This is a genomic window from Bacillus sp. 179-C3.3 HS (genome assembly GCF_047229225.1).
Classification (GTDB): Bacteria; Bacillota; Bacilli; order Bacillales; family Bacillaceae; genus Bacillus.
The window spans coordinates 1-57,671 of the sequence record NZ_JBFEFT010000006.1; the positions used below are offsets into that span (position 1 = coordinate 1).

61 protein-coding genes and 1 pseudogene (1 of these 62 running past the window's edge) are annotated in these 57,671 nt (G+C 40.1%); 24 read left to right on the forward strand and 38 right to left on the reverse strand.

Translation table 11 applies throughout. The features are described from left to right. Positions 1–95 (forward strand): IS3 family transposase (locus tag AB1K80_RS05700; protein ID WP_211062817.1); only part of this gene is annotated, 95 nt, incomplete at its 5' end. Between the two features lie 55 nt (positions 96–150). Here the strand turns inward: AB1K80_RS05700 and AB1K80_RS05705 are convergent. The 9 genes from AB1K80_RS05705 to AB1K80_RS05745 all read right to left on the reverse strand — a co-directional run bounded on the left by AB1K80_RS05705 (position 151) and on the right by AB1K80_RS05745 (position 7,564). Next, positions 151–1,092 carry a siderophore ABC transporter substrate-binding protein gene (locus AB1K80_RS05705; protein WP_412855661.1) on the reverse strand — a complete coding sequence of 314 codons (942 nt, stop codon included), beginning with the start codon at positions 1,090–1,092 and terminating at the stop codon, positions 151–153. Between the two features lie 22 nt (positions 1,093–1,114). Continuing rightward, positions 1,115–1,873: an ABC transporter ATP-binding protein gene (locus tag AB1K80_RS05710; RefSeq protein WP_412855662.1), complete on the reverse strand. Its 759-nt coding sequence runs from the start codon at positions 1,871–1,873 to the stop codon at positions 1,115–1,117. Beyond that, a complete protein-coding gene (locus AB1K80_RS05715; RefSeq protein ID WP_412855664.1) occupies positions 1,861–2,814 on the reverse strand; it encodes an iron chelate uptake ABC transporter family permease subunit in 954 nt (317 codons plus the stop codon). The genes AB1K80_RS05710 and AB1K80_RS05715 overlap by 13 nt, the downstream gene beginning before the upstream one ends. Continuing rightward, entirely contained in the window at positions 2,807–3,757 is a 951-nt protein-coding gene (locus tag AB1K80_RS05720) for an ABC transporter permease (RefSeq protein WP_412855665.1), read from the reverse strand. The genes AB1K80_RS05715 and AB1K80_RS05720 overlap by 8 nt, the downstream gene beginning before the upstream one ends. A gap of 144 nt (positions 3,758–3,901) precedes the next feature. Beyond that, entirely contained in the window at positions 3,902–4,189 is a 288-nt protein-coding gene (locus AB1K80_RS05725) for a barstar family protein (RefSeq protein ID WP_412855666.1), read from the reverse strand. Positions 4,190–4,275: 86 nt separating this feature from the next. Then, positions 4,276–4,758: a hypothetical protein gene (locus AB1K80_RS05730; RefSeq protein WP_412855667.1), complete on the reverse strand. Its 483-nt coding sequence runs from the start codon at positions 4,756–4,758 to the stop codon at positions 4,276–4,278. Positions 4,759–5,026: 268 nt separating this feature from the next. Continuing rightward, entirely contained in the window at positions 5,027–5,683 is a 657-nt protein-coding gene (locus AB1K80_RS05735) for a transcriptional regulator (RefSeq protein WP_412855668.1), read from the reverse strand. 37 nt (positions 5,684–5,720) lie between these two features. After that, the gene (locus AB1K80_RS05740; RefSeq protein WP_412855669.1) at positions 5,721–6,827 is read right to left on the reverse strand and encodes a D-TA family PLP-dependent enzyme; all 1,107 of its coding nucleotides are present in this window, start codon (positions 6,825–6,827) and stop codon (positions 5,721–5,723) included. Positions 6,828–6,985: 158 nt separating this feature from the next. Continuing rightward, positions 6,986–7,564, reverse strand: coding sequence for a competence protein ComK (locus AB1K80_RS05745; RefSeq protein ID WP_412855670.1), 579 nt, complete (start codon positions 7,562–7,564; stop codon positions 6,986–6,988). Positions 7,565–7,854: 290 nt separating this feature from the next. Here AB1K80_RS05745 and AB1K80_RS05750 point away from each other — a divergent pair, with 290 nt between their 5' ends. Then, positions 7,855–8,091, forward strand: coding sequence for an IDEAL domain-containing protein (locus AB1K80_RS05750; protein ID WP_412855671.1), 237 nt, complete (start codon positions 7,855–7,857; stop codon positions 8,089–8,091). Between the two features lie 53 nt (positions 8,092–8,144). On the opposite strand, the gene AB1K80_RS05755 is transcribed toward AB1K80_RS05750, so the two are convergent. After that, positions 8,145–9,005: an SDR family oxidoreductase gene (locus AB1K80_RS05755; RefSeq protein ID WP_412855672.1), complete on the reverse strand. Its 861-nt coding sequence runs from the start codon at positions 9,003–9,005 to the stop codon at positions 8,145–8,147. Positions 9,006–9,147: 142 nt separating this feature from the next. On the opposite strand from AB1K80_RS05755, the gene AB1K80_RS05760 reads away from it, so the two are divergent. The 4 genes and pseudogenes from AB1K80_RS05760 to AB1K80_RS05775 all read left to right on the forward strand — a co-directional run bounded on the left by AB1K80_RS05760 (position 9,148) and on the right by AB1K80_RS05775 (position 14,254). Next, positions 9,148–10,680: an FAD-dependent oxidoreductase gene (locus AB1K80_RS05760; protein ID WP_412855673.1), complete on the forward strand. Its 1,533-nt coding sequence runs from the start codon at positions 9,148–9,150 to the stop codon at positions 10,678–10,680. Between the two features lie 81 nt (positions 10,681–10,761). Next, positions 10,762–12,069, forward strand: a pseudogene (locus AB1K80_RS05765) (globin-coupled sensor protein); the annotation flags it as partial. Positions 12,070–12,132: 63 nt separating this feature from the next. After that, a complete protein-coding gene (locus AB1K80_RS05770) occupies positions 12,133–12,717 on the forward strand; it encodes a histidine phosphatase family protein (RefSeq protein WP_412855674.1) in 585 nt (194 codons plus the stop codon). Positions 12,718–13,108: 391 nt separating this feature from the next. Continuing rightward, a complete protein-coding gene (locus AB1K80_RS05775) occupies positions 13,109–14,254 on the forward strand; it encodes a serine alkaline protease SapB (RefSeq protein ID WP_412855675.1) in 1,146 nt (381 codons plus the stop codon). A gap of 22 nt (positions 14,255–14,276) precedes the next feature. On the opposite strand, the gene AB1K80_RS05780 is transcribed toward AB1K80_RS05775, so the two are convergent. Further along, complete coding sequence (locus AB1K80_RS05780) at positions 14,277–15,569, reverse strand: M48 family metallopeptidase (protein WP_412855676.1); 1,293 nt, start codon at positions 15,567–15,569, stop codon at positions 14,277–14,279. Between the two features lie 172 nt (positions 15,570–15,741). On the opposite strand from AB1K80_RS05780, the gene AB1K80_RS05785 reads away from it, so the two are divergent. Then, entirely contained in the window at positions 15,742–16,146 is a 405-nt protein-coding gene (locus tag AB1K80_RS05785; RefSeq protein ID WP_412855677.1) for a sporulation protein, read from the forward strand. Positions 16,147–16,159: 13 nt separating this feature from the next. Here the strand turns inward: AB1K80_RS05785 and AB1K80_RS05790 are convergent, their stop codons facing one another. The 3 genes from AB1K80_RS05790 to AB1K80_RS05800 form a co-directional block, all read right to left on the reverse strand. Then, positions 16,160–17,713 (reverse strand): fatty acid--CoA ligase family protein, encoded by a 1,554-nt coding sequence (locus AB1K80_RS05790; RefSeq protein ID WP_412855678.1) that lies wholly within the window; start codon positions 17,711–17,713, stop codon positions 16,160–16,162. A 161-nt stretch (positions 17,714–17,874) separates the two neighbouring features. Continuing rightward, the gene (locus AB1K80_RS05795; protein ID WP_412855679.1) at positions 17,875–18,864 is read right to left on the reverse strand and encodes a lipoate--protein ligase; all 990 of its coding nucleotides are present in this window, start codon (positions 18,862–18,864) and stop codon (positions 17,875–17,877) included. 2 nt (positions 18,865–18,866) lie between these two features. After that, positions 18,867–19,610, reverse strand: coding sequence for an MBL fold metallo-hydrolase (locus AB1K80_RS05800; RefSeq protein WP_412855680.1), 744 nt, complete (start codon positions 19,608–19,610; stop codon positions 18,867–18,869). Positions 19,611–19,764: 154 nt separating this feature from the next. Between AB1K80_RS05800 and yhfH the strand changes: the two genes are divergently transcribed. After that, a complete protein-coding gene (gene yhfH, locus AB1K80_RS05805; RefSeq protein WP_412855681.1) occupies positions 19,765–19,902 on the forward strand; it encodes a protein YhfH in 138 nt (45 codons plus the stop codon). Positions 19,903–20,240: 338 nt separating this feature from the next. Then, positions 20,241–21,530, forward strand: a complete 1,290-nt coding sequence (locus AB1K80_RS05810) for a cation:dicarboxylate symporter family transporter (protein WP_412855682.1) — start codon at positions 20,241–20,243, stop codon at positions 21,528–21,530. Between the two features lie 34 nt (positions 21,531–21,564). Here AB1K80_RS05810 and AB1K80_RS05815 read toward each other — a convergent pair whose 3' ends face one another. From AB1K80_RS05815 to AB1K80_RS05845, 7 genes are all read right to left on the reverse strand, one after another. After that, complete coding sequence (locus AB1K80_RS05815) at positions 21,565–22,614, reverse strand: M42 family metallopeptidase (protein WP_412855683.1); 1,050 nt, start codon at positions 22,612–22,614, stop codon at positions 21,565–21,567. A 145-nt stretch (positions 22,615–22,759) separates the two neighbouring features. Continuing rightward, positions 22,760–25,069: a YhgE/Pip family protein gene (locus tag AB1K80_RS05820; protein WP_412855684.1), complete on the reverse strand. Its 2,310-nt coding sequence runs from the start codon at positions 25,067–25,069 to the stop codon at positions 22,760–22,762. A 54-nt stretch (positions 25,070–25,123) separates the two neighbouring features. After that, positions 25,124–25,711, reverse strand: a complete 588-nt coding sequence (locus AB1K80_RS05825; RefSeq protein ID WP_412855685.1) for a TetR/AcrR family transcriptional regulator — start codon at positions 25,709–25,711, stop codon at positions 25,124–25,126. Between the two features lie 174 nt (positions 25,712–25,885). Beyond that, complete coding sequence (gene hemY / locus AB1K80_RS05830) at positions 25,886–27,298, reverse strand: protoporphyrinogen oxidase (RefSeq protein ID WP_412855686.1); 1,413 nt, start codon at positions 27,296–27,298, stop codon at positions 25,886–25,888. Between the two features lie 22 nt (positions 27,299–27,320). Further along, positions 27,321–28,259 (reverse strand): ferrochelatase, encoded by a 939-nt coding sequence (gene hemH, locus AB1K80_RS05835; RefSeq protein ID WP_412855687.1) that lies wholly within the window; start codon positions 28,257–28,259, stop codon positions 27,321–27,323. Between the two features lie 32 nt (positions 28,260–28,291). Further along, positions 28,292–29,350 carry a uroporphyrinogen decarboxylase gene (gene hemE, locus AB1K80_RS05840; protein WP_412855688.1) on the reverse strand — a complete coding sequence of 353 codons (1,059 nt, stop codon included), beginning with the start codon at positions 29,348–29,350 and terminating at the stop codon, positions 28,292–28,294. Between the two features lie 124 nt (positions 29,351–29,474). Then, positions 29,475–31,559 (reverse strand): transglycosylase domain-containing protein, encoded by a 2,085-nt coding sequence (locus AB1K80_RS05845; RefSeq protein WP_412855785.1) that lies wholly within the window; start codon positions 31,557–31,559, stop codon positions 29,475–29,477. Positions 31,560–31,736: 177 nt separating this feature from the next. Here AB1K80_RS05845 and AB1K80_RS05850 point away from each other — a divergent pair, with 177 nt between their 5' ends. Next, positions 31,737–32,222: an antibiotic biosynthesis monooxygenase family protein gene (locus tag AB1K80_RS05850; RefSeq protein ID WP_412855689.1), complete on the forward strand. Its 486-nt coding sequence runs from the start codon at positions 31,737–31,739 to the stop codon at positions 32,220–32,222. A 71-nt stretch (positions 32,223–32,293) separates the two neighbouring features. Here AB1K80_RS05850 and AB1K80_RS05855 read toward each other — a convergent pair whose 3' ends face one another. Continuing rightward, positions 32,294–32,572 carry a hypothetical protein gene (locus AB1K80_RS05855; RefSeq protein ID WP_412855690.1) on the reverse strand — a complete coding sequence of 93 codons (279 nt, stop codon included), beginning with the start codon at positions 32,570–32,572 and terminating at the stop codon, positions 32,294–32,296. A gap of 120 nt (positions 32,573–32,692) precedes the next feature. Here AB1K80_RS05855 and AB1K80_RS05860 point away from each other — a divergent pair, with 120 nt between their 5' ends. Beyond that, on the forward strand, positions 32,693–33,880 hold the full coding sequence (locus tag AB1K80_RS05860) for a M20 family metallopeptidase (protein ID WP_412855691.1): 1,188 nt from the start codon (positions 32,693–32,695) through the stop codon (positions 33,878–33,880). A 112-nt stretch (positions 33,881–33,992) separates the two neighbouring features. Here AB1K80_RS05860 and AB1K80_RS05865 read toward each other — a convergent pair whose 3' ends face one another. From AB1K80_RS05865 to AB1K80_RS05875, 3 genes are all read right to left on the reverse strand, one after another. Next, entirely contained in the window at positions 33,993–34,307 is a 315-nt protein-coding gene (locus AB1K80_RS05865) for a hypothetical protein (protein WP_412855692.1), read from the reverse strand. Between the two features lie 79 nt (positions 34,308–34,386). Further along, the gene (locus tag AB1K80_RS05870) at positions 34,387–35,607 is read right to left on the reverse strand and encodes an ABC transporter permease (protein WP_412855693.1); all 1,221 of its coding nucleotides are present in this window, start codon (positions 35,605–35,607) and stop codon (positions 34,387–34,389) included. Further along, the gene (locus tag AB1K80_RS05875) at positions 35,600–36,340 is read right to left on the reverse strand and encodes an ABC transporter ATP-binding protein (protein ID WP_412855694.1); all 741 of its coding nucleotides are present in this window, start codon (positions 36,338–36,340) and stop codon (positions 35,600–35,602) included. Before AB1K80_RS05875 ends, AB1K80_RS05870 begins: the two co-directional genes overlap by 8 nt. Positions 36,341–36,830: 490 nt before the next feature. Here AB1K80_RS05875 and AB1K80_RS05880 point away from each other — a divergent pair, with 490 nt between their 5' ends. From AB1K80_RS05880 to AB1K80_RS05890, 3 genes are all read left to right on the forward strand, one after another. Continuing rightward, the gene (locus AB1K80_RS05880) at positions 36,831–37,259 is read left to right on the forward strand and encodes an HIT family protein (protein WP_412855695.1); all 429 of its coding nucleotides are present in this window, start codon (positions 36,831–36,833) and stop codon (positions 37,257–37,259) included. 173 nt (positions 37,260–37,432) lie between these two features. Further along, positions 37,433–38,512 carry a 3-phosphoserine/phosphohydroxythreonine transaminase gene (serC, locus tag AB1K80_RS05885; protein WP_412855696.1) on the forward strand — a complete coding sequence of 360 codons (1,080 nt, stop codon included), beginning with the start codon at positions 37,433–37,435 and terminating at the stop codon, positions 38,510–38,512. A 126-nt stretch (positions 38,513–38,638) separates the two neighbouring features. Continuing rightward, on the forward strand, positions 38,639–39,157 hold the full coding sequence (locus AB1K80_RS05890) for a tryptophan transporter (protein ID WP_412855697.1): 519 nt from the start codon (positions 38,639–38,641) through the stop codon (positions 39,155–39,157). 48 nt (positions 39,158–39,205) lie between these two features. On the opposite strand, the gene AB1K80_RS05895 is transcribed toward AB1K80_RS05890, so the two are convergent. Beyond that, positions 39,206–39,397, reverse strand: coding sequence for a hypothetical protein (locus AB1K80_RS05895; RefSeq protein ID WP_412855698.1), 192 nt, complete (start codon positions 39,395–39,397; stop codon positions 39,206–39,208). A gap of 130 nt (positions 39,398–39,527) precedes the next feature. Here AB1K80_RS05895 and AB1K80_RS05900 point away from each other — a divergent pair, with 130 nt between their 5' ends. Together AB1K80_RS05900 and AB1K80_RS05905 are read left to right on the forward strand one after the other, a co-directional pair. Beyond that, a complete protein-coding gene (locus tag AB1K80_RS05900; protein WP_412855699.1) occupies positions 39,528–39,884 on the forward strand; it encodes a YtxH domain-containing protein in 357 nt (118 codons plus the stop codon). A 183-nt stretch (positions 39,885–40,067) separates the two neighbouring features. After that, positions 40,068–40,691, forward strand: a complete 624-nt coding sequence (locus AB1K80_RS05905) for an HTH-type transcriptional regulator Hpr (protein ID WP_412855700.1) — start codon at positions 40,068–40,070, stop codon at positions 40,689–40,691. Here the strand turns inward: AB1K80_RS05905 and AB1K80_RS05910 are convergent. Beyond that, a complete protein-coding gene (locus AB1K80_RS05910; RefSeq protein ID WP_412855701.1) occupies positions 40,669–41,013 on the reverse strand; it encodes a YhaI family protein in 345 nt (114 codons plus the stop codon). The two genes, AB1K80_RS05905 and AB1K80_RS05910, sit on opposite strands and share 23 nt — an antisense overlap. Before the next feature lie 233 nt (positions 41,014–41,246). Here AB1K80_RS05910 and AB1K80_RS05915 point away from each other — a divergent pair, with 233 nt between their 5' ends. Then, positions 41,247–41,765 carry a DUF3267 domain-containing protein gene (locus AB1K80_RS05915; RefSeq protein ID WP_412855702.1) on the forward strand — a complete coding sequence of 173 codons (519 nt, stop codon included), beginning with the start codon at positions 41,247–41,249 and terminating at the stop codon, positions 41,763–41,765. Positions 41,766–41,849: 84 nt separating this feature from the next. Further along, positions 41,850–42,032: a hypothetical protein gene (locus AB1K80_RS05920; RefSeq protein WP_412855786.1), complete on the forward strand. Its 183-nt coding sequence runs from the start codon at positions 41,850–41,852 to the stop codon at positions 42,030–42,032. A gap of 51 nt (positions 42,033–42,083) precedes the next feature. Here the strand turns inward: AB1K80_RS05920 and AB1K80_RS05925 are convergent, their stop codons facing one another. Next, entirely contained in the window at positions 42,084–42,173 is a 90-nt protein-coding gene (locus AB1K80_RS05925) for a YjcZ family sporulation protein (RefSeq protein ID WP_034647786.1), read from the reverse strand. A gap of 145 nt (positions 42,174–42,318) precedes the next feature. After that, positions 42,319–42,405 carry a YjcZ family sporulation protein gene (locus AB1K80_RS05930; protein WP_008361129.1) on the reverse strand — a complete coding sequence of 29 codons (87 nt, stop codon included), beginning with the start codon at positions 42,403–42,405 and terminating at the stop codon, positions 42,319–42,321. Positions 42,406–42,566: 161 nt separating this feature from the next. On the opposite strand from AB1K80_RS05930, the gene AB1K80_RS05935 reads away from it, so the two are divergent. Next, positions 42,567–43,439, forward strand: a complete 873-nt coding sequence (locus tag AB1K80_RS05935) for a peptidylprolyl isomerase (protein WP_412855703.1) — start codon at positions 42,567–42,569, stop codon at positions 43,437–43,439. A gap of 53 nt (positions 43,440–43,492) precedes the next feature. Here the strand turns inward: AB1K80_RS05935 and AB1K80_RS05940 are convergent, their stop codons facing one another. From AB1K80_RS05940 to AB1K80_RS05955, 4 genes are all read right to left on the reverse strand, one after another. Beyond that, the gene (locus AB1K80_RS05940) at positions 43,493–43,726 is read right to left on the reverse strand and encodes a sporulation YhaL family protein (protein WP_412855704.1); all 234 of its coding nucleotides are present in this window, start codon (positions 43,724–43,726) and stop codon (positions 43,493–43,495) included. Positions 43,727–43,841: 115 nt separating this feature from the next. Next, positions 43,842–44,789 carry a 3'-5' exoribonuclease YhaM gene (gene yhaM, locus AB1K80_RS05945; protein WP_412855705.1) on the reverse strand — a complete coding sequence of 316 codons (948 nt, stop codon included), beginning with the start codon at positions 44,787–44,789 and terminating at the stop codon, positions 43,842–43,844. 62 nt (positions 44,790–44,851) lie between these two features. Then, positions 44,852–47,632: an AAA family ATPase gene (locus AB1K80_RS05950; RefSeq protein ID WP_412855706.1), complete on the reverse strand. Its 2,781-nt coding sequence runs from the start codon at positions 47,630–47,632 to the stop codon at positions 44,852–44,854. A 16-nt stretch (positions 47,633–47,648) separates the two neighbouring features. Next, positions 47,649–48,863: a metallophosphoesterase family protein gene (locus AB1K80_RS05955; RefSeq protein WP_412855707.1), complete on the reverse strand. Its 1,215-nt coding sequence runs from the start codon at positions 48,861–48,863 to the stop codon at positions 47,649–47,651. A 171-nt stretch (positions 48,864–49,034) separates the two neighbouring features. Between AB1K80_RS05955 and AB1K80_RS05960 the strand changes: the two genes are divergently transcribed. After that, on the forward strand, positions 49,035–49,223 hold the full coding sequence (locus tag AB1K80_RS05960; RefSeq protein ID WP_412855708.1) for a YhzD family protein: 189 nt from the start codon (positions 49,035–49,037) through the stop codon (positions 49,221–49,223). 32 nt (positions 49,224–49,255) lie between these two features. Here the strand turns inward: AB1K80_RS05960 and AB1K80_RS05965 are convergent, their stop codons facing one another. From AB1K80_RS05965 to AB1K80_RS05985, 5 genes are all read right to left on the reverse strand, one after another. Beyond that, positions 49,256–50,026: an enoyl-CoA hydratase gene (locus AB1K80_RS05965; protein ID WP_412855709.1), complete on the reverse strand. Its 771-nt coding sequence runs from the start codon at positions 50,024–50,026 to the stop codon at positions 49,256–49,258. 99 nt (positions 50,027–50,125) lie between these two features. Then, a complete protein-coding gene (locus AB1K80_RS05970; protein WP_412855710.1) occupies positions 50,126–51,625 on the reverse strand; it encodes a coproporphyrinogen III oxidase in 1,500 nt (499 codons plus the stop codon). A 113-nt stretch (positions 51,626–51,738) separates the two neighbouring features. Continuing rightward, complete coding sequence (locus AB1K80_RS05975; protein ID WP_412855711.1) at positions 51,739–52,605, reverse strand: Cof-type HAD-IIB family hydrolase; 867 nt, start codon at positions 52,603–52,605, stop codon at positions 51,739–51,741. A 448-nt stretch (positions 52,606–53,053) separates the two neighbouring features. Then, a complete protein-coding gene (locus AB1K80_RS05980) occupies positions 53,054–53,410 on the reverse strand; it encodes a YlbF family regulator (RefSeq protein WP_412855712.1) in 357 nt (118 codons plus the stop codon). 122 nt (positions 53,411–53,532) lie between these two features. Further along, positions 53,533–54,666 carry a DUF445 domain-containing protein gene (locus tag AB1K80_RS05985; RefSeq protein WP_412855713.1) on the reverse strand — a complete coding sequence of 378 codons (1,134 nt, stop codon included), beginning with the start codon at positions 54,664–54,666 and terminating at the stop codon, positions 53,533–53,535. Positions 54,667–54,931: 265 nt separating this feature from the next. Here AB1K80_RS05985 and AB1K80_RS05990 point away from each other — a divergent pair, with 265 nt between their 5' ends. The 4 genes from AB1K80_RS05990 to AB1K80_RS06005 form a co-directional block, all read left to right on the forward strand. Continuing rightward, positions 54,932–55,141 carry a YheE family protein gene (locus tag AB1K80_RS05990; RefSeq protein ID WP_412855714.1) on the forward strand — a complete coding sequence of 70 codons (210 nt, stop codon included), beginning with the start codon at positions 54,932–54,934 and terminating at the stop codon, positions 55,139–55,141. A gap of 20 nt (positions 55,142–55,161) precedes the next feature. Then, positions 55,162–56,037: a helix-turn-helix domain-containing protein gene (locus AB1K80_RS05995; protein ID WP_412855715.1), complete on the forward strand. Its 876-nt coding sequence runs from the start codon at positions 55,162–55,164 to the stop codon at positions 56,035–56,037. A gap of 141 nt (positions 56,038–56,178) precedes the next feature. Beyond that, positions 56,179–57,285, forward strand: coding sequence for an ABC transporter ATP-binding protein (locus tag AB1K80_RS06000; protein WP_412855716.1), 1,107 nt, complete (start codon positions 56,179–56,181; stop codon positions 57,283–57,285). A gap of 241 nt (positions 57,286–57,526) precedes the next feature. Further along, positions 57,527–57,671, forward strand: partial view of an alpha/beta-type small acid-soluble spore protein gene (locus tag AB1K80_RS06005; protein WP_289382080.1) — the 5' portion only. 59 nt of this gene lie beyond the right edge of the window; the window shows 145 of its 204 coding nt (coding positions 1–145); its start codon is at positions 57,527–57,529; its stop codon lies beyond the right edge, outside the window.

Consider the following 57,671-nt stretch of genomic DNA (forward strand, 5'->3'; position numbering starts at 1 on the left):
CTGTCAAAGAATACATTTATTATTATAACAACATTCGTATTCAAACAAAACTAAACAACCAATCACCGATAAACTATCGGCAGTTGGCTGTATAAAGGTGTTTTTGATCCCTGTCTCAAAAACGGGGGTCAGTCCCGAGCAGCTTTTGCTTTATTTTTCAATTCCTTGTTTCACTTCATCAATCATGGCAGACATTGAGACAAGACCGCCACCAGATAAATACCACATGTCTGAGCTTAAATAGATCACGTTGTTGTTTTTAACCGCTTTTACTGACTTCACATAATGATTTTCAACAAGCTGTTTCGCAGACGTTTCTCCACCGATCGCTGCACCTCGGTCAACGACAAATAAGTAATCTGGATTGGTTTTGACCATATATTCATAAGAAATACTTTTGCCATGTCTGTCAGCTGGATCTAGCTTCTGATCTGCCGGTGTGATGCCAAAAACATCATGAATCAATCCGTATCTTGATTGAGGACCAAATGCAGACATTTTACTATCGTTCGCCATGATAATTAAGCCATTTTGCTTCATGTCTTTTGTCTGCTCTTGTAATGATTTTACCTTCTCATCAATAGCCGCTAACTCTTTTTTCACTTCGTCTTCTTTACCAAAAATTTCACCTAACGTGTTGACATTCTTCTTGAACGATTCCATATAGTTTGTATTGTCTACATTCATGATAATCGTTGGGGCGATTTTTTTAAATTCATCGAATGCTTCTGCTTGACGATTCTGAATAATAATCAAATCAGGGTCAATTTCAGCAATTTTCTCAAAATCAGGCTCTTTCAAACCACCAACATTTTGATATTTGTCATCTTCATATTTAGACAAGTAAGCTGGGACTGCTTGTTTTGGCAATGCTGTGACATTCACACCAAGCTTGTCCAATGTATCAAGACTGCCCATGTCGAACACAACGACTTTTTTCGGGTTTTTCTTGATTTCCACGCCCTCTTTATTCAGCATGTCCTTAACAGTGATGGTTTCTTCATTTTTCCCTTCTGTTTTCCCTTGATTTCCGCAAGCAGCGAGTACAACGATCGCTGTCAATAAAGTCATCATCCATATCCATTTTTTCATGTCTGTTCACCTCATCATTTTTTTAAGAAAAATATAAGCAAATACGTTCACCACGAATGACTTCAATTGGTATACGCATGTCATAAATTTGTTCCAGCGCATCTGTTTGGATCACTTCATCTACTCCGCCCTCTTGGACGACGTGCCCATCTTTTAAGGCCACGATATGATCAGAATAGACAGATGCAAAATTAATATCATGGAGAACGACAACAATCGTTTTCCCAAGCTCTTTGACGAGCTGTTGAAACAGCTTCATCATCTCAACCGAATGATTCATGTCCAAATTATTTAAAGGCTCATCTAGGAAAATATAATCCGTATCCTGCGCTAACACCATCGCAATGAATGCTCTTTGTTTTTGCCCACCGCTTAGTTCGTCTACATATTGATCTTGGAGGTCAACGAGCTTCATATATTGAAGTGACACATCAATCATCTTCTGATCTTCACTAGTCAGATGGCCTTGTGAATAAGGAAAGCGGCCAAAGCTCACAAGCTCCCGAACAGTCAGCCTCACACTCATATGATTGGACTGTTTTAAAATACTCATTTTTTTCGCAAGATCTTGCGTGGAATAAGCACTATACGGCTTCTCATCTAAGTAAACTGTGCCTGTGTCTGGTTGAATCAGGCGACTCATGATCGATAAAAGTGTACTTTTACCAGCACCATTTGGACCAATGAGAGAGGTCAGCTGTCCTTTTTTCACATTGACAGATGTGTCGTGAAGCACTGTTTTCCCGTTATATGTCTTACTGACTCCCTTCATCGCGACCATGAACGACTCTCCTTTAAAAGTAAATAAATAAAATACAATCCGCCAACTAAATCAATGATGACACTGAGTGGTGTCTGAAAATGAAAGACCTTTTCAACAAGAAACACACCACCTACTAACGCAATGACACTGATGAAAAAAGATCCGATCAGCAAATACGTGTGCTGATATGTACGAAACAGCTCTCTAGCGACGTTCACAACTAATAAACCAAGAAACGTAATAGGTCCAACAAGTGCTGTCGCAATAGACACAAGCACCGCAATAATCATGAGCATCTTTTTCGTGATCCTGTCATAATCAATCCCTAAGTTAACAGCATGTTCTTTTCCTAAAGACATCACATCTAAAATAGAACGGAATCTCCAAATATAAAGACATAGAACCACAAATAAAATAGAAGAAATGAATAGAATATCTGTGTTCATATGATTAAAGCTAGCAAATGATTTATCCTGTACGACCTGGAATTCATTCGGATCAATCAACATCGACATAAAAGAAGATAAACTCTTAAACAATGTCCCAAAAACAATCCCGACAAGTAGTAGCAAGAATATGTTCTTGTTTTTGCGCTTAAACATCACCGTATACAATAGAACGGAGAAAAACACCATGAGTCCCACACAAACAAAAAAGTTCAGATTTTTATTTGTGATGAACAAATTTGTTGATCCAAAGAGATAAATAATCGCTGTTTGCAAAAACAAGTACAATGCATCTAATCCTAAAATGCTTGGCGTCAATATTCGGTTGTTGGTCAAGGTTTGAAACACAACAGAGGAAAACGCAATCGCGCCTCCTGTCAATGTGATGGCAAGTATCTTCTTCAAACGACTTGGCACTGTGTACTCCCAGTACCCGATTTGATAAGTGAGATAGAGAACAATAACTCCGATCGCCATCAAAGCAATGAGTTGTAGTTTATGTTTCTTATGCATAGCGTTTTCTCCTTAATAGCATGTACAGGAAGATCGCACTTCCGATGATGCCCACCATGAGCCCAACAGAAATTTCGTACGGGTAAATCATGATCCTACCGAGCACATCACAAACGAGGACAAAAATGGCCCCGAGTAAGGCTGTATGCGGTAAGCTCTTTTTCAAATGATCACCGCGGTAGAGCGATACAATATTAGGAATGATTAAACCAAGGAATGGTAGCATCCCGACTGTCAAAATGGTGACAGAAGAGACCATAGACACAATGATTAATCCAACCGCCATCACACGTTTATACGTTAGACCTAAGTTAACGGCAAAGCTCTCTCCCATGCCAGCTACCGTAAATTTGTCGGCATATAAATACGCAATGATCAGGAGTGGAACGCTCACATAGAGCAATTCATAACGTCCCTGAACAATAAGGGAGAAATCTCCTTGAAGCCATGCGGATACGTTTTGGATCAGGTCATATTTATAGGCTATAAACGTGGAAATGGAACTGATAATTCCACCAAACATTAAACCAACTAACGGTACATAAATCGTATCGTTTACCTTAATATGTTGCAAAATCTTTAAGAAAAGGAAATTACCTAGTAAAGTGAACACAAACGCGATCCCCATTTTCATGAGCGGAGTCGCTTGTGCAAAAACGAGCATGGACACTAAAATACCTAACTTTGCCCAATCCATCGTTCCTGCAGTGGTCGGTGATACGAATTTATTTCTCGTTAAGCTCTGCATAATAAAACCGCATATACTAAGGCTCATTCCAGCAAGCACAATGCTTGTCAATCGTGGTATACGACTTGAAAATAAGGTATTCATCTGCAAGTCCGTTAAATGAAACAACTGGAATATGGAAAGGTCCTGTACACCAACAAATAGTGATGCAAATGCCAAACATGCAAACAACAAACTCAATTGATACAACTTCATACAGGTTTCTCACTTTCTATCAAGCTCTACGCTACAAATGATTATCATTATCAGTTAGCTGCAGTTCATATATTATCACATTTAGTGAAATATTCAATAGCAACAAAAGGAAGTTTGTCTGATATAAAAAAACAGCCGATCAAATCAGCTGTTTTCTTCTACGATTTTGAATTGAAATTGCCCTGCAAGCTCTTCTTCTGCTTCTTTAAATAGTTGGTGCAAGCTCTCTGCATAATCTCCTAAGTATTTTTTACTCACTTGAAAATCAACCCATGTCAGTTCAATAGGAAGAGACACTTCTCCTGTCAAACAGTCCCACAGCGCATCAAGGTTTTTCCCATAATGATTAGGCAGATGCAAAGTGTCTATCAATTGATTGTGAAGCGCCTCTTGCGACTGACATGCCGCTCCATTCAGCCGAACTTTTTCCATGTGTATCTTCCCCTCTTTTGTCTTCATTTGAAACGAAAGAAACTAGAACATACTTTTTTCAACAAGCATGGGCCAAAACAGAAAACCTATTTTGCTTGCAATCTTTCATGTAAATCTTCCATAAATGCGGTTGTCTCTTGCAGCCCATCTTGTAAATGGTGTGTAGCTGAAATGAATCGTTTCTCTTGATCTGGCTGTTGCAACAACTTCTCTACCTGATTAACCGCTTTCTCAAAGGAAGCCAGACCTGTCTTTAATTGTTTGTCTGCCTGCTTATACGAAGCTGGTACTTCTTGATGTGCAAGTCCTCTTTGAATGACACGATCAAATGCTTGTGTTTCTTTTTCCAATGCGTCCGTTGTTTGAATCTTTCCGTGTCCATCCGAAATAAATTGTTCTGTCATTTTTTCATAAGCTTCATTTAAATCATCCATATAGCGCTGAACCCACTGTTCATACGCGGTTTCTTTTGTCTCTTGCTTTGAAGGCGACTGACCTGCTTGATTACAGGCTGCTAGTAAAGTGACTGTCACGGTTAGCAACAGCATGAAATGCCATCGTTTGTTCATACACAGCCTCCATTTCTTATTTCCGTTCATATCGGTCAAAAAAAATCATCCTTTACTTCATATAACACTTTGCCAGAAATGATATCTTTTTATTGTAACAGACAGCTTGTGACACTTCTGTTAATTATGAAAAAATGGATAAAAATACATCTAATGGTCCACATTTCCCCTTCCTTTCATTGAGTTCAATCCCGTCCTATGAATAGACGATCGACCCTCCGTATCTGGTTTCACTTCATTAGAAAAAGACCCCTTTCGGCGCCTTTTTTTACTCTTGCATTTTTTTCAATTCATCTAAATAACTGTAAACAGTAACCTTCGATATGCCTAAACGCTCCGCTACTTGATCAACTGAACCTTTCATCAGGAAAATTCCCTTTTCATCCATAAAACGGATGAGATCGATTTTATCTTGTCGTTTCTTTAATGAACCTTTGTGATGAGAAATGATTTGATCAATTAACCGATTCGCAATCTCATCGACACTTTGCATAGAATCTCTGCTTTCAGTTGTCGGTTGATTCGATACTTCTTGAGATGTGCCAGGGATGAGCTGGTCTAATAATTCTTTCACTTGATACACAGCACTCGTATCATAATTGATACATAATGCACCAATGACTTGCTGTTCCTCATCACGAAGCAACGTCGTAGATGCCTTGATCGTTCTCCCATCAGTTGTGCTGACTTCATATCCAGCTAAATAATCATCAGAAAACTCATCAGACAGAAGGACTTGCTTGACTAGATGATCAAAGGATTGACCAACCTTTCTCCCTGTTACATGATCGTTGATGGTAAAAATGACGGAAGATTGAGGCTGAGTCAGATCATGAATCACCACTTCACATGACGGACCAAACATATGTGCAATGGTTTTAGCAATCGGAATATAGTGATGTAGTTGCTTTGTTACGTCTGACATGTTTTTCACTCCAATGTTCCTGATGGATGGACTTTCATTATTGAAGTTTTCCTTTACAGGCAACAGATAGTTCTTCTATCACTTCACCATCTTGAATGAAGTACGCTTTCTCATGAAGATTCATGACTGGACAAATATGATTAGGAATGATTTGAACCTTGTCCCCTATCTGAACACGTTCACGAAATCCTTCATGATAAATAATGGCGTGTTCGTCAAATACATCTGAAACAAATACATCGTCATATTCTTTGATTTTGCCTAATCCCTTTGTCTTCGTCAGCCCTTTTGAACGTGTTTGTGCCGTGATCCCTTTCGCGCCAACATCCGTAATAACCCGTTCCTTTGTAGGTTTGCTGATCACAGTTGTCAAGACGGTTGCTGCACAATGTGAATATGTGCCAATCACATTCGATTGAGAGGCATCCATCAACATATACGTGCCTGGTCTCATTTCAGTCACCCCTTGTGGGATATCGAATTGAAACAAAAATGGTGGGGTCGAACCAATGCTCACAACCTCAAGCGTCATTCCTTCCTCAGCTGCAAGCTGTGCAAATCGGAGCGTTCGATTGACAGCCTCCTCATATAACGCCTGACAATGTGCTTTACTTTCCGCTTGATACGTATGTCCATCGTGAGAAAAAATGCCCTTTAAATGGATAACATCACATGCCTTGATTGCATTGAGGAGTTGGCGGAAATCACTTTCCTCAATCACTCCAGATCTCCCTTCACCCACTTCGATTTCAATTAGAACTTCCGCTTTCTTCTCTGCTCCGCGAAAGACCTCTTCAATTTGTAGAACATGCTCTACACAATCTATTCCGAATGAAATCTGTATCGTTTCTGCTAGTTTTCGAATTCGTTTTAGTTTTTTCTCACCCACAATTTGATTTGCAATAAAGATATCTGTTAATCCATTTTCCGCCATCACTTCGGCTTCGCCTACTTTCGCCACTGTAATGCCAGACGCCCCCAATTCTTCCTGTAACCTTGCAAGCCTTGGTGTCTTATGTGTTTTCGTATGAGGACGAAGCTTTACTTGCTGTCGATCAGCATATTGCTGCATCGCGACTAAATTGTCCATCATGACCTGTTGATCAATTAATAGTGCCGGCGTATCAAGTTCTTGATATGTCATCATCATTTCCCCTTCATTGTCAGATATATATTTTTTTACACGTTATAGTTAAATTATATAATTTTTTATATGCTTATCAATGGTATTTTAAAGGAAAGAACTAATGACAGTGGACTCTCGTTCAACAAAACCAGCGACTGTCTGCCGCTGGTTATTGACTAATATTTATTCCGGAGTTCCCTTAATATAAAATCGTAGACAAGGTTCAGCTGTTGCTCCTTAGGATAAAGCATGAACTCTTGCTTTTTCGGAAGACCTCCATCGAGGCGGTCTTGAAATTTCGTTCGAAGATACGCGGTACGGTGCACCTGACTCTCAAATGATTTGTATGAAACATCAAGCTCGACTGTTTGATCATTGATAAACGTGACAATCGTGTCTCCGAAGGATGATTCCTGGAAGGTATGGATGTATTTGTGGGAAATCCATCCGCACTGAGGGCGGTTGGATGAATATGTTGGGAAGAAATATAGATGATTGGATGAGTCAATCACAATGGGGGGCTTATGAGAGATACCCGTTACTTCGTATGTTCCTGCTTTTCTACCTGCATAGCTTGACCCAAAGAATCGACAGCTACGTTCGATGATTTGCAGCGGTTTTAGCTCAACAAAAAAGCATGTCTCTCTTTCAATTACTTTTGAATATACTCTTTTTCCTTCTTCAATTGGTAGAATAGCCATTGTTGTTTGATTAATGACATATGAATCTAAAGGTGTTCCACTAATTCCTGACACTTCATTTCCTCCTGTGTTAATTTTTGGTTATTTTAGAAGATACTATTAATCTATCACCAATATATAAGAAACGACAGGATTTTTTCATTTTTTATAAAAAATCATCTTTTTATCATATTTTTTAGTCCATTCGAATCATTTAAAAACAATTTTCAGTCAGATCAGATCGTGTCGATTGAAATGAAGTTGTCGATTTTACTCAAAAATAAATTGTCTAAAAATTATAAATTTTTATTGATTTTTTCTCCGGCAATCCATATACTATAAAAAAGGCATCGGGGGGATTCTTTATGAAAGAGAAAAAAACGTATGCTGAGCTCATGAAGTCCCGCAACACCCTTAAAACCGAAGAACACGGCAACACCATTTTAGACATCTATATTCAAATGGTGTTGGATGAGGCGCTTTATAAACAGCGCTTAACCTTCCTAAAAGAAGAGATTGATAAGGCACTGGATCAGCGTGATGAAAAACGATTCCATGACCTATCAGCTCAATATGCAGAACATTGTTTGCTTCATCGTTGATATTACTTGCGGAAAAAAGACAGCTATTCGTCTTTTTCCCGCAAGTTTTTTGTTTATCCATTTAATATCGTTCCACCATTAACATGTAGAATTTGTCCATTCATATAAGACGAATCATCGCTCGCCAAAAATAAGTAGCTCGGTGCAAGCTCTACTGGCTGACCGGGTCTTTCCATTGGAACATTTCCGCCAAATTCAGATACTTCCTTTTCTGTAAAAGTAGATGGAATGAGCGGTGTCCAAATCGGTCCAGGCGCAACCCCGTTCACTCGAATCCCTTGTTTCACCAAAGAAAGAGATAATGATCTCGTAAATGTCACGACCGCTCCTTTTGTCGATGAATAATCAATTAAGGTTTCGTGACCTTTATAGGCGGTGACAGATGTTGTATTAATAATGGTACTCCCTTTCTTGAAATGAGGAAGCACAGCTTTTGTTAAATAAAACATGGCAAAAATATTTGTTTGAAATGTTCGAAGAAGTTGATGTGACGTAATCTGCTCGATGCTTTTTTGCGGGTGCTGTTCACCTGCATTGTTCACCAAGATATCAATCGAACCGAAAGCATCTTTTGTTTTTTTGACGACCTCATGTGAAAAAGCCTCATCTCCTAAGTCACCCGCAATTAAGATGACATGCCCTCCCGCCTTTTCAATATATGCCTTCGTCTCTTCGGCATCACGATGTTCATTCAAGTACACAATCGCCACATTTGCGCCTTCTTTCGCAAATAAGACGGACACGGCTCTCCCAATTCCACTATCTCCCCCCGTTACAATCGCTGTTTTTCCTGCTAATTTTCTCTCTTGCACTTGTCGATCAAAAATCGGTCGAGGTTCCATTTTATATTCAAGACCAGGACGTTCCTGCTGATGCTGAGGCGGTAATGTTTTTTTCGGTTGCTTTGTTGACATCGTTCGTCCACTCCTTCCTTTTATCTCGTTTATTTTTATGTGAAGGTGATGTTTTTATGTATTTCATGTACATTTCCGTTCGGATGTATGATTTTCACGATTGTGGAAAAATTATACACAACAACTCAATGGAGGCGACAATATGGAACAAGAACATAAAGGAAAAGAGCAGGCAACCTCTTTATGGCTAGCACAAAATAAGAAGCATTCTTTTCCACCAGTATCAGAGGATCTTACAGCAGATGTCATCATCGTAGGAGGCGGTATCACTGGTATCGCTACAGCATATGACATGACGGAGCGTGGATACGATGTCATTTTGATTGATGCGGATCACTTGTTGCAAGGCACGACTGGTCATACAACAGCGAAGATCACGTCACAGCACGATGTGTACTACCATGAGCTCATTCAACAAATTGGCATGCCAAAAGCCAGATTGTATGTAGAAGCAAATGAAAAAGCAAGAGAGCTCATCCAAAAACGCATAGAAGAACATCAAATTGATTGTCAGCTAGAGGTAAGGGATGCTTATCTTTATACGAAAGAAGAAAAAGGTGTAAAGAAATTAGAGCAAGAATTAGATGCCTATAAACAGTTAGGGATTGATCGTGATTGGAAGACGGATCTTTCGTTTGATCCTGACATCAAAGCCGCGCTCGTGATGACACAGCAGGCACAATTTCATCCCCTTCAATACTTACATGCACTCGTCGAATTGCTCATCGAACGGGGGGTGCGAATATATGAACAGACGACCGCAGTCGATGTGAAAGAAGGAAACAGACCGGCTGTTATCACCAAAAATGGTCACGATCTAACAGGTCGCTATATCATTTCTTGCACACACTTCCCCTTTTACGATGGGAAAGGCCTTTATTTTACCCGAATTCACCCTGAACAATCATATGTCGTAGCAGCTAAAACAAAAAAGCCACTCCCACGCGGAATGTACTTAGGAATCGACCAGCCTGCACATTCCTTAAGAACTGCTGAAATCAATGGAGAAGAAGTCGTTCTCCTTGGCGGTGAGGGTCATAAAACTGGTCAAGGCGGGGATGAATCGTCTCATTACGCAGCTCTTGAGACGTTTGGCGAAGAAACGCTCGGACTTGAAGACATTTTGTATCGTTGGTCAACACACGATATGGTCACAATGGATCAAATCCCTTATATCGGGCATTTAACCAAACATCATTCAAATCTATTTGTTGCCACCGGATTTAGAAAATGGGGCATGACCACAAGCCATGTCGCAGCAAGTCTGATTGGGGATTTGATTGAGGATAAACCGAATCCATACGCATCTATTTTTACCCCATCCCGCGGCATGTCTGATTCATTCATTAAAGACTTTGTGAAAGAAAACGCCAATGTTGCCGGTCAGCTGATAAGCGGTAAATTCAAACAACCAGATCAAACCATTGATGATTTAAAACCAGGCGAAGGCGGCATTGTGTCGTATGACGATCAGAAGTGCGGTGCCTATAAATCAGAGGATGGCAGTGTCTATCTTGTCGATACAACTTGTACTCACCTAGGATGTGAAGTGGCATGGAACAATAGTGATCGCACATGGGATTGTCCTTGTCACGGCTCACGTTTTTCAATTACTGGTGAAGTGATGGAAGGACCTGCAAAAAAACCACTAAAAAGGTCATATAAAGAACAGTAAAAATTTCACTGTTCCCCCCTAAAAAAAAGTAAAAATGAACCGATAAAAAACATAAAGTCTGATATTTTGTGATGATTACGGGGGGCAATAACATTGTTATTTAAAAAAGAGCCAAAAAAGAAACATGCTGCTTTTTTCAATCAGCAGGATGATGGAACCAAAAGAATCAATGTTTCGGGGAATTCAGATATCACCAAACAGATTCAAATGATTGACTTAACACACCAAGACCTTTTCATTCTAAAACAGTTAAATCCACTTGTTCAGGATGAAATCGAACATATCGTGAATAAATTTTATAAAAACTTAGAAATTGAGTCTTCCTTGATGCATATCATCCAAGATAACAGTTCAGTTGACCGTTTAAAAAAGACGCTTCGCATTCATATTAGTGAAATGTTTGCAGGAGTGATTGACGAAGCCTATATTGCAAAACGAATCAAAATTGCACAAGTTCATTTACGCATTGGGCTTCAGCCAAAATGGTATATGGCTGCCTTCCAAGACCTTTTAATATCCATTATGGATTTATTCGCCAATCATATAGAAGATTTCAAAGAATATCAGGGTGCGATCAAAGCGACGACAAAGATTTTAAATTTGGAGCAACAGCTTGTTCTAGATACCTTCCAAAACGAGTATTCGAAAATTCGTGATGAAGCAGAAGTACAACAACAGGAGCTTCACACAAAAATCACTGAGACCTCTCACTCACTTGCTTCTCTGTTCTCACACACAACAAGTGCAGTGGACAAGCTCGTTTCTAAATCTGATGAAATGGCTGACATGTCTCAAGCAGGTACGAAGATCTCTGCACAGGTGGAAGAAAAATCAATTGGCGGTAAAAAAGAATTAGAAATTCAACAAACACAAATGAATCAGATCGATGGCAGTATGACAGAGATTGAAACAGAAATGAAACGTTTAGAAGAAATCGCCAAACAGATTGAACAGATTTTCGGGATTGTCACAGGCATTGCAGAACAAACAAACTTGCTATCGTTGAATGCCTCGATTGAATCTGCACGAGCAGGTGAACATGGAAAAGGCTTTGCCGTCGTTGCAAACGAAGTTCGTAAATTATCAGAAGACACGAAGAAAACGGTTTCTACTGTGTCAGAGCTTGTGAATAACACGAATTCGCAAATTTCTATTGTGTCACAGCATATTGCACATGTAAATTTACTTGTGACAGACAGTAAAGAAAAAATGACTCAAATCAATTCACTCTTTGATGATATTGTGAGCAGCATGAATGTAAGTAAAAATCAAAATGGAAAAATCGAATTAGATCTTCAAACGTTCTTAAACGAATTAAAAGAAGTGAAGCAAACCGTTTCCCAAGTGGCAGGTTCTGTCGAATCATTAACTAGTCTGACAAATCATTAATCCAGTCATTCCTTTTCCGATTTAGTATAATAGGAAAAAAAGAGAGAAAAGGCGGGATAATGATTGACAACCATTTGTCTAGTCAGACACGGGGAAACCGACTGGAATGCAGCGAAACGAATTCAAGGAAGAACGGATATCCCTTTAAATGAAACCGGAAGATGGCAAGCTGAACAAACTGGACGCTATCTAAAGGATTTTCATTGGGATGTGATCATTTCCAGCCCATTATCAAGGGCAAAAGAAACAGCCCAATTGATTCAACAACATGTTCAGGCACCACTATTGATCATGGACGATTTCATTGAGCGTGACTACGGAGATGCTGAAGGCATGTCGTTTGAAGAACGTCAGAAACGGTTTCCAGATAAACAATACCCAAACATGGAACCACTAACTGACATGCAAAACCGAATGCTAGAAGGCATTCAAACATTACATGCTTCTTACCCAAATCAGAAAATATTGATTGTGGCTCATGGGGCTGCCATTCATGCACTGCTTAGCGCTATTGCCGACGAACATGTAGGTCTTCGAGAGACAAAACTTGAGAATGCCTGCTTAAACCATATCGAATGGTTAGATGGTAAATGGGAGCTCCGTGAGTTCAACGTGGTCAGTCATTTCACTCAAACTTCACCTTCTTAACAAAAAGAACCTGTCTCAGAACAGGTTCTTTTTTGATGTCAGAAACGTTTATGAAATAATGTTTTTTTATATCGAAATTTGAGATAGAAGATAGACTTATATACCCATTTTAGAGCATATTGAATTTCAATAGTTTGTCACAAAATCAGCCATAAGAAAAAAGGCACTCTTCTTATTTAACAGAAAATCACCTATTTTCACAAATAAACATATTTTAACATCTTTACCAAGTGACTTAATTCCTTAATTTCCGCTAGGACTTTCATGAATTTTTAGGCCTATTCTTATTTGCCCAATTCCCTTAGACTGAAAATACAGAATAATCAAACGCATCAATCATATAGACTAGCGATGATTATTCTGAAATAAGAAAAAGGGATGTGTAGAGTGCGTGAAAAAGAAAAATGTGATGACAAGTGTTTTATTGGCTGTCCCCCTTCTCTTCTCTGCTGGATTTGGTGGCTCAATGGCAAATGCTGAGACCATCTCAAAGACAGAGAGCGAAAAAAGTTTCATCGTTGGCTTCAAAGCTTCTGCCACCACAAACAGCGCCAAAAAACAGGCTGTGACTCAGAATGGTGGAAAAGTAGAAAAGCAATATCGACTCATCAATGCAGCACAAGTAAAAATGTCTGAACAAGCCGCTAAAAAACTCGAAAACGACCCTAGCATTGCTTATGTAGAAGAAGACCACAAAGCAGAAGCATATGCACAAACCGTTCCTTATGGTATCCCTCAAATCAAAGCTCCAGCAGTACACGCACAAGGCTATAAAGGTGCTAATGTCAAAGTAGCAGTCCTTGATACTGGAATCCACGCTGCACACCCTGACTTAAATGTTGCCGGCGGTGCCAGCTTCGTCCCTTCAGAACCAAATGCCACTCAAGATTTTCAATCACACGGAACTCACGTAGCAGGTACCATTGCAGCCCTTGATAACTCCATTGGTGTTCTAGGTGTCGCACCAAATGCCTCCTTATTTGCCGTCAAAGTGCTAGATCGTAATGGTGATGGTCAATATAGCTGGATTATTAGCGGGATTGAATGGGCTGTAGCCAATAACATGGATGTCATCAATATGAGTTTAGGTGGGGCAACTGGTTCAACTGCACTTAAAAATGCGGTTGACACAGCCAACAATCGCGGAGTCGTTGTTGTTGCCGCTGCAGGTAATTCAGGTTCTAATGGTTCGACAAGCACTGTCGGCTACCCAGCAAAATATGACTCTACCATTGCGGTTGCTAATGTGAACAGCAACAATGTGAGAAATACATCTTCTAGCGCAGGACCAGAATTAAATGTTTCAGCACCAGGTACATCCATCTTAAGTACAGTACCAAGCAGTGGGTATACATCTTATACAGGTACCTCCATGGCATCTCCTCATGTAGCAGGCGCTGCAGCGCTTATTCTTTCTAAGTATCCAAATCTATCTCCTACACAAGTTCGTCAGCGTTTAGAAAATACGGCGACACCGATTGGTACGTCATTCTACTATGGAAAAGGATTAATTAACGCTCAAGCAGCAACTAATTAAATGAAGATGCAAAAAATCCGGCTTATCGCGCCGGATTTTTTGTTTGCTGTTCCTCTTTTTCTGCATACTTTTCCATCTCAATGATTCTCTCCATCATCGTTGGATGCCCGTACCGGAATATTTTGACTAAAAGCGGGGGATGAACTTGAGACAATCCTGACTTTGCAAGTTTTTGAAAAGATGTAACCCCCGCCTCCCCATCCTTTGTGAGATTCAAAGCATACGCGTCAGCGGCTTTTTCTTGATGCCTTGAAACGGCATTTGTAAATGGAGATGCGACAAAAGAAAGCATCGACACAATGATCAAAAGAAGTGGTAGAGCAGCGATATCAGAAGATGTCTTCAGCCGAAAAACAGATCTTCCTCTTTGGTAAAGATAAAAATAAAGACGATGCACTGCATAAAAGCCGGCCAATGACAGCAGTAAATATCCTGCTAAACCGATATAGACATGCTTCATGACATAGTGACCCATTTCATGCGCCATGATAAATAAAATTTCTCGATCTTTTAATTTTTGTAACGTTGTATCCCATAGTACTATACGCTTATTGGCACCAATCCCAGTGACATACGCATTCATTGTGTTTGTTTTCTCAGACATATTCACTTCATATACATGATCTGAAGGAATTTTTGCTTCTTCTGCAAGTGTTAGTATTTTTTCCTCAAGCGCTTTATTCTTTAATGGATAAAAGTCATTGTACAGTGGATCGATGATGACTGGTTGTAAGAAAAAAAGGAATAGAGTAACCGGAATGGTCAAAAACCAGGCATACAGCCACCATAGCTTTCTTCTTTTTTGAATGAGATAAAAAAAGACGATGGCACATACCGCAAGAATCGGATATTGTATCCAAAAATCAAGTGTTTGATCTTTTAACCAGCTTGACGTACTTTGTGCAGAAACCCCGTAATGCAGGGAAAGTTGATAACCAATCCACTTGATTGGTAATGAAATGAGCATGGTGAGAAGCGATAACACAAACACATACACCAGTTTGCACAATATTTGAAAACGAGCGGCAGTCAGACTCCAGTCAGCTATTTTTCTAGAAAATCCTGAGATAAGCAGAAGAAAAAAGACATACCAATCTAACGGTATCGTCATAAAATACAGCAAATGACGCATGCTAGAGTATTGTTCACTGATCACAAGCTCACGGCTTGTCATAAATGTATGCGGATCGGCACTCGTCCCTTTCACACTTTCAGGTACCGATGAATCCCCTATCAAAAACAAATATGTATATATAAAAAGGCCATACAACACATAGGCTAATGTTGCAAGAGCTACCCATTTACGTACTCGCATCTGTCTTCCTCCTTTCCCTCTCTCTATTCTAATCACGTACATTTTTGTTTAGAACCTGTCTCATGTGGCTCCATCATAGCATGCCCTAACTGAAAATGCTTACGTGAAAAAAATGATTATGCTCCTTAAAATCGGAGAAGATAAGCGTAAAACTGTGAGATGGGGAATCAACTTGAAGAAAATCATGGCTGGAATTGCGATATTAGGTCTTTTACTGATCACCTTCTTTTATGTGTTTAGCCGTACGAGTGATATCTTTGATGAGAATCGAGTCGAAACATTATTCCTTTCACCGAAAAACGAATCGATCTCTTATGAAATCAGTGATAAAGATACCGTTGAAGATTTAATCGAAATATTAAATCAAGGCAGGCAAACGAAAAAAGAGCTCAAAAACCCTGACTTTGCTGCAAAAATCATGTTTGGGCAAACACATGGAACATCGTTTCAGCTGTGGACAATGCGATCAAACGTCGTTTTTCTAGTAGATGGAACGTATTATGAACTCAATCCAACACATTCCGATTCTTTTCGAAAACAATTACAAGAAGCCATTCAAAAAGGAGCCTCTACATAAGAGACTCCTTTTTTTATTTACTCTCTTCTGTTTGATATTTCTCCTTAAGTGCTCTTCTTAAAATTTTTCCTGTTGTGTTTTTTGGAATGTCATCTATGAAATGAATGGTGTGGGGCTGCTTATATTTCGCTAAAAATTGTGAACAGTGTGTGATGACGTCATCTTGTGTGATGTGTGCATGTTTCTTAGGGGAAATGTAACAGACAACCGCTTCGCCTGTGTTTGGATCTGGTACACCAATCACGACGGCTTCTGCTACGGCTTCATGTTGATAAAGGACTTCTTCTACTTCTCTTGGGTAGACATTATATCCACCTACAAGAATCATATCTTTTTTCCGATCGACAATATAAATATATCCATCTTCATCTCTTCTCGCTAAATCTCCTGTATACAGCCAGCCGTCTTTTATTGCAGCTTCTGTATCTTCTGGCATTTTATAATACCCTTTCATAATATTCGGTCCTTTCGCAATAAGCTCTCCAACTTCATTTGGACCGACTTCCTCGCCAAGTTCATTCACAATTTTGTTCCTGACATTCATAATATCCGTGCCAACTGAACCTGGTTTTCTTTTACCATCAAGCGGATTAAAAGCTGTGACTGGGGAGGCCTCTGATAAACCGTATCCCTCAAGCACCGTCACACCGAATTTTTTTTCAAAGCCATGCAGTAAAGCGACAGGCATTGAGGCACCACCAGAAATACAAATCCTGACTGACTTCATCGCCTCATCATGTCCCTCTTGGCGATATAAATAGTTATACATTGTCGGAACGCCAACAAATAGCGTGGGGTTTTCTTTTTTCATCATTCGTAATAGCTCTGATGGGCTAAAATGTGGTATCACATACACCGTGGCACCATTGATCAACGGAGCATTCATACAGACAGTTAAGCAAAATACATGGAACATTGGCAAAGCAGCAATGACTTTGTCATCTTCACTGATGGATAAATATTCTGCAATATCTCTTGCGTTTGAATAAAGGTTTGCATGAGTCAACATCGCACCTTTTGGCTTTCCTGTTGTACCTGATGTAAATAAAATGACAGCGGTATCATGAGGTTGAATGGAAGGATGTGTGGTCTCGGGCGCTTGCCCAGACACAAGCTTTCCAAAAAAGATAAGCTGATCAGATACTTCCTTTAAGCTCGATCTGCATGTGGATTCATTTTCTGCACAAATGATGACGCGATCAATGGAAGGAAGTTGTTCATATACTTGCTCATACACTGGTAAAAGACGATCTGGCGCAACAATGCCTTTTACATCACCTGTTGTCAGCATATACCCAATTTCACTAGGTGTATATGTCGGATTGATCGGAACCACCACAAGTCCCGCTTTTAATGCACCGTAAAAAGAAATGACAAAATGTGGTGAGTTCCCTAAAATGAGTGCAAGGTGATCCCCCTTTTGAAACCCTTCGCTGACGATCCCATTTGCAAAATGGTCGATGCTTGTCATCAGCTCTCGATAGGACATTCTGTTTCCCTCAAACACAAGCGCGGTGCTCTCCCCCTTTGTCGTCGCATTCTGCTGAAGATTTTTAAGTAAATCCATTCTCCCACCCCTTACATGTCGTCAATGAATGAATAGCCATTCATTTCATAACCATACATTCCTCCTTTCTATTATAATCGACAACCGAAAACATCCACAAGATCAAATATTCTTTCTATCAAAACAAGCACTGCGTTTTTCTCGCAGTGCTTGCGCGTCCTTTAATAAATCAAATCAAGAAAATCTTCTTTCGATACATTTCCGAAATAATGGCGCATGTCCATATCTTCTAATACGTCACTAATCGTTTTCCGATCATATTGATGTCCGATCAGTTTTTGCTCAATATCCGTAATATCACCTACACCAAAGAAGTCACCGAAGATTTTGCAATCCTGAATGATGCCTTTTTTCACTTCTAGTCGCAAATCAATCGATCCTGCTGCGAAACGCTTAGAATGTTGCATATTGAATTTAGGTGAACGGCCGTAGTTCCATTCCCATTTCTGATAGCGGTCTCGAGAGATCTCATGAATCTTTTCCCAATCTGCTTCTGTCAATTGATATTGAGGAATTTCCCCATTTGTATCAAAGATGTATTTTAAAAGAATGCTTCTAAATTCTTCTGTTGTCATCTTTTGATCCATGAGCTCACTAATATTCGCGACCCTGCTTCTAATTGATTTAATACCTTTTGATTCGATCTTTTCCTTTTTTACATTTAATGCTGAGACGACGTGTTCAATTTCTGAATCAAATAACAGTGTGCCATGGCTGAAAATACGGCCTCTTGTGGCAAACTGGGCATTTCCAGAAATTTTACGTCCTTCCGCCATAATATCATTTCTACCGCTTAATTCAGCTTTCACCCCCAGCTTTTCAAGCGCTTTGATCACTGGCTCTGTGAACTTTTTGAAATTATGAAAACTATCTCCATCATCTTTTGTAATAAAGCTGAAGTTTAAGTTTCCTTTATCATGGTAAACTGCACCGCCGCCAGAGAGACGACGAACGACTTTGATTCCGTTTTCTTCTACATATTTTGTGTTGATTTCTTCTATTGTATTTTGGTTTTTCCCAATAATAATAGACGGCTGGTTAATATAGAAGAGTAAATACGTTTGTTCCGGGTCTAAATATTTTAAGCAATACTCTTCAATTGCTAGATTAATCATTGGGTCATAGTGTTGTTCGTTATCGATAAACAGCATCTCTATCTTCCTTCCTTGTTCCATCTAAGCCCTGAATGGGCAAGCTGTATACTGCCAGTATATAATGCCTGTGCTTCATTGACTAGGTCTTTATGCTGTCCGAAATGAGGCAGGTGTGTGATGATTAGTTCTCCGACATTTGCTTCATTCGCAATCTTCCCGACTTCAGTACTATTCATATGACCTGCAGCGGATCCATCTTGCTCAGCATAAAAGTTACATTCTGCAATGAATAGGTCTGCGTCTTTACTGAATGGAATAAACGCATCCTGATAACTTGAATCTGCTGTATACACGACAACAGCATCATCCGTCTGCACTTTCATCGCATAGCATTCTGCCGGATGAACTGTTTTTAAAAATTCAATGTGAAACGGGCCTATTTGAATTCCTTCTGCTGGTTCATAAGGCATTGCCTTCGTATGTACTTCATCTGAAAGCCTCTGAAAAGCTTCTTGATCACCAGTATGTCCATATATCGTTAGGGGACCACTGCTTTTTCCTAAATGAAAACCCACTAATTTTGCATATTGAAGTGGCCCTATATCTGCAATATGATCGTGATGATAATGTGACAGGATGACAGCATCTAGTTCTTCCACATCAATCCATTGTTGAAGCTTCGAAAGAACGCCGCTCCCGCAATCAACGAGCATCTTGAAACCATCTGACTCAAACAGATAACCCGATGTCGCCTCACCAGCAGCCGGAAACCCTCCGTAACATCCAATCACAGTTAATTTCATGGCAATACTCCCCCTTTACTAAAAACTCTCTTCTTACAATATACCCATTTTTACAAAAAAAAGCATGCTTCCTGCCTATTGTTACAAAACAGATTGACAATTAATTATCTGTTATAATACAATAATAGCAACAAAACGTATTGGAGGATGACAAATGCTAGGAACCATCACTGAGTTTTTTAGAAATTTGCCCTCAAAGAAATGTACAAAATGTGGAAATGATGTAATCGAGCAACACGAGTGTTACGGTAATGAATGTGAGGAATGCTCACAAGTAATTTATCTTAAATAAAGAAAAAAATTGAATAATAAAGCACTTTTTTCCTCCATCGACAGTTGGAGTCAAAAGTGCTTTTTATTTTTTCTGAAAAATAGGTAAAAAGGTAAAACCCTTGATACACAAGCCTTTTTTAGGCTTTTCATATGATGACTTTTAGGGCTGAAGGCACTTTTTATTGACTCCGGACTATATCGAAGGTTCTAAATGTCCATTTTTTCTTACAATTCTGTATTTTCTCACTATAATTTTATCATGGACGAACCTCTTTAATTTTAGTTATACTTTAATTCATATATCAAAACTTCATATGATAGGAATATTCCGTTAATAAATAACTTAGGAGGAAATCTATGAAAAAATTAAAATTTGGATTGGCTACTCAAATCCTAATCGGTCTTATTCTCGGTGTCGTTGTGGGGGCTATCTTCTTTGGCAACACAGGTGTTGAGACGTATTTAAAACCTATTGGAGACTTCTTCTTAAGACTCATTAAGATGATTGTCATACCGATTGTTGTTTCGAGCTTAATTCTAGGTGTTGCCGGTGCGGGTGACGGTAAAAAAGTAGGAAAGCTCGGTTTTAGAACCATTGTTTATTTTGAAATTATCACAACATTTGCGATCATCCTTGGTCTTGTCCTCGCTAACTTTGTACAACCTGGTGCAGGCGTTGACTTTGGAAATACGGAGAAACAGGATATTAGCGAGTATGTTGAAACGGAAAAAGAGCAAAGCAATAAATCCATTGCTGATACGTTCCTGCATATCGTTCCGACGAACTTCTTCCAATCATTGGCGGAAGGTGATTTGCTTGCCATTATTTTCTTTACCGTTCTATTTGCTCTTGGCGTACAAGCCGTTGGAGAACGTGGTAAACCTGTCATCGCCTTCTTTGAAGGTGTCTCACACGCAATGTTCCATGTCGTGAATGTTGTCATGAAGGCTGCACCATTTGGTGTTTTTGCACTCATTGGTGTCACCGTATCAAAATTTGGTCTTGAATCTCTCATTTCACTTGGTAAGCTTGTAGGTCTTGTTTATTTTGCGCTTGCTCTCTTCCTAATCGTTGTATTTGGTATCATAGGAAAGATGATTGGCGTCAACATTTTCCGATTCCTCGCTTACATGAAAGATGAGATACTACTTGCCTTCAGTACATCCAGTTCTGAAACAGTATTACCAAGAGTCATGGATAAAATGGAGCGCATTGGTTGTCCAAAGGGAATTGTCTCGTTTGTTATCCCGATTGGGTATACGTTTAACCTAGACGGATCTGTCTTATACCAAGCCATAGCCGCGCTTTTCCTAGCACAGGTATATGGCATTGACCTCACAATCGTTCAACAGTTGACGCTCGTTCTTGTGCTAATGGTTACTTCAAAAGGAATGGCAGCTGTTCCTGGTACTTCTTTTGTCGTTTTACTTGCCACACTTGGCACGATTGGTGTTCCGGCAGAAGGGCTTGCATTTATTGCAGGTGTTGACCGTATCATGGATATGGCAAGAACCGTTGTCAACTTAACAGGAAATGCACTTGCAGCTGTCGTGATGTCTAAATGGGAAGGACAATATGACGCTGAAAAAGGTCATCGCGTCATGACTGGACAAGATATATCTGAACCAACTCAGCTTTCAAGCTAATTCAAAAATCACCCCGTAATATGGGGTGATTTTTTTATGATGTGATTAATGTCGATTGAATATAATGGTATAGTAAGTTTGCTGTATGAGTAAGTGAATCTTCATGCGTTCGTTCAAATGCATGAGAGGAATCAATGCCGGGACCAATGAGCCCATGAATGATATCATGCCCTGCTCTAATCGCTGCTGAGGCATCGGATCCATAATAAGGATAAATATCAAGACGATAATCAATTTCATTCTCTTCAGCTAATGTCGCTAAATGCTTACGTAGTCCGTAATGATAAGGCCCACTTGAATCTTTGACACAAATAGATACACTGTACTCATCAGTCGATTGTCCGTCCCCAATGGCCCCCATATCTACCGCCAAGTATTCCACTGTTTCTTCAGGGATATTAGAGTTTCCCCCATATCCGATTTCTTCATTATTTGAAATTAAAAAGTGTGTCGTGTGCGGCAAATGGATGTTTTCCGTTTGAATACGATGTATTAAACGCAGCAATAACGCGACACTCGCCTTATCATCTAGATGCCTTGACTTAATGTAACCGGAAGATGTCACTTCCACTCTTGGATCAAACGAAATAAAATCACCTACTTGAATTCCAAGTGCTCTGACATCGTCTGCATTTTGCACCTTTTCATCCAGACGAATCTCCATATTTTCTTGGTTTCGTTTCGCCTTCCCTGCATCCTCATACACATGAACAGATGTTTGATGCATCAAAATCGTTCCACGATATGTACGACCTGTCACAGTCTCAATCTCACAGTACTCGCCTTCAATCGAGTTATATTGAAAGCCTCCAATCAGCGATAAACGAATCCGACCATTTGACTTAATTTCCTTGACCATCGCACCAAGGGTATCAACATGTGCTGTCAGCATTCGGTGCTCTTGATCATTTACGCCTTTGATTGTGGCAATCAATCCGCCTTTGCGATTTCGTTTCGTCTCAATATTCAGATCATGTAAATAACGTTCAACAAAACGGATAACCTTGTCTGTATTCCCTGATGGGCTTGGAATGGATACCAGCTGTTGAATAAGCTGAATGGTCTCTTTTAATTCCGTTGTCATTCGGCAGTTCCTCCTTTGTCAGAAAGCAAATCCTCCATCAATACCTTTTTTAGTCATCTCTTTCAAATATATCGTTTCGGCTGTTACATGTCTAATCATCTGGCAGAAAAAAACCTCTCCCTTTGTAAGAGAGAGGATATATTGATTAAGCTTCGTTTTGTTTCATTTTTCGTATATTCCAAGCAAAGTAGGCTGTTGTTGCTGCCATCATGACAAGTGTGACTGTACCAAGAATCGCTGTTTGCTGCCATAAATAGCTGCTATCCCCACTCGCAATAATCGTTCTAAATCCATTGATTGTATACGTCATCGGCAGAAGATGATGAATCATTTGGAAGAACTTTGGTACTAGCTCTAACGGGAATGTACCAGCACTTGCTGCAAGCTGAAGCACCAATATAATCACCGCGATGAAGCGTCCCGGGTTCCCCATGGTTGTCGCTAGAAGCTGAATAATGGCGAGGAACGTCAAACTGACAAGGATGGCAAAAAGATAGAATTGCCATAGACTCCCGACTTCAAGACCCAGTCCGAAAATAAGCACTGAACTGGCAATCACTGCCTGCAAAATACCGACAAGTAAAAGGACACTATATTTGCTAAAGAACCATTCAAATGCATGCTTCGGGCGCCCTACTGGGTCTTTCATTGGGAATATGACCGTCAACATGAGTGCACCAACAAACAGTCCCATGGATAAGATGTAAGGTGTGAGCCCTGTTCCGTAATTATCAATCTTTTTCACTGTATCATTTTCGGTTTTGACTGGACTGGCAATCATATTGTAATTATCTTCGCCAGCATCAATCTCGCCTGTGTCATCTGCGGCACTTTTCAATTTCTCGGAAAGCTTACCTGTACCACTCTGTAAATCTCCTAATCCTTTATCTAGTGATTTAGAGCCTTCGGCTAGCTTAGATGTGTTGCTTTGGATACTTGTTGAACCACTTTCGAGTTGATCCAATGCTGCATGTAACTGACTTGAGCCATTTGCCAATTGATCCGCACCACTTTTTGCTGTACTTAGCTTTCCATTTGCAGTCTGCAATCCTTCTTGTAATTGACCTTGACCCGTTTGAAGCTTTAAGGCACCTTGATACAGTTTGTTCGTGCCTGTCGTCATTTGGTCAATTGCCTCTTGGATCGCAACGATTGACGTGTAAAGCTGTTCTGTTTTCGCTGGAAGCTGCTTCACTTGCTGTAATTGGGCTTTTGCTGCTGCGACTGTCGATTGAATATCACTCGCATCAGGCAGTTCCTGTAAAGCTAGCAAGCTTTGCTGAAGCCCAGAAAGGTCTGGCAATTCGATCGTAGGTAGGCTTTCAAGCTGTTTCATTGCCGCTTTTTTCTCTTCTTCTGTCATCGAGCTTTGTTGGATCACACTTTTTACTTTTGCATCACGTTGAGAAAGTGCTTCTTTTAAATTGGCTAGCTTTGTATTGAACGTTTTCGCATCTTTTTTTACCTGATCCAATTTTGGTGCCGCTTTTTCAAGTTTCGCCAATTCTGGTGAAGATAGGACCTTCTCTACTGCGGCTATTTGATCTGAAAATGATTGTGCTTTCTTGTTGAGCTGTTCAACACCTGCTGTGAATTGCGGCATTTTAGACGCCAACTGCTCATGCCCTTGCCGGCTTGTGTTTAGCCCTTCGCTCAATGTATCGATCCCTGAGCCAAGCTCTCCAAATTTCTGATCAATGGTTTCATACCCTGTTAAGAGCTGGCCAAGCCCACTATCAAGAGATTGGATCCCTGTGTTGAGTTCACCCATTTTACCCGCGAACTGATGAACACCTTCACTATATGTTAAGGTTCCTTCGGCTAATTTCGCTAAGTTGTCTTTTAACTTTTGACTGCCATCTTTTGCACTTTTTGTTCCATCATCAATTTTCTTCGCACCATCACTTGCTTCATCTAACCCTTTTGCAATGGTTTTGAAGTTATCAAAGATGACCTCTGCGTAATTTTTTGTGACTTCCTTTGAAACCGAATCTTTTAATTTGATGATGGCATTATTCGCAATTTGGGACCCAGCATAATTTGCGCCTGGATTCGTATAATATTTCAAATTCGATTTTTTTGGATGTTTGTCGAGCACTGTACTAGCGTTCTTCGAGAAATCTTTTGGTATTTCCACAATTAAGTAATAATCTTCGTTATTTAATCCGTTTATCGCCTGTTCTTCGCTCTCTATAAAGCGCCATTTGAATTGATCGTTTTTCTTTAATTCTTTTACTAACTCATCGCCAACTTGTAGGGTTTTGCCATCATACTGACTGCCCTCATCCAAGTTCACCACTGCTACAGGCAATTGATCAACCGTTCCATAAGGATCCCAGTAAGCCTTTAAAAAGACCCCACTATAAATCAGTGGAACAAATAAAATGCCGATCACTGAAATCAGTAGTTTTTTGTTGGTCACAATGTCTTTCCATTGTTTCCGAATTAACTCCATTGCTGTATTCCTCCCATAGATGAATGACTAAATTTCAAATTTGGTCATTTACACTTAAAAAAATGATGTTGTTGTAGAAAGCCCTCTTAATACATATAGTTCCAACGCTTCGGCTACCTCTTCTTTCGTTAAAGGAGCATGTCTCTTTTCCCAATCAAAAATAAGAGCAATGTACAATTTCAACATCACAAATGCTGTCAATTCAGGATCACAAGGCTTAATCTCACCTTTATCAACCGCTTCTTTTACTTTTGTTTTCATATAGCGAATGATCATTTGCTCCATCTTTTCGATCATTTCCTTAACAGCTGACGTGCCTAGTTCCGCGTTTTCTTGAAAGATTTTAATGGTCAGTTGGTGGTTCTTACGGAAGTCCAATAAGGCAAAGAGTGCTAAGTGGAGATTTTCCGAGAAACCATTCTTCTCATCAATGGCCTCATCAGCTACTTGCTTCATTTCTACTAAAAGTGATGTGAAAATTTCATCGAACAGTTCTTCTTTATTTTTGAAAAAGGTATAGATGGTGCCTTTTCCAACGTTGGCTAGCTTTGCTACAAGGTCCATCGTTGTCGCTTTATAACCAAACTGGGTAAACGCCCTAGTTGCCCCATCTAAAATCATTTGTTTTCTATCAATACTCATGATCTCACTCCTAAAATGACTATTTGAACGTTTTGGTCATCAAGTACAGGAAGTAATATACCACATCCACTCCTTTAGATGCAACTACTTTCATCCGATGGCTCATTCCATCTTTCTTATCCTATAATGAAGCACAAAAAACCCCCTTCTCATGACCGAAAAGGGAGTTTCTTTTTACGAAAATAGATAGGAGATCGCCTTTGTAACAGCGGCTTTTCCTTGATCAATACAATCAGGAATACCGACACCTTCAAAAGCTGCACCTGTGATATAAATACCAGGATATGATTGCCCAAACGTTTCTCTCATGTTTGAAATCTGTTTCTGATGGCCGACATGATATTGCGGCATACTCGTCTTCCAACGGGTTACTGTCGTCAATTCTGGGTCGGCTTTAATATCCATGATTTTCTTCAAATCTTCAATTACGATACTGACGATTTGATGATCTGACTGCTCCACAATGGATTCGTCACCAGCTTTTCCAACATACGCACGAAGTAACGTTTTTCCTTTAGGGGCGGTATGCGGCCATTTTTTATTCGTCCACGTACATGCCGTAATGGAAAAGTCACTATTTCTTGAAATCACAAAACCCGTGCCATCATATTCATTATGAACATCTTCTTCTTTAAAGCCTAGCGCGACTGTTGCAACAGAAGTTGAGATCATATCATGTAAGTAATCAAGACCTGATTCTTTTGGAAACATGGAATAAGTGGATTGATGCGGTGTGGTGACAATGGCTGAATTCGCTATGAGCGTCTGACCACTATCTAATTGAATACCATAGGCTTCGCCTGTTTTTTCAATTTTTGTGACTTTCGTACCTTTATAAATCGTCGTCCGCTTGAGCTTACTTTCTACTGCTTCAACAAGCGCCTGTAATCCTTGATTAATCGTTTGGAACTGGCCTTGTTTCTTTGCTGTTATTTGCTGTGTTTTTGCATGTTGCTGAGACTTTTTCATTCCAAGTATCAAGCTGCCATGCTGCTGCTCTGTTTGATAAAACTGCGGGAAGGTGGACATTAAGCTAAGCCGGTCAATGTCACCTGCGTAAATACCAGAAAGGAGTGGCTCAATCAAATTTTCAACAACTTCATCACCCACACGTCTTCTAAAGAATTCTCCGAGTGACTGATCCTCTTTTTGTTTGCTTTTTGGCATCACAAAATCCATCGCCGCTCGGGCTTTTCCTGCAAGTGAAAAAAGACCAGTTGTGATAAAGGGACTGATTTGAGTGGGTATCCCCATGACAGCCCCCTTTGGCATTGGATGAAGGGTCTCATTGACTAAGACATACGCTTGCCCTGTTTCATTATTGACGAGCTGATCAGACAGCCCTACATCTTTCGCAAGCTGCGGCCCGCTGACTTTTCTCTCTAAAAATGAATCTGGTCCGCGTTCAATGATATAGCCGTCTTTATATAATGTTTGTATTTTTCCACCTAGCCTAGGACTCGCTTCAATCAGAGAGATGTGAATCGGAAGCCCTTTTTCTTCGACTTCCTTTTCCAAATAGAAAGCGGCGGCCAAACCGGTGATGCCACCGCCAATGATGACAAGGTGTTTTTGATTGTCATGCATATGATCGCCTTCTTTTATATAATTACTTACTTTCGTCAAGCTTCTTCAAAACAACTGTTGCCAGCGCATCAATAAATGCAGGCTTTGCATTTGGCATTTCTGGACGATAGTAAGAAGCACCAATTTCATCTGTCACAACTTTACACTCATAATCATTGTCGTACAGGACTTCAAGATGATCTGCTACAAACCCAACAGGCACATAGACAAACGTTTTATACCCTTTTTGTTCAAATAAGTCCCGGGTTAAGTCTTGTACGTCCGGCCCAAGCCAAGGATCAGGCGTATTGCCTTCACTTTGCCAGCCAATTTCATACTGCTTTACCCCTGCACCTTCTGCGATCATTTTTGCAGATGCTGCAAGCTGATCAGGGTATGGATCTCCTGCAGCAATAATTTTCTCAGGAAGGCTATGGGCAGACACGATAAGCACAGCAGAGTCTCGTTCCTCTTCAGTCATGGATGCATACGTCTCTTTCACCTGTTTCACCCAATAATCTACAAACTTCGGCTCATCATACCAGCTTTCAACAGATGTAATGTTCAGCCCACCTAGCTTTTCTGCTTCATCTTGTGCACGTTTGTTATAAGATTTCACGCTAAATGTTGAGAAATGCGGCGCAAGAACGATACTGACCGCTTCTGTTATGCCATCTTGATGCATTTGAGCTACAGCATCTTCAATGAAGGGCTCGATATGTTTTAAACCGATGTACACATGAAACTCAATGTCATCTTGAATTTCATTCAAATGATCACACAAACCATTTGCCTGCTGTTCTGTGATTTTGGATAAAGGAGAAATGCCGCCAATTGCCTTATACCGATCCTTTAAATCTTGTAGCATATGTGGCTCTGGCTTTCTGCCTCTACGGATATGTGTATAATAACGTTCAATGTCTTCTTCTTTATATGGGGTGCCATACGCCATGACGAGAAGCCCCATTTTCTTTTTTCCCACAACCAACACTCCTTCAGATCATTTGAAATCGTTTAGATGGAAGTTTTTTTATGTTTAGCAGAATACTCGTGAATAAAATCAGTTAGCTTCTTTAACGTATCTGGTGAAACATCTGGGAATACCCCGTGACCTAAGTTAAAGATGTAGTGATCGGATTTCATGCCTTGATCTAAAATGGCTTTGGCCCTTTCTTCAATCACTTCCCAAGGTGCAAGTAAGATTGTTGGATCAAGGTTTCCTTGTAACGTTTTCGTTAAACCTTCTTTTCGCGCTTCGTCCACGCTCATCCGCCAATCAAGTCCAACGACATCAAGAGGGAGATCGTGCCATTCCTTCACAAGGTGACTTGCGCCAACGCCGTACATAATCATTGGTACGTTTTCAGACTTAAGCTCTGTGAAAATACGCTGCATGACCGGCTTAATAAACGTGCGATAATCCGCTTCATTTAGAGCACCCACCCAAGAGTCAAAAATTTGAAATGCGCGAACGCCGGCTTTTACCTGTGCCCGAATGTACGTAATCGTCATATCAGCTAATTTGTTCATTAAAAGCATCCAAGTAGTTGGATCGCTGTACATAAGGCCCTTCGTTTTATGGTAATTTTTCGATGGACCGCCTTCAATCATATAACTTGCCATTGTAAATGGCGCACCTGCGAAACCAATCAGCGGAACATTCAGCTGCTCCGTTGTTAAAAGCTTGATCGTATCTAACACATAAGGCAGATCCTCTTCAGGATTTAGTTCCCCGAGACGTTCGATATCTGCCTTTGTACGGATTGGTGAATCAATGACAGGTCCGATTCCATTTTTTATTTCGACATCCACCCCAATAGCTGGCAGTGGTGTCATAATATCTTTATATAAAATAGCGGCATCTACACCATACTGCTCCACTGGAAGTCTTGTCACGTAAGCACATAGCTCTGGCTGATGCGTAATTTCAAACAGCCCGTATTTTTCCTTCAGCTTCCTGTATTCAGGCTGTGAGCGTCCTGCCTGCCTCATATACCAAACAGGTACATGTTCTGTTTTTTCCCCTTTGCACGCTTTTAAGAACGTGTCGTTAAAAGCTTTAGTTTTTCCCATTACCTTTCATTCCACCTTTCGCCTCACACTCTTCTTGCATAAGGCTCAAACACTGCTTTTACTATACCGTTTTTTCAAGGCACGGTATACTAAAGCGGCTCAATGTTCAAAAACTCGTCGAATATTAACGTCCAAAAACCTCTGGCTTGACATATTCACTGCCTTCGCCTTCCTCTTTCGTCTGAGTATTGTAAGGAACTACCTTATACTGCGCGTCTGTAAATACATTGGCATATGGCATTGAGTACTGGTTTGTGCCTGTGACTGTGTCGATTAACTCTTCACTACCATTGCGCTTTTCATAAATGCGATATTCAACCCGTTTATCTTTCTGCTCGTCCCAAGACAGCTCTAGTGTGAACAAACCTTTTATTTTAAATGCATAATGCCCTTCGAATCCTGTCAGTCCTTCTAAACGGATTGGTGGTTGAAGTTCTTTCACGCCATCTGGTTTCTTAAATGTTTCATTCGTTACTTGTGCTGTCGTTAAAATGTCTTTGAATAGCTGCACAGGGTATTGACTACCACTTGTTAAATAATGACTGTTATCAGTCTTATCATAGCCCATCCAGATCGCGCCAGTTGTACTAGGGGTATATCCCGCAAACCAAGCGTCTTTTGTTGCGCCTTTTACACCCGAATAAGTTGTCGTTCCAGTTTTACCTGCTAAATCTCCAGCATATGAACCACTCTGTGCCGTTCCACCTTTGACTACTTGTTGAAGCATTCTCGTCATGTTCCATGCATTCTGAACACTAAACACACGCTCTTGTTTGGTTGAATTTTTTTCAACGGTTTCACCTTCATCATTCGTGATCTTTTGAATGAAGAAAGGCTCTTTGTACACGCCCTCGTTTGCGAATGTGTGAAAAGCTCCAGCCACCTGTAAAGGAGAGACGCCATGCTCCAAACCGCCAAGTGCGATGGCAAGTCCTTCATCTGAAATCTCTATGCCCATTTGTTCGAGGTACGATTTTGACGTGTCAATGCCAAGCTGGCTGAGTGTCCATACAGCAGCCGTATTCTTACTCTTCATGAGCGCATCAACCATTGTGACCTGTCCTTCGTACTGTCCATCGTAATTCTTTGGTGAATACCCATCAAAGCTTGTCTCTTTGTCTTCAAGCATTGAATATGGTTTGAATTGTTTCTCCTCCATCGCCGGACCATATACCGCAATCGGTTTAAACACAGAACCCGGCTGTCGAATCGCTGTTACTCTATTGTATCCCCTTGACTGATATTCCCGGCCACCAATGGCTGCCTTCACTCCACCTGTTACGTTATCAATAAACACAGCGCTACTTTCAGGCGAACCGCTTTTTCCCGGGAAATAACGGTTGTTTTTCATGGCTTGATAGGCGACTTTTTGCAAATTCAAATCAATTGGAACAGTGATGGTATAACCGCCTTGAAGTAATTGTTCATGTGAAATCGCATACTTAGATTCTGCTTCTTTAATGATGAGATCTACGTAGCTGTCCACCCAAGGAGTGTCTGATTTCTTTTTTAAATGAAGTCCAAGAGTCCTCCCCTTCGCTTCAACTGTTTCTGTTGAAGACAAATAGCCTTGTTCATTCATTAAGTTTAGAATGGTATCTCTTCTTTGTTTATTCTTTTCAGGATGCTGTATAGGTGAATATGTAGATGGTGCTTTTGGCATTGCAGCCAGTGTAGCTCCCTCGCTAACCGTCAAATCCTTTACATCTTTATTAAAATAGTAATTTGCGGCTGCCTGAATACCATATACCCCATGGCCGAAATAAAGCTGATTCAAATACATTTCAAGTAGTTTATCTTTTGAGTAATCTCTTTCCAAATTAATCGCAATAATGACTTCTTTTGTTTTCCGCAGAAACGTTTTATCGTTTGTGAGAAAAATATTTTTTGCGAGTTGTTGGGTGATCGTACTACCACCTTCTACTTTTCCTCCTGCTAAAATATCACGATAAATGGCCCTCAATATGGCTTGTGCGTCAATGCCATGGTGCTCATAAAAGCGCTTGTCCTCTACAGCAACAAAGGCTTTCGCCACTTTATCAGGGACTTCCTTTAAAGACACAGGATCTCGGTTTTCGGAATACATGCTTGTGAGTTCTTTTCCATTCTGATCAATGATTTTAGATGAAGCGTGAAAAACGAGCTTTTTTTCATCTATGACATAATGTCCTAACAGTAAAATGGTCAAATAGCCTATAAATGAAAGCATCAATGTACTGCCTACAATGACTAATGGAATGATTATCTTCTTTTTCTTCAAGTGAGGTCACCTCATTCCTTTATACGGATAGTATGGGATGTTTTGCTTCATAATATGTTTTTTGGATTGACTACCAAAGAATTATATATCATTCTTTTGTTATACTATCAAGCAGGAGGCGATTTGATGAATGTCTATATCACATATGGCACAGAAGATCTTTTGCGAAAAATAGCAAAAAAACATCCTCAAGAACAGATGCTTTTTCTGGTCGGGCCAGAGCAAACGACTCTGTTTCACGAAACAGAGGGGGATACTGTTTTTAAAGCCCCTCATTCATATGATGTCATTTACGCCAAAGGAGAACTTGTCCAATCTGGCTTCGTCACCTTGAACCATATCCCCGTGAAGCTTGAAAGCAGACCTCTTTTTGAAGCCACCTTTCAGAATAAAACAAACAGATCTGAACATCAACGCGGTTTTCAAGCACTTCGTGTGTTAAGACCAAAGACGTCTACAGAGGTATATCTCATATTAACGCTTTGGGAATCAGAAGAATCGTTTCAACACTTTCAAAAATCAGATGCCTACGTTCAGCCACAAGAAGATACAGGCTCGATCTTCTCTCGCCCTGCCTATCTCACAGCTTACCATGTTGTCACAGACAATTAAGAAAGTGCTGCTTGTAGCACTTCTTTTTTCATTTAAAAAAGCCCAATGACTGGGCTCTCCGTTTGACATATTCATTTCAGCTCGTACCGATGAATGATCGGCTGTAGCACATAAAAACTCAACAAGATCCACCCTAATAAAAATGGCCACTTTATGATTGGTGCAGCTCCGTTTAATTGAATAAGTAAAATGAGGAGCGGAATCAAACAGATGATCAGTAATACCATCTTTGACGCAAATGTCTCTTTGATTTGGTGCTGACAGCTTGGACATACCATCATTCTTGTGTGAGATAAATGTAACTTTTCAATGAACGAAAATGCTTTCAAACAATGTGGACAACTTCCCAAGCACCCATTCCCCCTTTCACACTTCTTCTCAAGCGAATATCATCATGCTGACTCCTTCTGTTGAAATATTCTAATAATTCCCATACAATCATGTAAAGAGCACGAAGGAGGTCTCAATCTATGACAATATCTACGTTACAAGAAAGCATCAATGATCGTCTTGATGAACAATATGAGGAAATGGTTGAAATTAGACGCCATCTTCATCAGAATCCAGAACTTTCTTTTCAAGAAGTCGAAACCGCCGCTTATATTGCAAATTACTATCAAGCATTACATATTCCTACACGTACACATGTTGGCGGGAACGGCGTACTAGCTTTTATTGAAGGCGCTGCACCAGGACCGACCATTGCCCTCAGAGCTGATTTTGACGCACTTCCGATTCATGACGAAAAGGATGTGCCTTACCGTTCTACAAAGCCGGGTGTGATGCATGCATGTGGACATGATGGACACACAGCAACGCTACTCGTATTAGCTAAAGTCCTACATGCACATCGTGATCAATTAAAAGGGAAGATTGTTCTCATTCATCAGCACGCTGAAGAATATGCGCCAGGTGGCGCAAAACCGATGATTGAAGACGGCTGCTTAGAAGGGGTTGATGTCATTTTTGGCACGCACCTCTGGTCATCAGAGCCGTGTGGTGCGATTCTGTATAAAAGCGGGAACTTCATGGCAGCTGCCGATCGATTCTCTATTCAGGTACATGGAAAAGGCGGTCACGGCGCACAGCCCCACTTGACGAAGGACGCGGTACTCATCGGCTCACAAATTGTCGCCAACCTACAACAAGTCGTGGCTCGCAAAGTCAATCCCATTGATTCAGCCGTTGTGTCTGTTGGTGGGTTTGTCGCAGAAAATGCTTTTAATGTCATTGCTGATTCAGCTACATTAACGGGTACAGCCCGATCCTTTGAGGAAAATGCGAGGCTTACCATTGAACGTGAAATCGAACAGGTGGTGAAAGGGATTTGCCAAATGCATGACGCATCTTACACGTATGAATATGTGCGAGGTTACCCTGCTGTTAAAAATCACCCTAAGCCAACGGAATACATCGCGCACATCGCACAACAAACTGAGGGCGTGACAGAAGTCAAAGAAGCTGAGACCCAAATGGGCGGGGAAGATTTTGCTTACTACCTACAGCATGTCCCTGGTACATTCTTCTACACGGGTGCCATGCCGGAAAACAGCCATGATGTGTATCCACATCATCATCCGAAATTCGATATAAACGAAAAGGCCATGCCTATCGCAGCGAAAGTTCTAGCGCATGCTGTCATTTCATATGAAAAATAAAGAAGCCACTGACCATCAGGGCTTCACGAATTAAGACACATTGCAATATGTACTCACTACTTCGATGCTCGTCATCATAAGCAAGCTCTAAAGCAGAGCTTGCTTGTTCAGTTTAATGTGATGTGATCCCGACTTTTTCAACCTTGTCTTTCTTTTCTGATGACCAACCGTATATGACAACGTGAGGTTGATTTTTCATTTTCACATACGTTTCATAGGGAAAGCGCCCACCAAGAAAAAAATTGTATTTCACTTGTACCCATTCAACGTCTAATTCGGTATGACCGCTCTTTGAAATCTTCCACATCGTCGCTTGCAATAAATCTTCTCGCTCAGTCATAGAACCATTCGCTACATATTGATACACGGAAAAACAAGTCACAACAGAAAGTAAAAACACAATACTCCATAACGATATTCTCTTCAACCTGTACCTCTTCCTGATGAAATGAGTGGCGTGTTCGACGGGAGAGCGAACCCCCACGCTTGCTGCATCTCTCTCATGTTTATCTCATTTTCTTTAATCGACCTTGTACATATGGTTTGAATAGAACAAGCACAAATGCCAACGAAACAAGTAGTGCCAGTCCGCTCGCTTTCCATCCTCCTGCTGGTAGTAATGAAGCGCTAAGGAGAATGGATTGAATGATGAGCACGTTTCGAACAAGGACGAAAAAGCTTCGATCCTTTTCTTGCTGTGAAACTGGATACAGTGCCTGTAAGGATAGATGGGCAAAATGCTTCGTTAAAGGGACAAGCTGTACCCCTGTAATAAACACAGTAAATAATACAAGGAGCGCACCGATCCAGTCTGTTGCGCCTGTATACAATATAATCAGCACAAACACGAGCGTTAATCTGATAACAAGACCAAAATAGTCATTGGAACGTAAAAATGCTCTCACATACATGTAGGAGAATGTTTTCCGCTGCTCATAAGGAACGAATTGCAAGACCCAGTCCATGTACACTCTTCTTTTCACTTGTTTCTTTAAATGAGGCACATCCGTAAATAGATTCGCCAAACGATAAAAACGCTGTTTTCGTTTGAGTTCATCCGAAATATGCAATTCCCATTGAAACGGCTGTTTTTTCACCGCATTTGTTAAATAAATCAGATAACCGGCATATAAAACATAAAGTACGATTGCAAACACATAAGCTGCCTGTAAAACGGTATAAACTAAAAGCGTATTCAAAACAAAACGAAATATCGCATCCAACCATCGCACGTTTTTTCCTTGAAAATACGTGACCCTCCATTGAATCGCTGTATTCAACCCCTTGATGAGAATCATTTGCGCCAAGATGAGAACATAAAGCATGAGATCTCCTGAACTCACCGCAATGTAAAGGGGAAGCGCAATAATAGCAGCAGCCACCAATGGAAATAGTTGCGTGATAAAACTAAAATTAAAGGCTTGTTTTAAATAGGGCTCCATTTTCCCTTCAAGTGGAAGCATAAAAACCAAATCTGCTTCTTTTATCAACGTCCTGACATAGGAACTCGTCAAAATAAAAGCGAAAACAACAGCCATCACCCAGTAAGAAGGAAATTGGGCTGGAATGTTCTTTAACCATTGGCTGTACCAGCTTGCCCCGCCCGCAAGGAAAAAGATGAGCACAATGACAAGATGATCATTGAACATATATTTCATATATTTTCTTGTTTCCTGTACATATTCCTCTAATCGAGATTTCCAAATGGTTAGTGTCGATTTACTCATAGCTTTCTTCCTTTGTTAATTCTAAATAAAGGTCATCAAGAGTTGCATCTCTCATGTTGAATTGCTCTCTTAATTCTGTCAGAGTACCTTTTGCTCTGATTTCCCCCTCATGCAAAATAATAAAGGAATCGCAGTAACGTTCAGCTGTCGCCAAAATATGCGTCGACATCAGCACACCTGCTCCATTCTTCTTCGCCGCATTCATTCGGTCCAATAGTGCATTTATCGCAAGAGGATCCAGCCCTAAAAACGGTTCATCAATGATATAGAGCTCTGGTTCAACAAGGAATGCACACATAATCATCACTTTCTGCTTCATTCCTTTAGAAAAATGGGCAGGAAACCATTTCAGCCGCTTTTCCATACGAAATTCTTTCAGTAATGAAGGTAACCGCTCTTCTAATTGTTCTTTTGATAATCCATAAGCCATCGCCGTCAGCTCTAAATGCTCTTTTAATGTTAACTCATCATACAAGACAGGTGTTTCTGGAATAAATGTAAATTGCGAACGATACGCCTCTTGATCTTCCTGGAGTGTGCGACCATTCAGTTCAATGACACCTTTATGCGGCTTCATTAATCCGATGATATGGCGGATGGTTGTACTTTTCCCCGCTCCATTTAAGCCAATGAGGCCAACAATTTGATTTCTTTCCAACTCAAATGAAATATTTTTTAGAACGGGATTTTTCGTATAGCCACCCGTTACATCTTTTACTGTTAAAAGGGACATGGGTTCGTTCCTTTCTTTCTTTTTTCCTTTATAGTACCAAAAACAAAAGGTAATTTGAAATGTTTACCTATAGAGAAGGCATGAATAAAAAATAGGCGTCTTGGTTATCATATTGAATGTAGAGGAAATGATCTTGATGACCAATACGTAAATGAGGTGTTTGTTAAAGGCAAAGTACCGCATGACAAGTTGGTTTTTCATCGAAAAACCTTAGCTTCTGTTTTGCTTCACTGATTCTTGATTTTTGTGTCCTATACGTTTGTATATGACAAACCAAAACGTCAAATGAGGTGTTTACGGCAGAAATAGTAGGCATATGAATTTTTTATTCCAGTGAATAAAGAATTCAAAAAGGCATTTCAAATGAAATCCATCAGACATTTCTTCTGCAAGAGCAGGATGAGCGATCAAAGGAGTTCGCTTGTCCTGTTTTCTTTTTTGTCTCTTTTTATGATACGATAAAAGGAAAAATGATAAGGAGTGACATGGCGTGAGCGACTGTATTTTTTGCAAAATCATTGATGGAGACATTCCATGTGCCAAAGTTTACGAAGACGAGCATGTATTGGCTTTTCTTGATATTAGTCAAGTGACAAAAGGACATACCCTTGTAATTCCGAAAGTACATAAAGAAAACATTTACGACATGACACCAGATGTGTCCAATCATTACTTCCAAGCGATTCCTCGAATTGCAAGAGCCATCAAACAAGAATTTGAACCGATCGGCATGAACCTTCTCAATAACAACGGTGAAAAAGCCGGTCAATCGGTTTTCCATTACCATATGCATTTGATTCCTCGTTATGGAAAAGGGGATGGCTTTGGCGCTGTATGGAAATCACATCAAGATCAATATACACAAGAGGATTTAGCAGACATTTCCTCCTCTATCTCCAAACGACTGACCTCATCTTAAAAGATGGGGTTTTTCCTTTTTTACAAGACACCTTTTTCTGGTAAACATCACGCTCATTCAATGAATAGTAAGATATTTAGGACGATTCAAATTTTTTATCCAAATGCCTTAAATTTGTGATAGGATGGTTTTATCTTTTGATCCATTAACGCGAGAAATAGGGAGAGATTGTGATGAAGCGAACGACGAATTTTAATGCTGGTCCGGCTGCATTGCCGCTTGAAGTGCTTCAAAAAGCACAGGAAGAACTTGTTGATTTTAAACAAACTGGAATGTCTGTCATGGAGCTGTCTCATCGGAGCGGTGAATATGAAGAAGTGCACAATCGAGCAAAGTCACTTTTAATTGAGCTGATGGACATCCCTGAAGATTATGAGGTTCTCTTTTTGCAAGGCGGAGCCAGTCTTCAATTTGCGATGATTCCAATGAACTTCTTACATGAGGGAGAGACCGCTCACTTCATTCAAACAGGCGCATGGTCAGAAAAAGCCCTTTCTGAAGCAAAAAAGATTGGTCAGACATCTGTGTTTTCCTCAAGTGAAGATGACAACTATTCATATATTCCAGAAGTAGATCCTTCTGCATTAACCGATGGTGCTTATCTGCATATCACATCGAACAATACAATCTTCGGCACACAGTGGAAAACGTTCCCTACCACTTCATTGCCCCTGATTGCTGACATGTCCAGTGATATTCTAAGCAAAAAAATAGACGTTTCTTCGTTTGATTTGATTTATGCTGGTGCACAAAAGAATCTAGGTCCTTCTGGTATCACCATTGTGATTGCACGCAAACATTTATTAGCGAAAGAAAATAGCCGTACACCAAACATATTAAAATATTCAACACACGCAAAGGCAAACTCGCTATATCACACACCACCAACTTTTGCGATTTACATGCTATCCCTTGTTCTTGAGCATGTGAAAAAGATGGGCGGCGTAGAAGCTGCTGAAGCGCGCAATGAACAAAAAGCTGCCGTTTTATATGAGACGATCGATCAAAGCGGTGGTTTTTACAAAGGACACGCTCGCGCAGACAGCCGTTCTCATATGAACGTCACGTTTACGCTTCGTGATGATGCTTTGACCGCATCATTTATCGAGAAGGCAAAACAAGAACAAATGGTTGGACTTGCTGGTCATCGTTCTGTTGGCGGGTGCAGAGCGTCTATATACAATGCCGTTTCTCTAGAAAGTTGCCAAAAGCTTGCCGACTTTATGAAAAAGTTCCAGCAAGAAAATGAGTGAAAAAGCGTTTCTATTCTCATAGAAATTTGATATAATAACGTGAAATATAAGTGATGACTCTTGCAATAAATGATCAGCCATATTATTGGAGAGTCCGATAAGAGCTTAGCAGAGGAGAGCATAGAGATGAAAACAAAAGAATTAGTGATTATGTCATTGCTTGCAGCAATGGGAGCCGTTTTGCATACCATTTTCCCGCCCATTTTCTTCGGGATGAAACCTGATATGATGCTAGTCATGATGTTTTTAAGCATCATCCTTTTTCCAAAGGTACAGCATGTTGTCGTTATCGCCCTTGTCACGGGAGCGATTTCCGCTTTGACAACTGGTTTCCCAGGCGGACAAATTCCAAACATGATAGACAAACCGGTAACTGCCTTTATCTTCTTAGTCCTTTTCTTGGCTTCCCAGAAGATAAAAAACAAAGTGGTTCTGACTGCCGTATTGACACCAATTGGAACCATTATTTCAGGCGTTATTTTCCTATCTGCCGCTTTACTCATCACTGGACTACCAGCTGCATTACCAGCACTTCTTGTAGCTGTCGTTCTACCAGCAACCGTCATTAATACCATCGCCATGGTATTTGTCTTCCCGATTGCACAGTCCATTTTAAAGCGTGCAAGAATGATAGAAGTCGCTTAACAAATAACCGAACCTCTTCATCACATATGAAGAGGTTTTTTTATGCCTTTATATCATGAAAAGGGTCAAGAGCAATATAAGAAGCGAGACCCCTGCACCTGCTGCACAAACAAGCGCCTTTTGCTTTAGTATATGTTTAGGCGGATAGGACCCTGCATACCCAAGTTGTCTTACATAATGAATGGAACCACCGGTGAAAATGACAGTGATACATGTGAAAACGAACAGAAAGACAGACAACCTTCTCCCCTCCCTTTTCTTCAAAAGTATGCTAAAATAAAGCAAGCTATGTATGGAAGTTCCATGAAGTTGAACTGATGTTCAGACAGAGAAGATGCACATGTGTAAAATTTGACTAGAGGTGATTTGAATGGCTAGTGGACGTTCTTTATTGACAGGATTATTTGTAGGCGGTCTCCTCGGAGGTGCGGCAGTGCTTCTGACGACTCCCTCTTCTGGCAGAGATGTACGCGGAAAAGTAAAAGACGGCTATGAGAAACTCGAGGATACACTGACGAGACTTAAAAGAGATGGACGAGCTTTAAAAGAGCAAATTGTAGAAACAGCAAAAGAAAGCGCCGACGTGATCAAAGAAGTTGGGACGGAATTACAGTCTTCTATTCAACAATGGCGCGAGGAAATCAAACCTCATCAACAAGACTTGCAAAAGGAAATTCAGGAGATTGAGGAAAAACTCAAACAACTGGAGAAAACCTTACAAAACTAATAGACTCAAAAAATATTCGCTTACAAAAGTGTGCAGGGTGCGTATCCTGCACTTTTTTTGTTGAAAAAGGTGATTTTGTCAATGTTTTTCATGTCTTTTTAAAAATCTTGAATTTTCAGCTTTATTAATCTTTATTTTATTGGCATAATAGAATTACAAGAAAAAGAGAAGTAGGTGAAATGGATGAATCATTCGGAACAGCCTTTCGATGTAAAAGAAGCACTTTTATTCAGTCAAAGAATGGCTCAATTGAGCAAGGCTCTTTGGAAATCCATTGAAAAAGACTGGCAGCAGTGGATCAAACCGTATAACCTAAATATCAATGAACATCATATTTTGTGGATTGCGTACCAATTAAAAGGAGCTTCAATATCAGAAATTGCAAAATTTGGCGTCATGCACGTATCAACCGCATTTAATTTCTCTAAAAAACTGGAGGAAAGAGGATTTTTGAAATTCTCTAAAAAATTAAATGACAAACGCAATACGTACATTGAACTAACGCCAAAAGGCGAAGAGACATTCCATCAACTACTTGAAGATTATGATCCGGCCAGAACTGGCATTGTCAAAGGCGCACAGCCGCTTCATGACATTTACGGAAAATTCCCTGAAATTATAGAAATGATGTGTATTATCCGAAACATTTATGGCGAAGACTTTATGGAGATTTTTGAGAAATCGTTTTCAAACATTGAGAAAGACTTTTTAGAAGAACGAGGAAAAGTAACAAAAAAACTTGAAGACCATGAGGGATCAGATGAAGCAGAAGAAGTCAAATTGGCTAGATCAAATCAAATTGTTTAATGATCTTTATAAATTCATTCATTAATGGCTGAAATAGCCCTTGATCATGCAAAGCGAAAATAGTCTCATGTACATCTAGCTTCTCGATTAACTGTCCCGCAAATAGCGCAAGGAGATTGTCAAACATGACATAGCCTTGTGCTTTTTGTTTGTCCATTTCGTCTGACAACTCCGCACAAATACGCTCAATGTCCTTCGCCTCTTCTCTCGTTACACGCTGGCGAATCAAAAGCGCATAATATGGATACTGGCTCATATCTGTCGTTGTCAATAATAACTCCATATAATATTCAAGCTGATTCAATCGTTCCTCAATGCCCATGTCCGTTCCCTCTTTCTCTTAGTCTTTCTATTTTAGCCGAAATGACTCATTGACGAAAGAGACGAAGCTCCCTCTTTAGACTTTTTTTCTTGAAAAGTCCTAAGTTTCCTCTCTTTTCCCCATATGATTCGAACATTTTATTTTTTTTCATCAAAACCATTGATTTTTATCCTAAGGAAGAGTAAATTATCTTGAGATATTCAATTAGTATGTTGAGATTGGAAGGATGAAAAATGAATTGTTGGAAGACCATTAATCTTGAAAGGGATTATGGTTATACGAGAATGATGATTTCAGCAATAAGTCTTACGATACTCTTTTTTATTTTGGCTTTTTTATCTTTTCAACTGACTCACCCTCATACGAGACTAAGTAGTCACAACGCACCGCTTTTTGTCGTGCTGTTATTTGTGACATTGCTTGTCCATCGTGTGGTACACCTGATTCCAGTGATGAAGAGCAAGAAGAAAATGATGTTATTTAAGCGAAATTGTTGGCAACATGTACCTAAGAAGGTCATGCTTTACTCACTGCTTAGCCCGTTTTGTGTGATCACACCGATGTATTTGGTGTTAGGTATTATGTTTCCGATGTATGCACACTATTTTATCATCATCTCAAGTATTCATGCAGGCTACTGTTTGCCTGACTTTTTATTTGCTAGAAAACTACTAAAAGCACCAAAATCCTGTATCATCAATCAAGCCCAAGATGAGTTTGATATTTTGATCGATCATACCTCCTCATCATGAGGATTTTAGAGTCAACTTCTATCTTTTTCATAAAAAATTTGGTAATGTAGTATGGAATAGCATAGAGAGGGGGGATCTCCGATAATTTTATTTTACTTTATTATCTTTGCTGCGTTTATTGTCTATTCAATAAATCGGCTTACCAATACATTATGCCTTGTCAGAGAGATTCCTGAAGAACGGCAAGATAAGGTGTTCCGCTTTATCAATGTATCCATACTGATCTTACTCATCTCATCATTTGTTGAAATTACCATAACTGTATAAGATCAAAGCAAAAGCTGCCAGGTTGAGGGCAGCTTTTTGTATACTTTTTTGTTAGTAAATCCAAGATGCACCGATAATGATCAATAAGATGAATAATACGACGACTAGTGCAAAACCGCCAGCAAATACTTCTCCTCCCATGTAAAACACCTCCTGCCAGTTCTTCCTCTGTTCTAAGCACAGTGTATGCAGAAATACTGAAAACGTTTAGGCACGTGTCATCGTTTTAAAAAAAGAACCGCTCGCACATAAGGCAAAGCGGCTCCCTTCTGTTACAGCGATTTAATTAGTAAAGATATGCTGCCCCAACGATGATCAGCAAAATGAATAGCACGACCAACAAAGCAAACCCATTAGAATATCCTGCTCCCATATCATTCAGCCTCCTTTTTGTGATCAATATATATGTATGTCGCGCGCAAAAATTTGACTAGACGAATGCCCTCTCGTTTGCAATTCTTTTTACAGCATGTCACAATATGTTATGATACAAGCAATGATAAATAAATTGGAAAGATTAGGAGTGTTTTTTGAATGAAAAAAATGGCTTTAGCAGCTGTAACAGCAGTAAGTGTTTTAACTCTTGGCGCATGCAGTAGTGGTGATAAAGAAGTCATCGCAACGACAAAATCAGGAGATGTCACAAAAGAAGAACTTTACACAACGCTGAAGAAACAAGCGGGTGGAGATGCGCTGAATCTACTTGTTCAACAAAAGGTACTTGATGACAAATACAAAGTATCAGATAAAGAAATCGACCAGAAGATGAAAGAATACGAAAAAACGCTTGGAGAAGATGGTTTAAAACGACTTCAAGACCAATATGGAAAAGATTTCATTAAAGATCAAGTGAAGTATGAGCTGCTGACACAAAAAGCTGCCAAAGCTAACATCAAAATCACAGACAAAGAAGTAAAAGCTTACTATGACGACCTAAAAGGGAAAATCCGTGCGAGCCATATTTTAGTTGCGGATAAGAAGACCGCTGATGAGGTTGAAAAGAAGTTAGATAAAGGTGAAAAATGGGAAGACCTAGTGTCTGAATATTCAACTGATACTGCATCAGCAGCACAAGGCGGCGATGTAGGCTGGTTTGCAAAAGAAGGCCAAATGGATGAGAATTTCAGCGAAGCTGCTTTTAAACTTAAAGTGAATGAAGTTAGCAGTCCAGTGAAATCACAGTTCGGCTACCATATTATTAAGAAAACCGAAGAACGCGGTAAATATGACGACATGAAAGCTGACTTGAAAAAAGAACTACTTTCACAAAAGCAAACAGACTCAACTGAAATTCAGTCAGTTCTTAACGATTTGGTGAAAGAAGCCGATGTGAAAGTAAAAGACAAAGAGTTACAAGATACGTTCAAAGAAACAAATCAACAAACACCAACGAATCAAAACCAATAATGCATAAAACAACCCACTACATCAATTGTAGTGGGTTGTTGGAATGAATGAATTCAAGCAATGGAATGGTTCTCATGTTTCCCCGCTGGTTCCTGTGACCTTTCCATTTGTTGCTTTTGACGTCTACGTTCTCGCTCTTGCTCCATTCGTTCAATGAAAATTTCTCCTTCTTTTTCAATAAAGGAATGATCGATTTTCTGCTCCTCTTTTGCCGTCGTCATCAATTTATACGCACAGAAAATAATGCCAATGATACACGCATACACCCACCATGGAAAAAACAACATTGATCAAACGCCTCCTTTTATCAAAACCTCTTCCTCTTGCCTTTTGTTATATGCTTATGCAAAAAGAAGACAAGTTATGAAAAAAACGCCCGTAATGATACGGACGTAGGCATTCTTATTCACCATGAAAGGTTGGTTTATAAAATGAACGGTTCTCTAGTGCAAAAATACGCTCTGTGTATTCTCCCGGTTTCACATGCACAAGCGCACGGTCCATCATGTTCATTTTTGCATCAAGGTTATCGATATAATGGAGAATTTCAGCTTCCTTCACCATTGGCGGTTTAGGACTCCCCCACTCACCTTTACCATGATGACTTAGCACCATGTGTTGTAATATCAAGATTTCTTCCGAATCGATGCCTAGCTCTTCAGCCGCCTTCGCAATTTCGGTCACCATAATGGAGATATGTCCAATTAAGTTTCCTTCTACTGTATATGTCGTGGATACTGGACCCGATAGCTCTTTGACTTTACCAAGGTCATGTAAAATAATCCCTGAATATAGTAGATCGCGATCAAGTGATGGATACAGGTCAACAATTGATTTGGCCAAGTGTAGCATAGACACCACATGATAGGCGAGGCCAGAAACAAACTCGTGGTGATTTTTTGTCGCTGCAGGATAATCAGCAAATTCCTGTCCATATTTCTTCAGTAAATGTCTCGTGACACGTTGTATATTTGGATTTTTCATATCAAAAATATATTGCATAATTGTATCCATCATATCGTGTTTTGGAATTGGAGCTGTTTCGAGAAAGTCATCGATTTTAATTTGTTCATTTTCAGCAACAGGGCGTATATTCCTAAGCTTCAGCTGGTTTCTACCGCGATAATGATGAATATCACCGACTACCTTCACAATGGTTTGTGGGGCGTATGTGAGTTCATCATTTTGCTTGGCATCCCATAGCTTCGCCTCAATATCTCCACTTTGATCTTGAAGAATTAACGTGAGAAATGGTTTGCCATTACTTGCAATCCCTTTTGTAGATGATTTAATTAATAAATGCAGGTCAACTTGTTCACCAACATCATAGGTCATGATCCCTTTAGCCATTCAATAAATGCTCCTTCCGTGTTTCTGCTCATATTAGTATAACACAAGTCATTATTTGTCAATCATTCAACTGCCAAGCTCGTAATCTGACTATCTGATGCCGCTAGCTTCATGTGATCGTGACAGGTGAAATAAAACAATTGGGTTTCAGACTGAGTCAGGTGATTCATCATCCCAAGCACTCTCCCTAGACGCACTTGATCAAAATGGACAAAACTGTCATCCATCATGAATGGCAACTGACATTCTTGTTGATGGGACATGGCCAGCGCAAAACGAATCGCAAGGTAAATTTGCTCACATGTTGCCTGAGAAAGCTCCTCTGGATGGAATATTCGCCCATCTGTTTTTTTCACGATCAGCCGATCATCTTCTTTCGAAAACAAAATCGCTTCATATCGATCATTTGTTAGAGGCTGAATGAAGCCGGATGCCGTTTGAAGTAAAGCGGGTAGCTTCGTTTCTTTATGCACATTCATTTTTTCATGAATGACAGATCGTACAAGCTGAATGGCTGCCCATTTTTTCGCAAGCTCTTTCGTATGCTCCTGTTCGACTGCGAGTTGGTGGGTTACATCAGACACTGTTCCCGACGCCTCAATCTGTCTAATCTCCAATGTCAGTTCTGCTAAACGGTTTTGGCTCTCCTCAATTTTCATTTGGAGGTCCTTTAGATGCTCTTTCGCTTGTTCACTCTTATTCTCAAGAATATGTAATCCATGATTGACCACCCATTCCTCTTCAAGACCTTCACCATGTCGGTGTAATTCTTGATTCAACTGCTGTAAATCCTGTAGCTTCTTTCGGTATTCTTTGAATGAGTGAGCCAGCACATGGTAATCTTCCTTTGATTCTGCTCCTACTTGACGAAAAAGCTCGTTCATTTCTTTTTCGTAATAAGTGATTTCTCCTTCTAACGTAGCCAGCTGCTGCTCCACATGCTGTATGGATACGTTCAATGCTTGACATTCCTTCTCTCTCCTTGCCTCATCCTTTAAGATCTCTTGGAAGGCTGAGATCGTCTCTTGTATCGTTCCTTCATTTTGTTTGAGTTGCTTACACAACATCAAAACCCTTTTCTCAAAAAACGATAACTGTTCGGTGAGCTCGCCCATTTCGCAGACAAGCCGTTCATAAGCCGCTGTGTTCATTTTTAATTGCTTCAAGACATGAAAGGCTTCTAAGAGATAGGATGGCTCTGTAGACAAGCCTAGATGCCTTTTCATTTCTTCTACCTGTTGCTGTACAGGTTCCAATTCTTGCTCCCAGTCTTCGTACTGGCGGATCATTCTTTCGTACAGAAGTTCTTTTTGCCTCACAACCGTTTCAGCTGAAACCATCTGTATTTGAAAAGAATCTAGATTGTCGTCATCACCCTGTCTCATTTGAGCCGGTTTCACCAATGAATAAAGGGTCATCAACATAAATATGGAAAAACCGGCAAACAGCAATGTCACCCACCACGTTGCTAACATGAATAAAACAAGCATAAACACCGCATCAAACACGATGACAAGCGGGAACAACCATGTTCTTCGAGGTTGTTTTCCTTTTGTTCTAGTCCCTCTGCGATCTTCCCCAACTTGCTGCACAGGAGTTCGTTCCTTTAATCCTTTTAATGTCGCTTCCGCTTCTTCTAGTTCATGTCTTGCATAATCAAAGCGTTCATCGAGCTGAGCCTTCCGCTCCATTAAACGAACGTATTGGCCAACAGTCTCCTTTAATTGCCACTCATAATCAAGTGAATCGTCCATTTGATTTAGCTTCATTGAGTGATTCCACTTCAGCTTAGATGTCGCTTCGTCTATTTTTTGTTTGAGGGAATGACTTTCTGCCTCGCCCTCTTTTAAACGTTGTGACACACGTTGTGCTTCAGCAAATTCATCCATCACACGCTTTATCTCTCTGTGCGTTTCTCTGTCATACAGTGGTTGTGATTGTGCTAGCGTGGTGTAAAGTTGTTCTAATTTTTGATGCAAAGCCGTTAATTGAGCTTTTTGAGGATGTAGATGCGACTCTAACTTATCAAGCTCATGTTCTGTTTCTTGTCTAAATCGTTTGACCCGTTCTGGATAACGTGCCAATTCTTTTTTTAATTGCGTCTTTTCTTCTATTTTTGGAAAAAGTCGAATCTGTTCCGTTAATTGGGCAATTTCTTTTTCTAGTCGTTTCGCTTCTTGTTGAAGCTGTTCGATTTTTTCTGTTATTTGGGTCTGTTCTTGCCTCTTTTCAGCATAACGTCCTTCGACCACTTTGGCTTGCTTGAGCCGTCCATCTAGCTCTTTTAAACGATCAAGCTGCTGATTTAATTCAGGTTTACGACCATTCGGTTTAAATAGGAGTTCTTGCTGTTTTAATAACCGGCTATCCATCTTAGAAGCCGCATCTGATCCAAACAAGCTTGAAAAGAGTAAAAACTCCCCAATCTGATCTTGGTTTAAAGCTTGTACATTTTGTAGCCCAAACACATCAAATGAATACACCGATTGAAACATTCTGCGATCTGTTCCTTTTAAAACAGTATGTAGAAAGGATTCGTCTTTCACTTCCCCATTTGAAAGCGTCACCTGTGCTTGACCACCTAAATCGGTTGTTCTTTCAATATGAATGATCCCTAGTTCACGATGTGAACAGGTCAGAGAGCCACCATAAAAAGAACTTTGTTTGGACTTGTACATATTGTTTTTAGGAAAACCAAATAACATGGATTCAATAAATGCCTTTAATGTCGTTTTCCCCGATTCATTCAAACCATAAACTAGCTGAAAACCATCTTCAGAAAAATGAAAGGTTCGATTGGAAAATTTCCCAAACTTCACAATATGGAGTGAGCGTATTTTCATCATGTGTCTCCTTTTCTCACAATTGCTTCAATTGCTCTGTTAGCAACCTTCGTGCCTCTTCTTTCATATCCGCTTCGTCCTCTTTCGTGAAGGCTTTTCCTAATTTTCGATAGATTGGATGACGTTTCATCGGTGAAAGGAGCTCTTCAAATGCATCAAAATCAGCAATTTCTGACGTCAGTTCTTCCAAAAAGGGGTCTTTTGAAAAAGAGGTCTCTTCTTCTGTTCGACGATCAATAGACATGACCCAGATGAAATTCTCTTCGTCTTCTTCCTGGTCATGAAGGACGGTGATAAGCTCCTCCAGTACCTCTTGACTCGTTTCTACAAAGTAATCAGGTGCATGCCCAGTCAGTACGACCTTCACAAAATGGGGTAGCCCCTGCTCCCTTAAGTCATTCAGCCGATTTTCCACAAGGGTGATTAAATCCGTCATATGTAAGGTATGGGTAATGTCGAGGGTGACTGTTTCAAAATGGACATCTGCACAACGATGAAACTCTGCTGTCTCAGAGTGTTCTGTGAGTTGAACCAAATAACAGCCTTTCTCTCCGGTTTCTTTTATATGCCTCCCTTGTAAATTACCAGGATAGATAATAAATGGTTCCTTGTGCAATATGGCTCTTTTATGAATATGGCCTAAAGCCCAATAACTCATATCCTTCGCTATTAGCTGATGAAGCTGAAACGGGGCATACGCATCGTGTCCTTCTTGTCCCGCAAGTGTACCGTGAAGCATCGCAATATGATAGGGGGCATCTGTTTCTTTCGAGTAATGAGGTGTCATATTTTCATAGACAGCCCGTTCTTTATAGCTAAATCCATAAATACTTGCGACAAGCCGCTCCCCTCTATTATACGATTGCACACTTGGCATACTGGTCGAGAAAACGTGGACATTCTCCGGCCACTCGATTGGTGTCCACTCACCGCCTAAATGATCATGATTCCCATAAATCATAAAGACCTGAATCCCATTTTGTTGTAATCGAAGAAATTGATTTCTTAGGAAAAGCTGTGCTTTCAGACTGCGATTCGATTCATCAAATATATCACCGCTTAACAGCACAAAATCTACCTCGCGATCAATGGCAAGATCGAACATGTTTTTGGCACTTTGAAACGTACTTTCTTTCAACCGTTTCAACATTTGGTTTGGTAACTTCGACATTCCCGCAAACGGACTATCCAAATGAAGGTCTGCGGCATGTATAAACGTTAACTTAGTCAAAGGTCTATCTCCTTGTCCGATACTGTAATTGTCCATATTTTATCATGCCATTTATACGAATGCACGTTCTATCACACTTGATTCCGAAAAAGAAATTTTTTTGATTAAAAAAGAGGTTTTGGCTCATTCTTTGTGTAAGTAGATTAAAAAACAAAGAGAGGAAGAGAAGGGATGGAGAAAACATACTTTTTGACCGTATTTGATCAATCAGGTGAAACCCTTTTAAATGAGAAAATATCCACTGATAGTGATGAAAAGGCAAAAAAATTAGGAGAGAATCGCTTGATCGAACTCAAGTACATGAAGCACTCTCACCGCCTCGTCAATGATGCCGGCAAGCTTCTTTTATTTCAACGCTAAAAAAGCCGGCTTTTTGCCGGCTTCACGATTGATTACACCTGTTCGAAGACAGGACGTCTTTTTTCTAAAAAGGCTTGGATCCCTTCTTTGTGATCATGACTTTTCCTAAGCCTTGCCTGTGCTGCGCGCTCTTTTTGAAGAAACGATAACAACTGTGATTCTGATTGTTGGAAATAGATCATCTTTGTTTCAACAAATGCTTGAAGCGGCATGTTGAGAAATGGTTTCACACACGTTGTCTGATATGTATCAATGTCTTCATGAAACACACCGTCTGCCAGACGAAGCTCAAGCGCCTCTTCAGCCGATAGCTTTTTTCCGCTCCAAATTAAGTGCTTGGCCGTTTGTTCACTAACTCTTTTCGCTAATAAAAAATGGCCGCCACCATCTGGAATTAATCCTATGCCATTAAAATTCATCGCCAGCTTTGCATCTTGATGCATGAACAGATAATCACAGCTTAAGGCAAAGCTAAACGCAAGACCAGCCGCTGCACCATGGACAAGCGCAATGGTCACTTTTTTCATACGAGCAAGAGAAAGCGTAATATCCTCAATCAGATTCATGACATGGTGAAAATCCTCTTCACGATCTTGGTTCATCATCATCCCAATATCCCCACCTGCTGAGAACCCTTTCCCCATACCTTTTATCACGACGATTCTCGCACTGCTTTCAGCTGCTTGATCACATGCCTCTTTCAGTTCAATAAACATATCTGCATGAAATGCATTATACGCTTCCGGTCTATTGAAAGCGATTTCAAAAATCTCCCCATTTAACTGACAATTGATGTATGTCATCAATCATCCCCCCTTTTTCATTTGACCTCATGACTACTTCCTCGTACTACTCCGTAAACCCTTTCTAAAAATGAAAAAAACACTGCAAAATTGCAGTGTTTAGACGCGAGACACAAATAATGATTCGAGGAATTCAATCTTCTCTTCCGTATAATGCACATAGCGATCATTATAAGACTTTGGATCTTTTGGATTGGCATATTGCGTAATTTTCCCAGTACGGTGATCAATAAATTTACTCGCTGCACCGCACCCAATCCCAATGATTGTCTGAACTTCTTCCATAATAATGATGTTATATAAACTTTCTTGCCCATCTAATGAATACCCGACATTTTCGAGATTCCCGAGGATGTTTTTTTGTCTATATAAATAATATGGATAATATTGATGTTCTTTCGTCCATGTGACCGCTTCGTCCATCATTCGTGTGATTTCTTCTCGATCTGCGACTTGGTACTTCTCCTTATTCCGCGTCATTTCAGAAGCTCTTTTAAACGAGAGTGTATGCACGGTCAATGATTCAGGTTTGAGCTCTTCAGTTTGCTGTAAGGAATGTTGAAATTCCTTTAACCCTTCCCCTGGCAAACCAATAATTAAGTCCATGTTAATATTGTTCATTCCGTACTGCCTTGACAGATGATACTTCTCAATGGTTTCTTCCACACTATGATGACGCCCAATGGCTTTGAGCGTTTCGTTTTCATATGATTGTGGGTTGATACTGATTCGATCAATGTTGTAGCGGTTTAACACTTCAAGCTTTTCAGGCGTAATGGTATCAGGTCGACCTGCTTCGACCGTGATTTCACGAATGTGTTTGACATCTGGAAAAGAACGATACATTTCTTCATACAGCAAGTCCATTTCCTCCGCTGTAATACTTGTTGGCGTTCCTCCACCAAAATAAACAGTCGTCACTTTCACATTGTGTTCTTTTAACCAAGCCCCCACTTTTTGCATCTCATAATGCAGGCCAAAGAGAAACGTCCCCACTCTGCCGGCTTGTCCTTTTATCGCATAAGCTGGAAACGTACAGTAAGCACATTTCGTCGGGCAAAAAGGAATGCCAATATAAATACTGACTTCCTGTTGAAGTTGATACAGATCCGGAATCGCTTGAAGCTGGCGATCAACAATTTCTTGCATCAAATTGATTTTTTCATCATGAATCAAATAATCTCTTTTTAACGCCGCATGTGCCTTTTCCTTCGTCATACCTTCTCTTAACATCTTATGAAGCAATTTCGTCGGGCGAATCCCAGTGAGAATCCCCCACTTTTGCGTCATCCCTGTATAATCCTGAAGCAGGTGTAAATAAACAGGAAGCACCGTGTTTTTGATTTGCTTCCATCGCTCTTTATCATTCAAACCTTTTGGCAATTCCCGTGAAAATTGACTATTTATCTCTGTTCCATCGATATGACCAGTCGCCTCCACGATTCCACGTTCTTCTTTCCAACGAAAGATCATCACAAGGTCTTCATCCTGTTCGTTTGAATCGAACAGCACTTGACTCTCTTCTTCAAATAAATTAGCTATATTGACAAGCGGGCGGTGAAATCGTTCATCCGACAGCCCTTTAATTAAAATTCGCATTGTATCACCTTTATGTTCAAACTTGTTTCATTTTACAGAATTCATCAAGGAAAAGCAATGAAGGGAATAAGAGCAGGCCCTGCGATTCCTTCATCGACAGGGCCTGCACCAGCTTATCGTTTAATATCAAATTGATGTAAGAAACCTTCCCTTTGCTGCATCCTAAAGTACTCTTTAATCATATATGCAACCCCTTGTTCATCGTTAGAGCGTGTCACCCAATCAGCTTTACGCTTGACTGAATGAGGAGCATTCCCCATCGCGACGCCTAACCCAGCGAGTTCTAGCATTGGGATATCATCTGTTCCGTGGCCGATAACGACCGTATCTTCTAAAGTAAAACCAAGTTCAGAAGCTAAAAGAGAGAGGCCTGCTTCCTTTGAAACCCCTTTACAGACGATATTTAATTTTTCACCACTCATTTTAATCAGGTCAACTGATGGAAATGCTTGTTGGATCGTATGGTAAATCTCTTGTTGAAGCGACTCCGTCGAATATACTTCAATGACGGGTGTACTGACCGGTTCATCCATCAGCATATCACTTAACGATTCAACAAACTGTACTGGATAGAAGATCGGATCAGACGGATGGATCAATGTCTTTCCCATGAGTTGAGTTTGTGTTTTTTTCCGATTACCGATCGAGAACTTTTCATGAAGTAAACGTATATTACAATCAAAGCTTTCAAGAATTTGCACAAGATTAAATGTTTTATCTTCCGTTAATTTTTTCACATGAAGTGGTTCATCGAGCGTATTCGCGATAAAAGCACCACTATGCGTCACAAGTGTTGAAGATGATATCTTCAACGCCTTGGCAATTTTTTGCGCTGATCGAAAATGACGATTGGTAACGAGCGTCACGTATACCCCTTTTTTCTTTACATATTCCACAGCTTCCTTTGTAGCGGAATGGATCTTTCCATTGCTACGAAGTAAAGTCCCATCTATATTGAGTGCGAGTAGTTTTTTTGACACTGAGGCATCCCCCTTCTTGATGACTGTCCTTACGATGAGGATATGCCCTAACTAGTCGCTTTAGAACATGCAGTTGATGCTTGTGCTTCTTGATCCATCTATCAGATAAATAAAAAAAGCCTACCCCTAGGCTTTTTTTTATGTATGGTTTGGATGCGTAACAATAGAGGAATGAAGCTCCCCATAATCCCCTTTATCTTTCATACACCAAAGCATTGCTTTTATCAGATCCCCTTATGCTTTGTGTTTCTCCCTGAAGGCTTCTCTCTTCTCTGGCTACTCCCCGTAAATCCCAAGTGAAACGCACCCAACGAATCATAAAAGCACTAATTGAAAGCACTTTCAATTAGTATTATCGCAGAATTAAACCGCTTCGACAACCCTTTTTTTGAAGATATTCACGGCTTATGTTGAATGAGAAAAAGGGCGAATGCTATCGCCCTTTTCATTAATTTTCTTCTGTATTTCCGTAAAGCTCTTCAAGTGGCTTCATGATAATTTTATTTAATTCACCAATCAGCATACTGACTCGTTGTTCAGCTTCCATTAATTGAGAGATTTTATCGTGTTGCTGAACAAGTGCAACTGTTTTTTGCGCTTGCTCCACTTCTTCTTGTGTAATCTCTTGACCAGTCATTTGTTTTTGTTGAAGGTTTACTTGAATGTCACGGAAGTTCTCAAACATTCTTTTAGAGGATTCATCCTCGTTGACCTCATCATATAGCCTTCTTAAAGTTGAATATTCATCGCTATGACGCAGTGCTTTTTCAAGGTCATATGCAACATCATAAAGATTTACAGACATGTTATGTCTCCCTTCTATCCTTTATCACCGATGCGATCGGCGGACACCACTACACTATAACAAACTATGGCTTTCGTTTCACATATATACAATGAATTTCATCAAAATTTTCCTTCGTTGCATCAGATAAGCGTGACGAAAATGGCTTGAATGGCACCAATCAAACCGCCTAAAAAGCCGCCTAAAAACGTAATCATCTTAAGCTCTTTATTGGAAATACTCACGACAAGTTCTTCCATTTTTTCAAGCGGGAAGAGTTCAATTTGCTCACGAATGATGTCTTCAAATTGAAGTTTTGACAGCAATCCTTCTAACGCATTCGATGCCGCTTTGATTCCTTGATCAATCAGTTCTGGTACAACATGTGTTTTAAGATCTTCTGACACCGCACTCACATAAAATCCAACCGGCTTGTCTAACATCGGCTTTGTAGAGAAATATGTGTGCAACTGTTTTTTCACATGAAAGAGATGTTCCTTCACATTCCACTTTTCATCAAGGGCATGAAGTGATAACTGCTTCACCTTGTCCCATTCTTGATCGAGTAAATCTGTTAAAAACTTTTTTGTTTCTGGGTTTTTCAAGAACTTGATGATTTCAGGGTGTACACGGTCAATTAAACTTGAATTCCCTAGAAACATCTGAATCATACTGCCAAACATTCCTCGTTCTTTTAAGAAATCATCAATCATATTGCCAAGCCTTGCTTTTCCTTCCTCACTTTCAAAGTAATGAATACCTCTCGTTAACATATAATCTGCTACATCTGGTATTTTTGACGAGAGTTTGAGCTCTAGTTCATGAGGAAGCAATGCTGATAATGATTGTTGATCATGCTTTTCAAGTAAGGAATGGAGCTTCTGATCTGACCACCTCTGAAGCCATTCATCTGTTTGAACGTCAACTTGCGTTAGTCCGAATGTCTCTAAAAAGGAAGCAACGGACACCTCCATATGAGCACCCTTGTCGATATATTGATGAACGGTGTTTACGATCTCTTTCTTTGCTTCTGATGATTCAATTTTTTTTTGAATGCCAGCAGGTGTGAGCAGATGTTCCATCACCATGATTCCCACTTGCTTGGCTACTTCATCTCTTCTTTTAGGGATAAGACCCGGCGTAAATGGGAGCTTCATCCCAAATAAATAGTATGGTTTATACGGACGGAAAAGCATTTTTATCGCAAGATGATTTGTTGCTGCGCCTATGATTGCTCCTATTACAATCATGAAGATAAACGTTGTGAGTATATCCAAAATAGTCATCTACCTTTCAAAAAATCCCCAAATATGATGTTTTTTTATCTATTCGTATTATAGTTGTTGTCTAGATCTCAAGCAAATGAGGCTTGATCAAGCATATGTGATGAGTCCTTTCAATGACAATTTCGTATTCATCACACCATGCTTTTCCTATGCTCGGTTCATCAGATAAGATACAATGAAACCAAGTGTAAAATTGTTCCCTTTTTGTCGCGTTATTTCATTGTTTCAACAATAATCGCAAGGAGGCAGTGATGATATGATTTCTCATTTTCAATGGAAACCACTTTTTAAAAAAGCACAATTGCCTGGATGGAAAATATCCTTTTTTCACAATGGTGCACATTATGAAGGCATCTACCACAAATCAGGTGATATTGAATGGGGTTCACCCCTTCCCCCCCACGAAGTCGAACCTAGCTTAAAAGAAGAAATCCACGAATTAATGTTATTCCATGTCTATGATTAAACTGTTTAAGGAGCCTCGCCATGTTAGAAAAGTTAAAACTTGCATACGGTGAATATTTCATCAGCAAACCGACTAATGACAAACACATTCAATGGTATCAAACGGATGAAGGCGACATATTCGGAATAGACAAAACGAAGCTATCATCACGTGAAATCCTTCTTCTCAATTCATTCCTTACACCCATTGATAGATCTCATCAGCAGGAAACAGAAGATGAACAGAATTGGTACAATTATCTGTTTGAAAAAAAACCACTCACCGTAGACGCTTCCGTCCGTGTTCACTATTTCAAAATGGAACACCAAGCAGAACAAAGGCACCAAATAAAAGAGGCTGTTAGCAGCAGCCTCGAACGCACTCATTTCATTTGGACAAGTGCTGATACAGCCATGCTCATTCAAACAAACGCTACATCAGAAAATGCGGAATTAGATCAACTGAATGATCTGTCTCAAGCCATCACGTCTGATTTTTTAACCGATTGTATTTTTTTTCAAGGTCAGTTGCATTTACCAAACGAACACTTACGAGTGAAATTGTTGCAAGAACAGCAGCTCTTTTTATGGCTCATTCAACAGGGGAAGCTGAGATCATCTGTTACAACCTTTTATCATTGTCTGCCATCTCTCATTCGTTATGATCCGCTTGTCATGATTGACGCAATATCAGACGCCTTTCAAAACGCAGTATCTGATCGAGAAATGACTCACACCCTCATGACGTATATGCAATGTAATTTAAACGCAACACAAACGGCAAAAGCATTATATGTTCATCGAAATAGCCTTCAATATCGAATTGATAAATTTATTGAACGTACAGGCTTGGATGTCCGTCATTTTCCAGAAGCTTCGGCAGCTTATTTCATGATGAGTCTTCTTGATTTGTCATAACACATGGTCACAGTAGCACCCTGCCCAAAAAAGCAAATCAGATGTTGTGCATGTTGTCCATTTACAGTCTTTTGCCTATTTTATACACTTTACTTACAAGTGAAGCGCTTTCAAAAATAAAGGGATGGGAGGGTATCATCAATGGCAGAAATGATGCTCAATCAAATTTATAAAGTATATGACAATAAGGTAACAGCAGTCGATAACTTTAATCTACATATAGAGGATAAAGAATTTATTGTGTTTGTCGGTCCATCAGGGTGCGGTAAATCCACGACCCTTCGAATGATTGCCGGGCTTGAGGAAATTTCACAAGGGGACTTTTTATTAGACGGGAAACGAATGAACGACGTAGCACCGAAGGACCGCGATATTGCGATGGTGTTCCAAAATTATGCGTTATACCCTCATATGAACGTGTACGATAATATGGCCTTTGGATTAAAGCTACGAAAGTTTCCGAAAGCGGAAATTGATGAACGGGTTCGGAATGCGGCAAAAATTTTAGGGCTTGAACAATATTTAGATAGAAAACCAAAAGCACTATCAGGCGGACAAAGACAACGTGTTGCACTAGGCAGAGCGATTGTGAGAGATGCAAAAGTCTTTCTTTTAGATGAGCCATTGTCGAACCTTGATGCAAAGTTACGTGTTCAAATGCGTGCTGAAATCTCAAAGCTCCACCAGCGCCTGCAAACGACTTTCATTTATGTTACGCACGATCAGACTGAAGCAATGACCATGGCGACTCGCCTTGTGGTCATGAAAGACGGCTTTATCCAGCAAGTAGGTGCACCGAAGGATGTCTATGAGAATCCTCATAATGTCTTTGTTGGTGGGTTCATTGGATCTCCTGCCATGAACTTCTTTACAGGGAAACTATCTGACGGTGCAATTGCTGTTGGACAAACGCACATTCGTGTACCAGAAGGAAAAATGAAGGTCCTGCGGAGTCAAGGCTATATCGGAAAGGATGTCATCCTTGGCATTCGTCCCGAGGATTTCCATGATGAACCTGTCTTTTTGGAGGCATCTGAAGGGACAAAAATTGTGGCAAATGTAGAAGTAGCTGAACTCATGGGAGCAGAAACGATGCTTTATTCTTCTCTTGATGGTCAATCCTTTATTGCACGTGTTGATGCCCGTACACATGTTCAAGCTGGCCAGTCTTTACCGCTTGCCATCGATATGAATAAAGCTCACTTCTTCGATGCTGATAGTGAGGAACGCATTCGCTCAGCTGAATAATAGAAATCGCCCGACCATCACTCCTTTTGAGTGATGGTTTTTTCATGAAAAGAAAGGTGTCAACACAACATTTACCATGTTCTTTTTTCGTATGTTTTCTTTTGAATCAACCATAATATTTAGTACAAAGCGGGGATTACATTGGGTTACGCCAAGTGGCAAATGACTTGATCATTTCGCTGGTGCGATTCCAGCAAACCCAACCATAAACCAAATCATAATGATAAAGGAGATTCTCATCATGGCAAATTCTAATAGTTCAAATCAATTACTCGTTCCAGGAGCAGAGCAAGCAATCGATCAAATGAAATACGAAATCGCTTCTGAGTTTGGTGTAAACCTTGGGGCAGAAACAACATCTCGTGCAAACGGGTCAGTTGGTGGAG

Excerpts from the sequence above, each read along its gene's own strand:
- AB1K80_RS05705 (WP_412855661.1), bottom strand. The coding sequence starts at position 1,092 with ATGAAAAAATGGATATGGATGATGACTTTATTGACAGCGATCGTTGTA.
- AB1K80_RS05710 (WP_412855662.1), bottom strand. The coding sequence starts at position 1,873 with ATGGTCGCGATGAAGGGAGTCAGTAAGACATATAACGGGAAAACAGTG.
- AB1K80_RS05715 (WP_412855664.1), bottom strand. The coding sequence starts at position 2,814 with ATGCATAAGAAACATAAACTACAACTCATTGCTTTGATGGCGATCGGA.
- AB1K80_RS05720 (WP_412855665.1), bottom strand. The coding sequence starts at position 3,757 with ATGAAGTTGTATCAATTGAGTTTGTTGTTTGCATGTTTGGCATTTGCA.
- AB1K80_RS05725 (WP_412855666.1), bottom strand. The coding sequence starts at position 4,189 with ATGGAAAAAGTTCGGCTGAATGGAGCGGCATGTCAGTCGCAAGAGGCG.
- AB1K80_RS05730 (WP_412855667.1), bottom strand. The coding sequence starts at position 4,758 with ATGAACAAACGATGGCATTTCATGCTGTTGCTAACCGTGACAGTCACT.
- AB1K80_RS05735 (WP_412855668.1), bottom strand. The coding sequence starts at position 5,683 with ATGTCAGACGTAACAAAGCAACTACATCACTATATTCCGATTGCTAAA.
- AB1K80_RS05740 (WP_412855669.1), bottom strand. The coding sequence starts at position 6,827 with ATGACATATCAAGAACTTGATACGCCGGCACTATTAATTGATCAACAG.
- AB1K80_RS05750 (WP_412855671.1), top strand. The coding sequence starts at position 7,855 with ATGAAAGAGAAAAAAACGTATGCTGAGCTCATGAAGTCCCGCAACACC.
- AB1K80_RS05755 (WP_412855672.1), bottom strand. The coding sequence starts at position 9,005 with ATGTCAACAAAGCAACCGAAAAAAACATTACCGCCTCAGCATCAGCAG.
- AB1K80_RS05760 (WP_412855673.1), top strand. The coding sequence starts at position 9,148 with ATGGAACAAGAACATAAAGGAAAAGAGCAGGCAACCTCTTTATGGCTA.
- AB1K80_RS05780 (WP_412855676.1), bottom strand. The coding sequence starts at position 15,569 with ATGCGAGTACGTAAATGGGTAGCTCTTGCAACATTAGCCTATGTGTTG.
- AB1K80_RS05790 (WP_412855678.1), bottom strand. The coding sequence starts at position 17,713 with ATGGATTTACTTAAAAATCTTCAGCAGAATGCGACGACAAAGGGGGAG.
- AB1K80_RS05795 (WP_412855679.1), bottom strand. The coding sequence starts at position 18,864 with ATGCTGTTTATCGATAACGAACAACACTATGACCCAATGATTAATCTA.
- AB1K80_RS05800 (WP_412855680.1), bottom strand. The coding sequence starts at position 19,610 with ATGAAATTAACTGTGATTGGATGTTACGGAGGGTTTCCGGCTGCTGGT.
- yhfH (WP_412855681.1), top strand. The coding sequence starts at position 19,765 with ATGCTAGGAACCATCACTGAGTTTTTTAGAAATTTGCCCTCAAAGAAA.
- AB1K80_RS05810 (WP_412855682.1), top strand. The coding sequence starts at position 20,241 with ATGAAAAAATTAAAATTTGGATTGGCTACTCAAATCCTAATCGGTCTT.
- AB1K80_RS05815 (WP_412855683.1), bottom strand. The coding sequence starts at position 22,614 with ATGACAACGGAATTAAAAGAGACCATTCAGCTTATTCAACAGCTGGTA.
- AB1K80_RS05820 (WP_412855684.1), bottom strand. The coding sequence starts at position 25,069 with ATGGAGTTAATTCGGAAACAATGGAAAGACATTGTGACCAACAAAAAA.
- AB1K80_RS05825 (WP_412855685.1), bottom strand. The coding sequence starts at position 25,711 with ATGAGTATTGATAGAAAACAAATGATTTTAGATGGGGCAACTAGGGCG.
- hemY (WP_412855686.1), bottom strand. The coding sequence starts at position 27,298 with ATGCATGACAATCAAAAACACCTTGTCATCATTGGCGGTGGCATCACC.
- hemE (WP_412855688.1), bottom strand. The coding sequence starts at position 29,350 with ATGGGAAAAACTAAAGCTTTTAACGACACGTTCTTAAAAGCGTGCAAA.
- AB1K80_RS05845 (WP_412855785.1), bottom strand. The coding sequence starts at position 31,559 with ATGCTTTCATTTATAGGCTATTTGACCATTTTACTGTTAGGACATTAT.
- AB1K80_RS05850 (WP_412855689.1), top strand. The coding sequence starts at position 31,737 with ATGAATGTCTATATCACATATGGCACAGAAGATCTTTTGCGAAAAATA.
- AB1K80_RS05860 (WP_412855691.1), top strand. The coding sequence starts at position 32,693 with ATGACAATATCTACGTTACAAGAAAGCATCAATGATCGTCTTGATGAA.
- AB1K80_RS05870 (WP_412855693.1), bottom strand. The coding sequence starts at position 35,607 with ATGAGTAAATCGACACTAACCATTTGGAAATCTCGATTAGAGGAATAT.
- AB1K80_RS05875 (WP_412855694.1), bottom strand. The coding sequence starts at position 36,340 with ATGTCCCTTTTAACAGTAAAAGATGTAACGGGTGGCTATACGAAAAAT.
- serC (WP_412855696.1), top strand. The coding sequence starts at position 37,433 with ATGAAGCGAACGACGAATTTTAATGCTGGTCCGGCTGCATTGCCGCTT.
- AB1K80_RS05890 (WP_412855697.1), top strand. The coding sequence starts at position 38,639 with ATGAAAACAAAAGAATTAGTGATTATGTCATTGCTTGCAGCAATGGGA.
- AB1K80_RS05900 (WP_412855699.1), top strand. The coding sequence starts at position 39,528 with ATGGCTAGTGGACGTTCTTTATTGACAGGATTATTTGTAGGCGGTCTC.
- AB1K80_RS05905 (WP_412855700.1), top strand. The coding sequence starts at position 40,068 with ATGAATCATTCGGAACAGCCTTTCGATGTAAAAGAAGCACTTTTATTC.
- AB1K80_RS05910 (WP_412855701.1), bottom strand. The coding sequence starts at position 41,013 with ATGGGCATTGAGGAACGATTGAATCAGCTTGAATATTATATGGAGTTA.
- AB1K80_RS05915 (WP_412855702.1), top strand. The coding sequence starts at position 41,247 with ATGAATTGTTGGAAGACCATTAATCTTGAAAGGGATTATGGTTATACG.
- AB1K80_RS05925 (WP_034647786.1), bottom strand. The coding sequence starts at position 42,173 with ATGGGAGGAGAAGTATTTGCTGGCGGTTTTGCACTAGTCGTCGTATTA.
- AB1K80_RS05930 (WP_008361129.1), bottom strand. The coding sequence starts at position 42,405 with ATGGGAGCAGGATATTCTAATGGGTTTGCTTTGTTGGTCGTGCTATTC.
- AB1K80_RS05935 (WP_412855703.1), top strand. The coding sequence starts at position 42,567 with ATGAAAAAAATGGCTTTAGCAGCTGTAACAGCAGTAAGTGTTTTAACT.
- AB1K80_RS05940 (WP_412855704.1), bottom strand. The coding sequence starts at position 43,726 with ATGTTGTTTTTTCCATGGTGGGTGTATGCGTGTATCATTGGCATTATT.
- yhaM (WP_412855705.1), bottom strand. The coding sequence starts at position 44,789 with ATGGCTAAAGGGATCATGACCTATGATGTTGGTGAACAAGTTGACCTG.
- AB1K80_RS05950 (WP_412855706.1), bottom strand. The coding sequence starts at position 47,632 with ATGAAAATACGCTCACTCCATATTGTGAAGTTTGGGAAATTTTCCAAT.
- AB1K80_RS05960 (WP_412855708.1), top strand. The coding sequence starts at position 49,035 with ATGGAGAAAACATACTTTTTGACCGTATTTGATCAATCAGGTGAAACC.
- AB1K80_RS05965 (WP_412855709.1), bottom strand. The coding sequence starts at position 50,026 with ATGACATACATCAATTGTCAGTTAAATGGGGAGATTTTTGAAATCGCT.
- AB1K80_RS05970 (WP_412855710.1), bottom strand. The coding sequence starts at position 51,625 with ATGCGAATTTTAATTAAAGGGCTGTCGGATGAACGATTTCACCGCCCG.
- AB1K80_RS05980 (WP_412855712.1), bottom strand. The coding sequence starts at position 53,410 with ATGTCTGTAAATCTTTATGATGTTGCATATGACCTTGAAAAAGCACTG.
- AB1K80_RS05990 (WP_412855714.1), top strand. The coding sequence starts at position 54,932 with ATGATTTCTCATTTTCAATGGAAACCACTTTTTAAAAAAGCACAATTG.
- AB1K80_RS05995 (WP_412855715.1), top strand. The coding sequence starts at position 55,162 with ATGTTAGAAAAGTTAAAACTTGCATACGGTGAATATTTCATCAGCAAA.
- AB1K80_RS06000 (WP_412855716.1), top strand. The coding sequence starts at position 56,179 with ATGGCAGAAATGATGCTCAATCAAATTTATAAAGTATATGACAATAAG.